This window comes from Psychrobacter sp. DAB_AL62B (assembly GCF_028895345.1).
GTDB lineage: Bacteria > Pseudomonadota > Gammaproteobacteria > Pseudomonadales > Moraxellaceae > Psychrobacter.
This window is the reverse complement of sequence record NZ_SAXC01000013.1, coordinates 1-57,671: the sequence shown is the minus strand read 5'-3', so window position 1 is coordinate 57,671 and position 57,671 is coordinate 1. Positions and strand designations below refer to the sequence as shown.

At 42.2% G+C, this 57,671-nt stretch carries 33 protein-coding genes, 1 tRNA gene and 1 pseudogene (1 of these 35 running past the window's edge); 20 read left to right on the top strand and 15 right to left on the bottom strand.

Annotation, left to right across the window (positions count from 1 at the left end):
• Positions 1–704, bottom strand: the 5' portion of a protein-coding gene (locus EPB74_RS12545) for a site-specific integrase (RefSeq protein WP_274904481.1). 541 nt of this gene lie to the left of the window's left edge; only the first 704 of its 1,245 coding nucleotides appear in the window; the start codon lies at positions 702–704; its stop codon lies beyond the left edge, outside the window.
• Between the two features lie 26 nt (positions 705–730).
• Positions 731–946, bottom strand: coding sequence for a hypothetical protein (locus EPB74_RS12540; protein WP_045456309.1), 216 nt, complete (start codon positions 944–946; stop codon positions 731–733).
• A 122-nt stretch (positions 947–1,068) separates the two neighbouring features.
• On the opposite strand from EPB74_RS12540, the gene EPB74_RS12535 reads away from it, so the two are divergent.
• Positions 1,069–1,305, top strand: coding sequence for a helix-turn-helix domain-containing protein (locus tag EPB74_RS12535; RefSeq protein ID WP_274904480.1), 237 nt, complete (start codon positions 1,069–1,071; stop codon positions 1,303–1,305).
• A 476-nt stretch (positions 1,306–1,781) separates the two neighbouring features.
• Here the strand turns inward: EPB74_RS12535 and EPB74_RS12530 are convergent.
• A tRNA-Gly gene (locus tag EPB74_RS12530) sits at positions 1,782–1,856 on the bottom strand.
• A gap of 262 nt (positions 1,857–2,118) precedes the next feature.
• Here EPB74_RS12530 and EPB74_RS12525 point away from each other — a divergent pair.
• Together EPB74_RS12525 and EPB74_RS12520 are read left to right on the top strand one after the other, a co-directional pair.
• Positions 2,119–3,783, top strand: coding sequence for an alpha-keto acid decarboxylase family protein (locus EPB74_RS12525; RefSeq protein WP_274904479.1), 1,665 nt, complete (start codon positions 2,119–2,121; stop codon positions 3,781–3,783).
• 366 nt (positions 3,784–4,149) lie between these two features.
• Entirely contained in the window at positions 4,150–5,940 is a 1,791-nt protein-coding gene (locus EPB74_RS12520; protein ID WP_089555870.1) for a potassium/proton antiporter, read from the top strand.
• Between the two features lie 114 nt (positions 5,941–6,054).
• Here the strand turns inward: EPB74_RS12520 and EPB74_RS12515 are convergent, their stop codons facing one another.
• On the bottom strand, positions 6,055–6,588 hold the full coding sequence (locus EPB74_RS12515; RefSeq protein ID WP_274904478.1) for a DUF2058 domain-containing protein: 534 nt from the start codon (positions 6,586–6,588) through the stop codon (positions 6,055–6,057).
• A 139-nt stretch (positions 6,589–6,727) separates the two neighbouring features.
• On the bottom strand, positions 6,728–7,081 hold the full coding sequence (locus tag EPB74_RS12510) for a hypothetical protein (protein WP_274904477.1): 354 nt from the start codon (positions 7,079–7,081) through the stop codon (positions 6,728–6,730).
• Between the two features lie 428 nt (positions 7,082–7,509).
• Here EPB74_RS12510 and EPB74_RS12505 point away from each other — a divergent pair, with 428 nt between their 5' ends.
• Positions 7,510–8,448 (top strand): AraC family transcriptional regulator, encoded by a 939-nt coding sequence (locus EPB74_RS12505; protein ID WP_274904476.1) that lies wholly within the window; start codon positions 7,510–7,512, stop codon positions 8,446–8,448.
• A gap of 184 nt (positions 8,449–8,632) precedes the next feature.
• Here the strand turns inward: EPB74_RS12505 and bhcD are convergent, their stop codons facing one another.
• The 4 genes from bhcD to bhcA all read right to left on the bottom strand — a co-directional run bounded on the left by bhcD (position 8,633) and on the right by bhcA (position 13,277).
• Complete coding sequence (bhcD, locus tag EPB74_RS12500) at positions 8,633–9,640, bottom strand: iminosuccinate reductase BhcD (protein ID WP_079691468.1); 1,008 nt, start codon at positions 9,638–9,640, stop codon at positions 8,633–8,635.
• A 146-nt stretch (positions 9,641–9,786) separates the two neighbouring features.
• Positions 9,787–10,938 carry a 3-hydroxy-D-aspartate aldolase BhcC gene (gene bhcC / locus EPB74_RS12495; protein WP_089555865.1) on the bottom strand — a complete coding sequence of 384 codons (1,152 nt, stop codon included), beginning with the start codon at positions 10,936–10,938 and terminating at the stop codon, positions 9,787–9,789.
• 133 nt (positions 10,939–11,071) lie between these two features.
• Entirely contained in the window at positions 11,072–12,052 is a 981-nt protein-coding gene (gene bhcB, locus EPB74_RS12490; RefSeq protein ID WP_274904475.1) for a beta-hydroxyaspartate dehydratase BhcB, read from the bottom strand.
• A 49-nt stretch (positions 12,053–12,101) separates the two neighbouring features.
• Positions 12,102–13,277, bottom strand: coding sequence for an L-aspartate--glyoxylate aminotransferase BhcA (bhcA, locus tag EPB74_RS12485; protein WP_274904474.1), 1,176 nt, complete (start codon positions 13,275–13,277; stop codon positions 12,102–12,104).
• Between the two features lie 886 nt (positions 13,278–14,163).
• On the opposite strand from bhcA, the gene EPB74_RS12480 reads away from it, so the two are divergent.
• Together EPB74_RS12480 and EPB74_RS12475 are read left to right on the top strand one after the other, a co-directional pair.
• Positions 14,164–15,846, top strand: a complete 1,683-nt coding sequence (locus tag EPB74_RS12480) for an NAD-dependent malic enzyme (RefSeq protein ID WP_079691472.1) — start codon at positions 14,164–14,166, stop codon at positions 15,844–15,846.
• Between the two features lie 255 nt (positions 15,847–16,101).
• Entirely contained in the window at positions 16,102–16,230 is a 129-nt protein-coding gene (locus EPB74_RS12475) for a hypothetical protein (RefSeq protein WP_274904473.1), read from the top strand.
• A 66-nt stretch (positions 16,231–16,296) separates the two neighbouring features.
• Here EPB74_RS12475 and EPB74_RS12470 read toward each other — a convergent pair whose 3' ends face one another.
• Positions 16,297–17,037 (bottom strand): TetR/AcrR family transcriptional regulator, encoded by a 741-nt coding sequence (locus tag EPB74_RS12470; protein ID WP_274904471.1) that lies wholly within the window; start codon positions 17,035–17,037, stop codon positions 16,297–16,299.
• 261 nt (positions 17,038–17,298) lie between these two features.
• On the opposite strand from EPB74_RS12470, the gene EPB74_RS12465 reads away from it, so the two are divergent.
• The 5 genes from EPB74_RS12465 to EPB74_RS12445 all read left to right on the top strand — a co-directional run bounded on the left by EPB74_RS12465 (position 17,299) and on the right by EPB74_RS12445 (position 24,949).
• Positions 17,299–18,507 carry an acetyl-CoA C-acetyltransferase gene (locus tag EPB74_RS12465; RefSeq protein WP_274904469.1) on the top strand — a complete coding sequence of 403 codons (1,209 nt, stop codon included), beginning with the start codon at positions 17,299–17,301 and terminating at the stop codon, positions 18,505–18,507.
• 89 nt (positions 18,508–18,596) lie between these two features.
• Positions 18,597–20,768: a 3-hydroxyacyl-CoA dehydrogenase NAD-binding domain-containing protein gene (locus tag EPB74_RS12460; protein WP_274904468.1), complete on the top strand. Its 2,172-nt coding sequence runs from the start codon at positions 18,597–18,599 to the stop codon at positions 20,766–20,768.
• The gene (locus tag EPB74_RS12455; protein ID WP_274904467.1) at positions 20,761–21,849 is read left to right on the top strand and encodes a CaiB/BaiF CoA transferase family protein; all 1,089 of its coding nucleotides are present in this window, start codon (positions 20,761–20,763) and stop codon (positions 21,847–21,849) included. Before EPB74_RS12460 ends, EPB74_RS12455 begins: the two co-directional genes overlap by 8 nt.
• Positions 21,850–21,902: 53 nt before the next feature.
• Positions 21,903–23,591, top strand: a complete 1,689-nt coding sequence (locus tag EPB74_RS12450) for an AMP-binding protein (protein WP_274904466.1) — start codon at positions 21,903–21,905, stop codon at positions 23,589–23,591.
• Positions 23,592–23,707: 116 nt separating this feature from the next.
• Positions 23,708–24,949 (top strand): outer membrane protein transport protein, encoded by a 1,242-nt coding sequence (locus EPB74_RS12445; RefSeq protein ID WP_274904464.1) that lies wholly within the window; start codon positions 23,708–23,710, stop codon positions 24,947–24,949.
• A gap of 162 nt (positions 24,950–25,111) precedes the next feature.
• On the opposite strand, the gene EPB74_RS12440 is transcribed toward EPB74_RS12445, so the two are convergent.
• A complete protein-coding gene (locus tag EPB74_RS12440; protein WP_274904463.1) occupies positions 25,112–26,164 on the bottom strand; it encodes an esterase/lipase family protein in 1,053 nt (350 codons plus the stop codon).
• A gap of 205 nt (positions 26,165–26,369) precedes the next feature.
• The gene (locus EPB74_RS12435) at positions 26,370–27,482 is read right to left on the bottom strand and encodes a lipase secretion chaperone (RefSeq protein WP_274904461.1); all 1,113 of its coding nucleotides are present in this window, start codon (positions 27,480–27,482) and stop codon (positions 26,370–26,372) included.
• A 402-nt stretch (positions 27,483–27,884) separates the two neighbouring features.
• Between EPB74_RS12435 and EPB74_RS12430 the strand changes: the two genes are divergently transcribed.
• From EPB74_RS12430 to EPB74_RS12420, 3 genes are all read left to right on the top strand, one after another.
• A complete protein-coding gene (locus EPB74_RS12430) occupies positions 27,885–29,036 on the top strand; it encodes an acyl-CoA dehydrogenase family protein (RefSeq protein WP_274904460.1) in 1,152 nt (383 codons plus the stop codon).
• A 162-nt stretch (positions 29,037–29,198) separates the two neighbouring features.
• Positions 29,199–30,839: a long-chain-fatty-acid--CoA ligase gene (locus EPB74_RS12425; protein ID WP_274904459.1), complete on the top strand. Its 1,641-nt coding sequence runs from the start codon at positions 29,199–29,201 to the stop codon at positions 30,837–30,839.
• 440 nt (positions 30,840–31,279) lie between these two features.
• A complete protein-coding gene (locus EPB74_RS12420) occupies positions 31,280–32,584 on the top strand; it encodes an NAD(P)/FAD-dependent oxidoreductase (protein WP_274904457.1) in 1,305 nt (434 codons plus the stop codon).
• A gap of 29 nt (positions 32,585–32,613) precedes the next feature.
• On the opposite strand, the gene EPB74_RS12415 is transcribed toward EPB74_RS12420, so the two are convergent.
• Together EPB74_RS12415 and EPB74_RS12410 are read right to left on the bottom strand one after the other, a co-directional pair.
• Complete coding sequence (locus EPB74_RS12415) at positions 32,614–34,197, bottom strand: leucine-rich repeat domain-containing protein (RefSeq protein WP_274904456.1); 1,584 nt, start codon at positions 34,195–34,197, stop codon at positions 32,614–32,616.
• Positions 34,198–34,208: 11 nt separating this feature from the next.
• Complete coding sequence (locus tag EPB74_RS12410) at positions 34,209–34,919, bottom strand: succinate dehydrogenase iron-sulfur subunit (protein WP_274904455.1); 711 nt, start codon at positions 34,917–34,919, stop codon at positions 34,209–34,211.
• Between the two features lie 360 nt (positions 34,920–35,279).
• Here EPB74_RS12410 and EPB74_RS12405 point away from each other — a divergent pair, with 360 nt between their 5' ends.
• From EPB74_RS12405 to EPB74_RS12380, 6 genes are all read left to right on the top strand, one after another.
• Positions 35,280–36,611, top strand: coding sequence for an alpha/beta hydrolase (locus EPB74_RS12405; RefSeq protein ID WP_274904453.1), 1,332 nt, complete (start codon positions 35,280–35,282; stop codon positions 36,609–36,611).
• A 463-nt stretch (positions 36,612–37,074) separates the two neighbouring features.
• Entirely contained in the window at positions 37,075–39,753 is a 2,679-nt protein-coding gene (locus EPB74_RS12400) for an ESPR-type extended signal peptide-containing protein (RefSeq protein WP_274904452.1), read from the top strand.
• A gap of 1,586 nt (positions 39,754–41,339) precedes the next feature.
• Positions 41,340–43,142 carry a ShlB/FhaC/HecB family hemolysin secretion/activation protein gene (locus tag EPB74_RS12395; RefSeq protein ID WP_274904451.1) on the top strand — a complete coding sequence of 601 codons (1,803 nt, stop codon included), beginning with the start codon at positions 41,340–41,342 and terminating at the stop codon, positions 43,140–43,142.
• An 80-nt stretch (positions 43,143–43,222) separates the two neighbouring features.
• Positions 43,223–51,334 (top strand): two-partner secretion domain-containing protein, encoded by an 8,112-nt coding sequence (locus EPB74_RS12390; RefSeq protein WP_274904450.1) that lies wholly within the window; start codon positions 43,223–43,225, stop codon positions 51,332–51,334.
• A gap of 8 nt (positions 51,335–51,342) precedes the next feature.
• Positions 51,343–52,293 (top strand): Imm49 family immunity protein, encoded by a 951-nt coding sequence (locus EPB74_RS12385; RefSeq protein ID WP_274904449.1) that lies wholly within the window; start codon positions 51,343–51,345, stop codon positions 52,291–52,293.
• Between the two features lie 183 nt (positions 52,294–52,476).
• Positions 52,477–56,352 (top strand): hemagglutinin repeat-containing protein, encoded by a 3,876-nt coding sequence (locus tag EPB74_RS12380; RefSeq protein ID WP_274904448.1) that lies wholly within the window; start codon positions 52,477–52,479, stop codon positions 56,350–56,352.
• Positions 56,353–56,662: 310 nt separating this feature from the next.
• Here EPB74_RS12380 and EPB74_RS12375 read toward each other — a convergent pair.
• A pseudogene (locus EPB74_RS12375) lies at positions 56,663–57,544 on the bottom strand (IS3 family transposase); the annotation flags it as partial.
• Between the last annotated feature and the right edge of the window lie 127 nt (positions 57,545–57,671).

Genomic DNA, 57,671 nt, shown 5'->3' with positions numbered 1-57,671 from the left:
AGCCCATCAATCTCACTGGTACGCATTCCCGTAAAAAAGCGAATGGTGTAGTAGGGCCTATAATCACCACGAACATGCTTTAAAATCAGCCATACCTCAGAAAGTGTAAAAGGATTCACATCCGGACGCGCTTGTTTGAGATTCTTAATATTTTTATAAGGCATCTCAAACTCATGGCGATCTGATGCTTCTTCTAGTATCATACGAAGAAGTATCATGATCTGGTTGATCCGTGCTACTGACAGACTTGACTGACCATCTTTACCGTAACGAACTTTGGCGAGAGAGCTACGGAAGGTCAGCAAGTCTGGTTTTTTAATGGCATGTACCGCTTTACCACCAAACTCAGGTAACAAGTACTTGTTCAAAATAATCTGCGTCTTTTGCCGGTAGCTTGGCCGCCATTCAATCTTCTTCTCCTCATACCAAATCTCTGAAAACTGCCTAAAGGTTGGATTACGACTGATACAAGCTTCCGCTCTATCAGCCAGTGCTGTCATCTCTTTTAAACGCGTACTCTTCGGAAAGTAAACGCCATAGTCAAAGATACCTAGGGTTATTTCTGCTTCCATTTTTTTTGCGACTAAAGTCAGCTTTTTAACGTTTGCTGGAGTGTCAGGGAAGTTTGTCGTCTCGCGGCAACGAATATTCATAAATGTGAAATCTATAAATAATTTGCCACGCCTTGCTCTTACTGATGCCATTGTTAATCTCCTTGTTTAAATAAAACTTACTGTAAAGCCATACCGTTGATGGCACTCATAACCGGCTTGCACATATCTTCTTCGATACGCTCCCATACATATAAAATCTTACGGCCGCCAAAAGGACGAATGTAATGGATGTTCTCAATCAAAACAGTGTCCTTAAGTTGGTTACGGATAGTACGGGCGTCGTATTTGATACGTTCAGCTAATTCTTGAGTAGTGAGATAAGTCTGTGACATAATAGTTCTCCATGTGAAATAAATTTACTATTAGTGGGTTATTAATTATCACTAATGAGTACATATTATCTGTATATATTATCACTTGCAAGCACTTTTTTATCACTTTAGGGATTTTATGTATGATTAAGCTCAATTTACCTGTTTTATTTGCACAAAGAGGCATCCGCGTAGCGGATGCTGACAGGATGTGTAAACTAGGAAGATCTACTTTATATCGGATGTACAATAATGAAGTCACGAGAATAGACTTTGATTCATTAAATGAGCTTTGTAAGCTTTTAGATTGCACACCTGGAGATATTATCCTCTATGAAGAAGATGAGGTTTGTGAGGAAGGAGCTTCAGAAGAAAGTTAGAATGCTTACTAGGCTAGTTGTTAGCAGTGTCTTAAAAATCATTAAGCTTAGCGCCGATACATATTTTACTCGTCCTAATTACTTTTAAATATTAGGTTGTAGTCATCACTGTTTAACCGACAACTAATTTTGAATGTTATAAATCTGAAATGCATTTTAGAAAATTTAGACCTCTAAAAAACACGTTTTTTGCTGAATTGAGGTTGGGTTCAAAAATCAGCATAGTGCCAAATTCACTAGGTTAGGTGTCATGATGGTTTTTGAACCAAAAATGGCTAGGTTGTGGTCAGATACTTATATGCAGTTTTAGGGCAGGGCACGGTTTGGGCACCAAATGGGCACCGCTCTAAAAACGCCCCTTTTAGTTAGTTAGTTTTTCTTAATTATTACCAAGATAGTTTTGTTGAAAAACCGCTGTAACCTATGAAATTTGGACAAAAAAAAGCCTCACTGTTAAGTGAGGCTTTTTAAGTATTTGGAGCGGGAAAAGAGATTCGAACTCTCGACCCCAACCTTGGCAAGGTTATGCTCTACCACTGAGCTATTCCCGCTAATTATCAATTAACTATCGTCAGTTGATGATGGCGTATTATACGCAGTTTTTTGAGTGTGTCAATAGTCATCAAGAAAAAAAGTAAAAGTTAGCAAAGTAGGCATGTTATTCCAGTATAAAACTATGATATAACAGATTGTTATAATCTGCATTCCAAAAGCTTTGCTTTTCATAAATAGGCTGGAATACAGCTTTATAATAATTTTCAATCACAGTTATAACTATGATTATTTATAAAACAAGTCTTAAGGATAAGCAACATGAGTAAGCAATACACTATCGCTGATTATTTATTTGATCGTGTCGCTGAGGCGGGCGCTACTGAGATATTTGGCGTACCGGGTGATTTTAATCTAACGTTTTTAGATAATGTGCTCGCCTCTGATAAATTGCGCTGGGTAGGTAATACCAATGAGTTAAATGCAGGCTACGCTGCTGATGGTTACGCACGAGAGCGTGGCTTTGCTGCTATGGTGACCACTTTTGGTGTCGGTGAATTGTCAGCGATTAATGCCACCGCAGGCTCTTTTGCTGAGTATGCGCCAGTACTGCATATCGTTGGTGCGCCTAGTATGGCTTTGCAAGATTCAAAAGGTCGTATCCACCATACATTGGGTGACGGTGTGTTTAACCATTTTATTAAAATGGTAGAGCCTGTTACTGTGGCACGTGCGCAGATTACGCCTGATAACGCTGCCTCAGAAATCGATCGCGTCATTCGTCTGATTCTTAAAAAGCATCGTCCGGGGTACTTGATGTTATCGCCAGATGTGGCAAAAATGCCAATTTATCCACCGACGACCAAGCTTGTCGATAGTGAAGAAGATATTACCAGCCAAGCTGCACTAGCAGACTTTAAACAAGCGCTGATAGCGTTCTTACCCAATAAGACCACCACGCTAATGGCAGACTTAATGGTGCATCGTTTGGGATTACAAAATCAGCTCAAGGCTTTAATCGCTGATACCGATATCCCTTATACGACGTTATCATGGGGTAAAACCTTGCTCGATGAAAATAGCGAGCGTTGGGCGGGAACTTATGCGGGCGTGGCATCGCGCCCAGTGGTCAAAGATGCGGTGGAAAACTGCGAATGTTTGATAAAAATTGGTGTGCAATATACTGACACCACTACAGCAGGCTTTAGCCAAGACATTGATGAAAATGTAGTGGTTGATTTGCATTATGAGCGCGCTAGCATTGCCGGCAAAAACTTTGCGCCTATCGCTTTAAAAGATGCTTTACAAGTATTGCATGAGGTGATGACCTCAGGTATTACCATTATACCTAAGCAATTCTGTCAAGAAATGAAGCCGCATGAGCAAAATGGCAAGGATGACGAGCCTATCCGACAAGATGACTTGTGGCATATTATTGCTGATGCCCTCGATGATAAGAACTTGGTGTTCTCTGATCAAGGTACGGCTTATTTTGGTATCAGCGATGTGCGTCTACCAGCAGGTGTGACTTCGTATGGTCAGCCGATGTGGGGCTCAATTGGTTATACCTTGCCTGCAAGTTTAGGCGGTGCTATCGCTTCGCCGCATAAGCGTAGTATCTTATTGATTGGTGATGGTTCTGCTTTATTGACCATTCAAGAAATTGCAGTAATGATTAAAGAGCGCATTAATCCTGTGATTGTACTGATTAATAATGATGGCTATACCGTCGAGCGTGCCATTCATGGTGAAAACCAATGCTATAATGATATTCCTACATGTAATTGGCAATTGATGCCGCTGGCATTTGGCGCTACCAAGGATAATAGCTTAATACTTAAAGTGGAAACGGCGGGCGAGTTAAAAGCTGCTCTGAAAAAAGCTGCCGCAACAAAAGATAAGCTGGTTATGTTAGAGGTGATAGCAGACAAGCATGACATACCACCGTTATTGGCTGATATCAGCGCGGCGCTTAAACCTAAATAAAGAGACTTTTTAACTGTTTAGTAAAAGTAGTCTGTATAAGTCTAACAAATATAAAATTTGTTAACCGTAAAAAGCCCTATTTAGTATCAATGCTAAATAGGGCTTTTTTTAGATATAAATAGCGTTTTCTATATAAATGAGAGGTTTTTAATTAAATTGCTCAATATCGCCGTTTAATAAGGGCTGCCTGCCAGATTGTATGTTATAAAATACAGTCAGGTTTTTGATTTGGATAACTTTAGTCTTTTGATACTTTGAGTACATTTGATTATTTTTACTATATATGGGCTACAACCTGCAGGAGGGTAAAGCCAATACTGTGATAACAGTGAATAAAATAACGATTAAAATAGGGCATAAAACAACATGGATACCTTAAATATCCTTTATCTAGTAGGAGCAGTATTAATTTTTGCCAGTATTATGGCAAGTACCTTGTCAGCACGTTTGGGCGTCCCTTTATTATTATTGTTTTTAATAGTTGGAATGCTGGCGGGTGAAGAAGGTATTTTGGGTATTGAGTTTTCCCAATATGGGATAGCGAACTTTGTGGGGCAGGCGGCGCTGGCTTGTATCTTGCTGGATGGTGGACTGCGTACGTCTTTTAAATCGTTTCGCGTTGGTCTAAAGCCAGCCGTCACTCTCGCCACTTGGGGCGTACTTGCTACCGTCATGATACTGGGTGTATTCGTGACTTGGCTACTCGATGTCGATTGGCGGCTTGGTCTGTTAATGGCCGCAATCGTCGGCTCGACCGATGCGGCAGCGGTATTTTCATTGCTGCGTAATGGCGGTGTCAAACTTAACGATCGTGTACAAGCCACGCTGGAGCTAGAATCTGGTGCCAACGACCCTTTGGCCATTTTGCTTGTGACAGGATTGATTGCTTTAAATGTCGATCCCGCTGGACAGACGGTGCTAGGATTTTTGGGATTATTATTACAGCAGCTGAGTTTTGGCTTGGGCATGGGTTTGCTGTTTGGGTATTTATTGGCGAGGCTATTACCTAAGATACTGTTGGCAGAAGGCATGTATGCGATTTTGATTATGTCTGCTGGCTTGGCAGTCTTTGCCGCTACTAATTTGATTGGTGGTAGTGGATTTTTGGCGATTTATCTTACCGGTGTGCTGATTGGTAACCATAAAGTCCGCTCAACCGAGCATGTCATGCGGGTGATGGATAGCTTTGCTTGGCTATCACAAGCAGTGCTATTTGTGGTATTGGGTTTGTTGGTTACGCCATCGAACGTTATCAATGTCTGGTATTATTCAGTCGCGATTGCTGCCTTTATGATTTTGGTTGCCCGTCCTATCGCCGTTTATACCAGCGTTAAGCCATTTAAATTTAAAGACAGAGAGATCGGCTTTATATCTTGGGTAGGGCTACGCGGCGCGGTGCCTATTACCCTTGCGATTTTACCCGTGATGGCAGGGATAGATGGCGCTTTTATGTTATTTGATATTGCCTTTGGCGTGGTGGTTTTGTCTTTAATTTTACAAGGCACGACCATTCCTATCATGGCAAATTTATTCAAAGTGCGTATTCCTAGTAATAAAGACCCAGAAGCAGAGCATGAAGTGTGGGTATCTGATAGGGCGAGCATTACTTTATATGAATTTGAAGTAAAATCAGGGGCGTTTGCGATTGACCGTCATCCGATGGGCATCTCTAAGCGCATTAGCCCTGATGAAATTAGTATATTTGCCTTAGTGCGTAGGCAACATATTGTGATAGTTGAAGAAACGACCAAGCTCAAATTTGGTGATAGAGTGTGGTACGCGATGAGAGGTAACCATGCCAGTCAAATTGCGAAGATTTTTAATGATACAACCTTAAACCATAAAGCCATTGATGACTTTTATGGTGATTGGCTATTATCACCCAGTGTGAAGCTTGGCGATTTGCCGTTTTTTACTGGCATTATGACCTCAGAATCTTTGGTAGATAAGTTAAAGTCAAAACCTGAAGACAGCTCAAAAAGCATGTGGGAGCAAACGGTTGCTGAATATGTCATAGATAACTTGGATATAAAGCCAGTATCGGGCGATACGGTCGCGATCAGTGATGAGTGGTCACTGGTCATTAAAGAAGTGGATGATAAAGGTAAGCTGAGAACGATTGGTTTAAAACATGAAGAGCTTGCCAAGGTGAGCTAATTTTTCTAGCTATAAATATACATGATATATAGATGCTAGCTAAGATGTTTGGAAAATAAAAAGCCCTATCGATAATCAATAGGGCTTTTTCAATAGCATTTTTTATAATATTGACTACCACATCAAATCATCTGGAATCACGTAAGCTGCATACGGATCATCTTCTGCCAGCTCATCTTCTGCGGTATCATTTGATACCACCATAAAGCCTTCCATTTTTGCATCGATACGATCAGCAAGCGGGCGCGGTAGTAGCGCATAGCTGTCATCTAAACGAGCAATGACCACGTGACCTGCCACGATTTGATCGTATAGTTTTTGAGTAATATTAATTTTTTTTACTTTAGCATCATCGACAAATTGATAACTGATGTCGCCGTTTGTCTCAGTCAACTGATGCTGTTTAATCATTTGAATGATATTGGCTTTTAGCATCTTTTCTTCTAAAATCTGTTGTTTTTCTTGATTGAGCTTTTGATCTTTCTCTATCTTTTTTGCTTGTGCATCTGCCAAAGCTTTTTTAGCTTCAATATTTGATGAATCGCCAGTACGCTTAGCATGCTGCGTCTGCTTGCTTATTTTATTGGCTTTTTTGCTATCAACCAATCCAGCTTTTAAAAGTTGAGCCTGTAGGGCGTTTTTGGCCATGTCTGTATTACCTAAGTGAAATGAGCTAAATCATAAAATCTAAAAACTCATGGTAGCAAATTTCACTAAGATATGTCACCAATCCGCATTATCTTTAATTTGGTATCCATTAAATAAATATTACAGTATTTAACTTAAATCAATTGCAGTGATTCATACTTACTTCAGTTGCTGTCAGTGCAATTATTTTAATCGGTACAGCAAACTTCCATTCCATACCACCTGTACAAAAGAAACTGTTTTCCTTAGAAGAGACGATAAAAGCAGTAAAATCGTTATTCACTAAATCCTGCATCGCTTCTTCATCACTATAATCAGCCACTGCGCACCACACTTGTTGATCACCTCGAGCTAGCATGGCACGGGTTAAACGACTGCCTGTTAATCCATTATTTAACATAATAACTCCAACTATAACCGATTTGAATTTCAGCTTTAATTCATTATTTTTAAACTTTAGAACTAATTTTTGAAAATTGAGAGCGCTGTTCATAAACTATTTAACAACATAATTTAACAATGCAGAATATATGTAATATATGTCATTAATAAATATGGCACAATATGAATTTACTGTAATGGCAAATAACTAAAGAGTTGTAGGCAACGGACACATATTAGGTCTTATTTTTATAGTAAAGTACTCCCTTTTTATCTCGCTCAGAATGAGAGTTTGAGCGCATAGGTAGGACTATAAATAACATATAGTTTTACCTTTTTTAATAAACATAAGTTTATAAATATTAGTTCGTATTAAAATTAATATGGCTTATATTTAATAAATATACGAATAGTGACGGTTTCTTAAACCTAGGCTGCAGTATGATAAATTTACATTTTGGTTTAATTCGTTATTCCTCGGTTGCTGAATTAAGTTGAGAGTGGGTTTTTATTCATCTTAAAATATTAAGGACAGGGTTAATGGACGCGCTCAGTACGTTATTACAGCAAACACAGCATTTAAGTGAAACGAAGTACTATGGTTTAAAGGTAACAGGCGATTGGGCCTACTCAATAACGAATAGCGATACTATCTATTTTTATTTGGTTCAGTCTGGCAGTTTTAATATGAAGATAGGAGATGTCTCTCAAAGAATTCATAAGGGTGACATCGTTATGGTTCCGAATGCCAATAAGCATGTTTGTTATGCGCAAAATCATCATGGAAACAATGCCAAACCGCTAGATAAGACGCTATTTAATTATGATCAAGGTACTATTGAGTGCACTCAGGGCATAACATTAAACGCGCAATTGATATTGGTTGAGTGTCAGTATGATAAAGATTTGCTAGGACCGCTATTATCTGCGTTACCAGTAATTCTGCCTGAACATGAACATATGCACGAGAGTCGGTTTAGATCGCTTGATAGAGCGGTTGGGTTCTTAAGATTAGAATCTGAATACGAGCGTTTGGGTAAACTTGCGATGATTAATCTTTGGGCAAGTATTGTGATGGTCGAGTGCCTGCGTACTTATATTGAAAGCCTGCCTAATACAACAAAAAGCTGGTTAGTAGCAATTAAGGATCCGTACTTGTCGAAAGCGCTGACCTTTATGCATGATAAACCAAATTATAGTTGGACGACTCACCAGCTTGCTAGAGAGGCGGGGATGTCTCGTTCAAGCTTTACTCAGCGCTTTAAAGATACTGTTGGTGTACCGCCAATGACTTATTTGATTGAGTACCGCTTACGTATCGCCGCCCGTCATCTACGCTTACAACAAAATAGTATCGGTCAAATCAGTGAGCTGATCGGTTATGCTTCAAATTCAACCTTTAGCCAAGCCTTTAAGAGACTTTATGGGATGTCGCCTAGAGAATATCGGCAGCAACATCGAGTTGCTATCAGTATCTGAGATAGATAGGGTTGGTGAATAATTATTATCACCCTTGTATGAATAAGACTACTTTTAGCAGTACTAAAAGTAGTCTCATAGTTTTAATAAGCATTATAAAAAAACCGCCAAATAAACTCATTATTTGGCGGTATCTAAAATACAGTGGCTAGTATCATATTTATAATGACAGTTATAACGAAAACTATAGCGAGATGTGCTGAGCTTCACCTTTCTCGACAGCAAGCTTAGCCGCAGCGGAAGCTACTGCTAAATCTTGCAAGCCAACACCGGTACCATCAAAAATGGTAATTTCTTCAGCTGAGCTACGACCCGGATGCTCACCGTTGATGACATCGCCAAGCGTGGTAATATCACTTTCTTTGATAGCACCAGACTTAATCGCATGCTGTGCTTCACCAATAGTGATCGATTGCGCGATTTCATCAGTAAATACGGTAGCAGACGCTATCAGAGCAGCATCAACTTCTTGCTTACCCACAGTATCAGTACCCATACAAGCGATATGCGTACCGGGTTTGATCCACTCTTTCATAAGCAGTGGCTCAAACGCTGAAGTAATGGTAATGATCACATCTGCCTCGCTACATAACTGTTCGCGCTCAACAGACTCAAACGGTACGCCTAATTCTTCAGCAACCGCTTGTAAGTTTTTAAGGCGATCTTTATTCTTATTCCAAGCAACTACTTTTTCAAAGTTGCGTTGTTCAAGAGCGGCACGTAGCTGAAAAGTAGATTGATGACCTGCACCAACCATACCAAGCACTTTGCTGTCTTTACGTGCTAGATGGGCGATTGATACTGCCGATGCTGCGGCAGTACGTACCGCCGTTAAGTAGTTGCCGCCAACTAGGGCACGCAATTTACCATTATCAGGATTGAATAAGAAAATCGTTGACTGATGGTTGGTCAAACCTTTAGCCGCATTGCCTGGCCAATAACCACCTGATTTTAAACCCAGCGATTTACCAGCACGGTCAAAACCTGATTTAAAGCCATATAGCGCATCAGCATAACCGATAGCTTCGCGAATAACGGGAAAGTTGTAGGCATCGCCACGTGACATAGATGCAAACACATTTTCAACCGCGATAAATGCAGAAGGGCGATCAATCACTGATTTGCAAGCGGCTTCTGATACGATCAATAAGCCTTCATTGTTAGCATCGTTACTGTTATTTTCTTCACTCATTATAAATTCCTTTTTATACTTCTTAATTTGTAATTCTTAAATACTTTAAGTAAATAAGGGCTGTTGTAGGCTAAAGCTACAACAGCCCCCTTTAAACTAAACTGATAAAACCAAACTAATTCAGCTCATAGTTCTTAATACAGTTCTTAGTACATTTTACCGCGTGCAGATACTGGCCATACTTTTTCAACTTTGCCGTTACGGACACCAATATAAAAATCATGAACGTTACAAGTAGGATCACAATGACCTGGTACCAGTTTTAGTTTTTCATTGATTTTAAGTACGCCATTTGGATCACTTACGACGCCATGTTCGTCTGAACATTTAACATATTCAACGTCATCACGACCGTAGATGAAGGGTAGGCCACTGTCAACTGACTGCGCTTTTAGACCAGCATCAACGATGGCTTTGTCAGGTTTGGCATGGCTCATCACAGAAGTTAGGATGAATAGGGCGTTTTCCCACTCACCAGCATCGATACGGTTGCCATCTTCATCTAAGATACGACCGTAATCGGCGTCCATAAATGCGTAAGAGCCACACTGTAATTCATTGAAAACACCTGAATTACTTTCGAAGTAGTAGCTGCCCGTACCGCCACCTGAAACGAATTCTGGTTTTAGACCGATTTCAGTCAAGGCATCAATAGCATGTTGAACTTGATCGATAGCCACTTGTGTTTTAGCTTTACGATCACTAAAGCTATCCATATGTTGCATCGCACCTTGATAAGCTTGAATACCAGTGAAATGGATATTTTCTGCAGCGTCAATTGCTTTAGCAATTTCAACAACGGCTTCGGTAGTAGTAACACCACAACGACCTGCGCCACAGTCAATTTCGATATAGCAATTAAGTTCAGTACCCGCTTCGGTTGCAGCAGCTGATAGCTCAGCTGCGCTATCGACGTCATCGACACAAACGGTGATTTTTGCGCCTAATTTAGGCAAGTTAGCTAGACGTTTAAGTTTAGCAGGCTCGCGTACTTGGTTTGATACTAAGATATCTTTGATACCACCACGTGCAAACACTTCTGCTTCAGAAACTTTTTGACAGCAAACGCCAACCGCGCCGCCAAGCTCTTCTTGTAGTTGTTGTACATCAACTGATTTGTGCATTTTACCGTGGCTACGGTGACGCATATTATGGTCTTTAGCATAATCGCCCATTTTTTTGACGTTACGCTCAAGGGCATCTAAGTCTAAGATCAAACAAGGGGTTTGAATGTCAGCTTCGTCCATACCAACAGCGGCCGGTACGTTGTAACCTACTTCTAATTCTTCAGTAATCATTTTAATTCTTCCATGTTATGAGTTAGTTTTATAAAAAGCCGTTTAAACTTGCGCATTATTTGCGCTTAGTTAACGCTTAATTTTCGTACAAATGATGCTTAGTTATTAATGCCTAATATTTAGTTCTAATTAATTAGTTCCAAGGCAACTTATCAAGATCAACGTTACCACCAGTGATGATAACGCCAACTTTTTTACCTGCAAAAACGTCTTTGTTCTTTAGGATGACAGCAAGCGGTACGGCACAGCTTGGTTCGATGATGATTTTCATATGAGTCCAAGTCAGCTTCATCGCTTCAATAATTTCTTCTTCAGTCGCCGTTAAAATATCAGTCACATAATTGTTGACGAAATGCCAAGTCAAGTCTTTAAGCGGTACTTTTAAGCCATCAGCGACCGTTTCAGGGGCATCATCAGCGATAATATGACCCGCTTTAAATGAGCGCGCGGCATCATCAGCATTGACAGGCTCTGCAGCATAAATTTTGACATCAGGGGCTAGATTAGATAGCGTCAAGCAGGTGCCTGAAATCATACCGCCGCCACCAATTGGAGCTACCACCATGTCAGGCTTCACGCCGATCTCTTCCATTTGCTCTAAAAATTCACGTGAGCAGGTCGCTTGTCCAGCGATTACGCGTGGGTCATTGTACGGATGGACAAAGTCGCCGCCCGTTTCTGCTTGAACCTTGGCAAACACTTCTTCACGTGAAGTGGTTGATGGCTGGCATTCAGTAATGATACCGCCATAACCACGTACAGCTGCTTTTTTAGCTTCTGGTGCGCTATGCGGCATCACCACATTACACGGTATGCCACGACGACCCGCTGCATAAGATAAAGATAGGGCATGGTTGCCTGAGCTGTGCGTGCAGACGCCATTTTTTGCTGCTTCGTCAGACAGACCAAACACCGCGTTTGACGCGCCACGTACTTTAAAGGCGCCAGCTTTTTGGAAGTTCTCACATTTAAAGAACATCTCACAGCCTGCCATCTCATTTAAAAACCGAGAAGTCAAAACGGGAGTGCGATGGATATATGGTTTGATGCGCTCATGCGCCTCTAGCATATCATCAAGGGTTGGAATCACTAATCCATCATCGTTTGTGATCATAAAAAATAGTCCTTCATCTTTTGTTTAATTACTTGTTATTTAATGGCTTTTATTTAGTGGGTGCGCTGTTGCGATAATATTCTTGCGCAGCAGCGACGCCTTGACCCAGTTTGATTGGATAATCCAAATCAACCATTGCCATTTCAATCGTTGCAAGCCCTGCTAGTACCATGACTTCAGTCAATGACCCTAGATGACCGATTCTGAATGCTTTACCATTCATCTCGCCCAAACCAATACCAAAAGAGATACCGTATTTATTAAAAGCATGGTCAGTAAGCTCATTACTATCGAAGCCTTCAGGAACAAAGATGGCGCTTACGGTATTAGAGTAAAGATCAGGCGTTTTGGCACATAGCTTCATACCCCAAGCACTAACGGCTTGTCTTACGCCTTCGGCTAAACGGTAATGACGTGCATAGACGTTTTCAAGACCTTCGTCAAACAACATCTCAAGGCTTTCTCTTAGACCATAGATGAGATTTAATGGTGGCGTGTAAGGAAAGCCGCCGTTGGCATTGGCTTTTAACATATCACGGAAGTCAAAATAGGTACGCGGTAGCTTGGCTTCTTCCATATGAGCCAAGGCTTTTTGACTGACGCCTAATATTGCCATACCCGTTGCCAGCATAAAGCCTTTTTGTGAGCCGGCAACAGCAACGTCTACACCCCAAGCGTCCATCTCAAAAGGGACACAAGCAATTGAGCTAACGCCATCGACGAATAATAAAGCAGGGTGGTCACTGCTATCCATGGCTTTGCGAACGGCGCCAATATCACTTAAAACACCTGTCGCGGTTTCGTTATGAGTAACCATGACGGCTTTGATTTCGTGTGCAGTATCTTCGCTTAGAATCTTCTGGAATTGGTCAGCAGGTGCGCCTGTACCCCAATCGCATTCAACGACTTGCACATCAAGTCCATGGCGCTGACACATATCGATCCAGCGATGAGAGAACATACCGTAGCGTGCAATCAGAACCTTATCACCAGGTGACAAGGTATTGCTAATCGCTGCTTCCCAGCCGCCTGTGCCGCTAGAGGTAAATAGGATAATTTCGCTATCTTGAGTGCCAAATACTTTTTTACAATCAGCAAGCACTGGTAAAAACGTGTCTGAGAAATCAGGAGCACGGTGATCTTGCGTCGGCACGTTCATCGCGCGACGTAATCTGTCAGGAATATTGGTAGGACCAGGAATAAAAATTGGGTTTTGTAGCGACATGATTTACATCCTTGTAAGTGCATAAAAAGGGGGCACAATAGTTGTATAAGCAGGGGTTCATGCGAATTTAATGCAAGAGTCTTCCTGACTCATACAGTTTGGTTTTTGTGTTTTTCAGATTTAAAAAATTAACCATGTCAAAGAAAGGAGTTGCAGGTGATTGGTCACTTTACTACTTACTGCGTTCTTTTTATGGTGTTCTTGCGGTAACGGTTTTTACGAAGGATAAACTAAGAGGTTTTGGTTGAAAAAGTGTAGGTACTTATCAACCAGTTAAAATATAGCATTAATGGTAAGTTGTAACAAGGTATTTTTAAATAACCTTTGTGCTAGACTATGCTTAACTATTACAATGACTATTTTCTGCTCACTTGTCAAGATACACCCAAGTGTTAAGATTTAACCAAGTCATCATGGTTTTTTGCCAACAAACTTACTTTGATTGGTTTTGTTCTGACAATAGCCAATAGGGTAACGTTTACATCGCTATTCCTGAGCCGTTACACTTAAGTTAGCAGTTTTTTTGCCAGCTTCTGCTTTAAATTCTGTACTATAGCTCTGCATTTTCTTGGTCATGGTAAACGCCTCGTCGAGTGATTGGTTTACCACGTTTACCTTTACAATTTTTTTAGCATTGCTCGACCTCTAACTGACTTATTCAATGAAGCAAACCCAATAAAACAATCCCTTCATTATCAATACTGAAGGCTTATGGAAGAGATTTAATTTGTTATGGGTATCAATCCTGAATTGTGTTGGTTTGAATAATGTTAAAAAAGTTAGATAAAAACATGAATTTAAATCATTTCTGTTATTTCATAAATCGTTAAAAATATTTAAACCATTAACTTTGTACCATCATACACTTTAATAAGAAGATTTTATTATGACAAACAAACGTCCGTTATATATTCCTTTTGCTGGACCAGCACTATTAGAAACCCCTTTATTAAATAAGGGTAGCGCTTTTTCATCAGAAGAACGCGATAGCTTTAATTTAACCGGTTTATTACCTCATAATATTGAGACGATTGAAGAGCAATCATTACGTGCTTATCATCAACTGCGCTCATTTACGAGTGATATGGATAAGCATATTTACTTGCGTAATATACAAGATACCAATGAGACATTATTTCATCATTTGATTGAGCAGCATATTGAGGAAGTGATGCCGCTCATATATACCCCAACGGTTGGTCAAGCTTGTGAAAAATTCTCTCAAATTTATCGTCGTAAACGTGGTTTGTTCATCTCTTATCCTGAGCGTCATAAAATCGATGACATGCTGCAAAACGCTACCAAACAAAAGGTAAAAGTCATCGTTGTGACCGATGGTGAACGTATTTTAGGCTTAGGTGATCAAGGTATTGGCGGCATGGGAATTCCAATCGGTAAATTGGCTTTATATACCGCTTGTGGTGGTATTAGTCCCGCTTATTGCCTACCAATATTGCTAGATGTCGGTACTAATAATCAACAATTGCTTGACGATCCTATGTATATGGGTTGGAGAAATCCAAGGATTTCTGGTGATGAATATAATGAATTTGTAGACTTGTTTATTCAAGCCGTTAAGCGTCGTTGGCCAGAGGTATTATTACAATTTGAAGATTTTGCACAGGAAAATGCGACCCCATTATTGAATAAATATCGTGATCAGCTATGTTGCTTTAATGATGATATTCAAGGAACCGCTGCTGTTTCAGTCGGTACATTGATAGCAGCGTGTTTAAATAAAGGTCAAAAGCTTAGTCAACAAAACATTGCCTTTTTAGGTGCAGGTTCAGCTGGTTGCGGTATCGCCGAGCATATTATTCGCCAAATGCAGCGTGAAGGGTTAACGGAAGAGCAGGCTCGCAGTCAGGTATTTATGGTTGACCGTTATGGTTTACTAACTGATGACATGACAGAGCTGCAAGAATTCCAAGCACCGTTAGTACAAAAAAAATCAGCTATTGAACATTGGGATAAGAGTCAGAAACTCGGTTTAGCGCAAGTGGTTAAACAAGCAGGAATCACGGTATTGTTCGGCGTAAGTGGGCAAAAAGGTCTGTTTACCCAAGAGGTCATCGAAGCATTATGTGTTAATACTGAAAATCCAATTGTATTACCGCTGTCAAACCCAACGTCTCGTGTTGAAGCCACACCACAGGAAGTGACTAACTGGAGTCGTGGTAAGGCAATTATCGCGACGGGTAGTCCTTTCCCTAATACCACTTTTGAAGGTCAGTCTTTCGAGATTTCCCAGTGTAATAATAGCTATATCTTTCCAGGTATTGGTCTAGGTGTTTTAGCCGCACACGCGACAGGTATCAGCGATAACATGTTAATGGCTGCAAGCCAAGCACTTGCGGATATCTCAATGGAATATGAAAAAGTACCCGGTGCAATATTACCGCCTATTAAATTCATTAGAGAGATCAGTGAAAAGATAGCCTATGCAGTTGCCCTACAAGCGATTGAAGATAGATTGGCATTACCTGTAACGGCAGAAAATTTAGAACGTCGATTAAAAGCCAATTTTTGGTTACCAACATACCGCAACTATCGCCGTACTTCTTTCTAACTATTAGAAGCACGCATAAAAAAGCCGAATGTTACTATTAAAAGTAGCATTCGGCTTTTTTTATTAAATTTTTTGCTTTTAATTTAACCTTAATTTTGGCTAATATAAAGATGGTTGAATTTGAAGGAAATGCGGCAAGCGGTGAATGAGAAAAATCATCGTAATGCGAAAGATTATGACGATTTAAACCGATTTTATCAGCAGATGGACGCCTCACTAGATGATATGGAGGGGGTAAAAGAAGGCTAGTCATTTTTGGACTTGCTCTATGGTCCTTTGCCGACTGAGGTAACCTTTGCGCATGTTACTTTTTTAGTCAATATCGGGCAGGTAGTCTGCGACGATTCAGATCCAGCAGGTGTGTTACGTTATCGTTTAGCCTAATATCATTCACTAAGCTTTTATTTACTTTTTATTGTGAGCAATACCGTCAGCAACTTGTATGCTACTTTAGGGTGCCGATATTTCAGGCTTAGACATCGAGCGCCACAACATACCGAATAAAACGTCAAAATTTGCATTTAGTGGCGTATCTGCTTGACGAATATTCTGCATAATGCCAAGTCGACTGACGAATCCCATAAACACATCAAATAGAATATGCAGTGGTACTGTATCAACGAGTACCCCTCGTTTTTGACCATCCTCTAGTACACTCAAAAACGCATTAATAAGCTCTTTATTCTTATAAATAGCAATGTTGTGAAAACGCGCTATCGATACTTTAGACAGCACCATCACGGCGTCAGGCTGAGTATCTACAAAATCAAGACATACCCACAATGTCTTGCGTAAGCGATCCTCCACACTATCAATGCCTTGTAGATGATCCATCATTCTCGCCGCTAACCTTCCGAGTACCAAATCCATAATAGTGTAGAGCACCGTTTGTTTATCACCAAAATATTTATAGAGCGTTTGCAGCGACACGTTTGCCGCATTTGCAATCTGTATCATAGTGATGTCGCTTGCATCATGACCTGCAAATAATTGGCGCACAGCTTTTTCTATTTTGTCTAAAGTGGCGGGTCGCATGTCGGATAAAGGAGCCAAAAATAAGGGTTTACTCTGAGCCTCTTTTTTGGAAACGGTACTATTGGTTTTACTACTAGCCTTAGCATGAGTCTTGCTAACTCTGTGATTAGCGCCATCATCAGTACTAAATTGTGGTTTTGAACGAGTGGTTTTCATACCTTAATGTTCCCTTATAGTATTTAGCTTTTGGATAGTTTTAGAGTTTATAGTAAATGGATAAAGACAATATATATTACCATTGTAAAATAATTTATTGCACAACTTGTATTAATTTTCTAATATAATAGCCATACAGATTAGAATTTAATGAGATTGTAAGTATTATAGTTAAAGGTAATATTAATTACCATTATTTTATAAATATAATATAGCTGTTATTTTCCAACTCTATTTACCATCTGCAAAAAGGGATTTTTTATGACTGAGACCGCCTACATTTATGAGTCACTTCGCACACCACGTGGCAAAGGAAAAAAAGATGGCTCGCTTTATCAAGCGACGCCTATTTGGCTAGTTCGCACTTTGTTAAAAGAGATGCAGCAGCGTCATAACTTAGACACCAGCTTAGTTGATGACGTGGTGCTTGGCTGTGTAACTCCAGTTGGCGAACAAGGTTCTGATATTGCTCGCATTGCGGTCATTGATGCAGGCTGGGATCAGAGTGTCGCAGGCTTAACCTTATCTCGGTTTTGCGCATCAGGTCTTGAGTCGATCAATCTTGCCGCTGCCAAAGTCATGTCAGGTATGGAAGATATGGTGGTTGCAGGTGGCGTTGAATCGATGAGTCGCGTCCCAATGGGTTCTGATGGTGGGGCGTGGTACATGGACCCACGCGTCAACGAGGCGACACACTTTGTCCCGCAAGGGGTTGGCGCAGATACCATAGCGACGCTCAAAGGCTTTAGTCGTACTGATGTCGATGAGTTTGCCACCGAATCGCATCGCCGTGCTGCTGCTGCGTGGGAGCAAGGCTACTATGATAAATCAGTCGTCCCTGTCACTGATATGAATGGCATGCTGCTATTAGATAAAGATGAAACTATTCGTCCAAACACCGATGTGGCAACCTTAGCTGGGCTTAACCCTTCTTTTATTATGCCGGGAAAAATGGGTTTTGATAGCGTTATATTAGATAGATACACCACCATTGAAAACGTCAACCACGTCCATCACGCTGGTAACTCGTCAGGCATTGTTGATGGGGCTGCGCTTTGCTTAGTCGGTAGCGCTGCTGCTGGTAAGAAAGCTGGTCTCAAACCACGTGCCAAAATCACTATGGCCTCAGTCATCGGCTCAGAACCCGCCATCATGCTGACAGGTCCGACACCTGCCTGTCAAAAAGCCCTCGATAAAGCGGGCATGCAAGCTTCGGATATTGATCTTTGGGAGATCAACGAAGCCTTTGCTGCCGTACCACTCAATACCGCCAACGACTTTGGCATCTCACTTGATATTGTCAACGTCAATGGGGGCGCTATCGCGATGGGTCATCCTCTTGGCGCGACAGGTGCGATGCTTATGACTACGGTACTTGACGAACTAGAACGTCGCGACTTGAAAACAGCGATGATCACCTTGTGCGTAGGCGGTGGTATGGGGATTGCGACTATCATTGAGCGCGTCTAGCACTGATAAATAGCACTGATAGGTTTTTAGTGATTGTCATTAGTGTTTACTGATTAAAGCGAAATACAATAATATAAGAAGGACTTAATATGAGTACAAATAGCGTAGATACCATCAATGCATTGAACCACTTTTCTGCCGAATCGGATAACGGAATCATCACCGTTATTATCGATCAAGCAGACCGTAAAATGAATGTCATCGGTGATGGTTTTACAGACTCCTTTGCTAAGATGACCGATAGCTTTATCAACGATGCGTCCGCCGAAGGTTTGATTTTAACCTCTGGTAAAGAAACCTTTGTCGTCGGTGCCGATATTGACCAATTGGCTAGTATCCAAACAGCCGAACAAGCCTTTGAGTTGGTCGAAGATCTTAAAGGTAGCTTACGTAAACTTGAAACATCCGGTAAGCCAGTAGTCGCTGCCATAACTGGAACAGCACTCGGCGGTGGCTTAGAGCTGGCATTGGCTTGTCATTATCGTATAGCGATTGATTCTCCTAAAACCAAACTTGGTCTACCTGAAGTTAAATTGGGTCTGCTACCGGGCGGCGGTGGTACTCAGCGTTTACCGCGCTTGGTTGGTATTCAAGCAGCATTAGAGCTTATGACTCAAGGTAAAGAGCTGCGTCCAGCTGCTGCTAAAGATATGGGTCTGATTGATGCCGTTGCCACTGATAAAGTAGATATGTTAGCGCAGGCCAAAGACTGGATCAAAGCCAATCCAAATGCTCAGCAACCTTGGGATAAAAAAGGCTTTAAAATTCCAGGTGGAGATAGCAAAAATCCTAAAATAGTACCGATATTCTCTATTGCACCTGCGATGGCCAACCAAAAATCACACGGCAACTATCCTGCAATTACGCACATTATGTCTTGTGTGTTTGAAGGTTGCATGGTCAATATCGATACCGGTCTTGAGATTGAGTCACGCTACTTTGTCGCCTGTGTGCTCTCAGCTGAATCCAAAAATATGATTACTACCCTTTGGACGCAACTTAATAGCATCAAAAAAGGCCAATCACGACCTGAAGGCTTTGAGCGCTATAAAACTAAAAAGGTCGGTATTCTCGGTGCTGGCATGATGGGGGCAGGTATTGCTTATGTCTCAGCCAAAGCGGGCATAGAAGTGGTTCTTTTAGATACGGCGATCGAAGGCGCTGAAAAAGGCAAAAACTATTCTACTAAGTTGTTAGATAAGGCCATTAGTCGTGGTCAATCAAACGAGAACAAAAAGCAAGCGTTATTAGATAAAATCAAAACGACGGTGTCTTATGACGATTTAGAAGGCTGTGATTTAATTATCGAAGCGGTCTTCGAAGATGTAGACATCAAAGCAGAATGTACCCGTAAGTCTGAAGCAGTGATACCAGAAACTGCTGTTTATGCCTCAAATACGTCTACATTGCCTATTACTGAGCTTGCAAAAGCCAGCAAACGTCCAAGCCAATTCATTGGTCTGCATTTCTTCTCGCCAGTTGATAAGATGCCGTTGGTTGAGATTATCGTTGGTGAAGGCACTGATGAGGCAACCTTAGCCAAAAGCTTTGACTATGTCGGTCAGATTGCTAAAACCCCAATCGTAGTCAACGATAGCCGCGGTTTTTATACCTCTCGTGTATTCGGTACTTATGTCTCAGAAGGTATTGCGATGTTAAGTGAAGGCGTACATCCGCGCAGCATTGAAGTTGCTGGTATGAAATCTGGCATGCCCATGCCACCACTCGCGCTGCAAGATGAAGTATCGCTCAGCCTGTCATTACATGTCATGCAACAAGCTAAGCGGGCACTAGAAGCTGAAGGTAAAACGTTCACACCACATCCTGCCATGCCAGTGGTTGAAAAAATGGTTAATGAGCTTGGCCGCGAAGGTAAGAAAGTCGCTAAAGGCTTCTATGATTATCCTGAAAATGGTGAAAAGCGCTTATGGCCTGAGCTCACTGAACTGTATCCAACTAAAGATGAGCAACCATCGCAGCAAGACTTGGTTGACCGTTTATTATACGTCCAAGCTAATGAGACCGCGAAATGTTTCGAGGAAAATGTCGTACGTACCGTGGCGGATGCCAACATCGGCTCTATCTTTGGCTGGGGTTTTGCACCTAACCAAGGTGGTACGTTACAGTTCATCAACTCAGTAGGCATTAAAAAGTTTGTTGAGCGTAGCCGCGAGCTTGCTAATCAATATGGTGAGCGTTTTGAACCGGCTCAGATTCTTGTGAAAATGGCTGAAAAGGGCGAGGAGTTTGTCGATGGCTAATTTAGCTAATACTATGACAAATTGCTTGGATGGATTGTGCGTCGTTGACTTGACGCGCAATCTCCCAGGACCTTTTGCCACCAGACTGCTTGCAGACTTAGGTGCTGAGATTATCAAGATTGAGCCGAAAAATGGAGATCCTGCGCGTGCGTTGGGTGATTTGTTTACCGCACTCAATCACGGTAAGACAATTGAGAAGGTTGACTTTCGTGACCCTGAAGGCATTGAAGCTATCAAAGCGCATCTAAAAAATGCGGATGTGATGCTCGACAGCTTCCGCCCTGAAGTGCTTGAAGGTATGGGACTGGATGCCAAAAGCTTACATGCTCTCAACCCCAAGCTGGTCATGGTATCGATTACTGGTTATGGCATGGCTGATGGAATGTCTGACGGCAGTGACGACTCTCAAATTAAGCCGCATATTAAACATAATTGGGCTGACAAAGCTGGTCATGATATCAACTTTATGGCGATGAGCGGCGTGCTTGACCAGCTCAAGACAGCCGCTGGCGAGCAGGCCATGCCTAATATCCAGTTTGCAGACTTGGCAGGCGGTAGTGACACGGCAGTGATTGCCCTTTTGGCCGCCGTGTTTTCAGCACAGCGTACCGGTAAAGGTCGTCACGTCGCGGTCAGTATGACGCACAGCTTATATCAGCATATGGTCATGCCTAAAGCGACCGGAAAGCTGGTAAAAAGCTTCTCTGGTAAAAATCCAAAGCCGCAACATGACTTTTTAGGGGGATTACTGCCTTGTTATCGTTTATATAAAACAGCAGACGAGCGCTACATGGCAGTGGGTTCGCTAGAGTTGAAGTTTTGGCAAGGGTTATGTGAGGTACTAGCGTTACCAGAGCTCAAAACCAAACACTGGCAAATGGGTGTCATGCCGAATACCAAAGACAGTCAAGAGGCGGCTCAAGTGGTTGCTGATAAGTTTGCTAGCCAGCCGCTTGCTTACTGGCAGCGGATCTTTGAGTCAGCAGATGTTTGCGTTACCCCTGTGTTGACGTTGGAAGAAGCCCGCGCGCATCCTTTATTTGCCCATCAAGATGAACACAGTGCGACACCAGGTTGGTAGTAAAGCAGCCTATCGAGTTAACCATCAATGCTAAAAACCAAGGAGGGTTTGTTATGAAAAAGGTTTGGATAGAGAACTATCCCAAAGGCGTGGTAGCTGATGTTTCAGCGACCAACCAATCCCTATTAGAGCTGTTTGAGAGCTCTTTTGCAAAATTTTCTCAAGATGAGCTTATCACCAATATGGGCGTGACTTATAGCTACGCTCAGGTTGACGAGGTTTCTAAAACGGTTGCCGCTTGGATACAAAGCCTAGGCCTCAACAAAGGATCAGTGATTGCCATTATGATGCCTAATGTCAATCAGTATCTGCCTATTGTTATTGGTGCCATGCGAGCAGGGATGGTCATTACCTTGGTCAATCCTCTATACACAGCGCGAGAGCTTAGGCACCAACTTAATGACTCTGATTGTAAAGCCATATTTATTTTGACGCCTTTTTGCGCAACGCTTGAAAAAATAGTTGGTGAAACCGGTATAAAAACCGTTGTTTGTAGCGATATCGGCGATATGTTAGGGGCTGTCAAAGGTAAAATCGTCGATTTAGCGGCCAAATATGTCAAAAAAGCGGTTCCAACCCACACGCTAAAATCCAATAGCCAGTATAAAGTCCACCCCTATAAATCTATTTTAAGAAAGGGTAAGGGTATGAGCTATACCCGACCTGAGATTAGTGCTAAAGACATAGCGCTGCTGACTTATACCGGTGGTACGACTGGCATGGCTAAAGGAATCATCGTCAGCCATCACAATGTAGAAATCGCAACCTCACAATATGAAGCTTGGTTTCAACCTATTTATGATGGAGTGACTAGCAAAGAGCAAATAAACACTATCGTTGCTTTGCCTCTGTATCATATCTTTGCTTTTGTGATCTCTATGGTAGGGATCAGAGTGGGTCAGCACCTAACGCTGATTACTAATCCGCGTGATATCGATGGTTTTATCAAAACACTCAAATTGCGTCCATTCCATCTATTGCCAGCAGTAAATACGCTATTTCAAGCGTTAATGGCGCATCCTCAGTTTAAAACAATCGATTTTTCAGCGTTTAAAATCGCGGTTGCTGGTGGTATGGCAGCAACGCCAGAAACCGCTAGAAAATGGCTTGAAGCAACGGGTCATCCTATCTTAGAAGGTTGGGGCATGTCAGAGACCATCGGCGTGGGCACTGCTAATCCTTTTACCAATAAAGAATTTAACGGTAGCATCGGCATGCCATTACCAGGTGTAGATATCAACATCCGTGACGAAGCTGGAAACGTTCTACCGTTAGGGGATGTTGGGGAGCTCTGTATCAAAGGCGATAATGTGATCTCTAGTTATCACAATATCGACAATGCGGGGTTCTTCACCGCTGATGGTTACCTCAAGACAGGTGATATCGGCACTATGGATGACAAAGGCTACGTAAGAATATTCGATCGAAAAAAAGATATGATTATTGTGAGTGGTTTTAATGTTTATCCCAATGAAGTCGAAAATGTTATTGAGACGCACCCCAAAGTTGCTGAATGTTCGGTGGTTGGCGTTGATAGTGAATCACAAGGTCAGTCGGTCAAAGCCTACGTAGTAAAGTCTGATCCTAGTGTCACTGAGCAAGAAATTAAAGCGTTTTGCAAAGAAAGCTTGGCAGGCTATAAATGTCCTCGTGACATTGAGTTTATCACTGAGTTGCCCAAGTCAACGGTTGGTAAGATACTGCGTCATGAACTGCGAAAAAAAGCCAATGAGGCGGCTTAATCATTAATTGTCATTAATTATCACTTATTGTATTAACTATAGCAGTCAATAGGATGACGCTATTCAACTCGGCAACTAATAATGTTGCTAATTTTATTCATCATGGAGGATGTCTAATGCAAAGAACTTTCTTACTATCGCAGCTTACTTGTGCGCTTGCCGCCTTGTCCCTAACTTCTATAGCAGGAGCCGCCGGATTAGATCGTTCCGGCCAGCCAAGTGAAGACTTCAGCTCAAGCGGTACGATAGCTTATATGAGTGCCTATCACATTAGCCCTGATATTTCAGGCGTAGAGTCAAACGGTGACAAAATCGGAGATCTTGGAGAGGAGTACGAAGGCTACGGTTACGGTGTCAAGACCGACATCAATGATAAATTTAGTGTTGGTGTATTTTACGATCAGCCCTTTGGTGCTGCGGTTCTTTTCGAAGGTGACAATTCACTAACTAACATTAGTGCTGTTGACGATGATCGTAAGCGAACTTCAGCTAATGTCAAATCAGATAATTTCACAGGGCTGTTAGGCGTTAATTTAGGCGCCAACAATAACTTCAAAATTTACGGTGGCCCTGTGCTGCAGAAGATTGAAGCTAACGTAAAAATTAATAGTAAAAACCCTCAACTTGCTTCTGTAAATGGTTATGACCTTAATATCGCTAAAAATGATGCCTATGGCTATATGGTCGGTGCTGCTTATGTTAAGCCGGAAATTGGTCTAAAAGCTGCCATCACGTATCGTTCAGAGATTGAGCATGATGCGAATTATGCAGAGTCTATGCCATTTATTAACGGTGTTAATACTCAATTACCGCCTGCACTCCAATTAGATGCTACACAAACTAGAGAAAGCGAGCTAACGACTCCTAAATCAGTCAATATCGACTTTCAAACAGGCCTGAATAAAACCACGCTATTGACCGCAAAAGCGCGTTGGGTTCCTTGGAGTGACTTTAAGATTACGCCACCATTGTTAAATGAAAATGGGATTGCCTTAAATGCTTTACAAGGTAAGACCGTAGATGAAGTAAATCTTTTACAGTATAGCGATGACTCTTATATGCTTGAAGTGGGATTGGGCAAGCGTCTTACGCCAAAACTAGCGGTGTCAGGTTCAGTCGGTTGGGACAGTGGTGCTGGTAATCCAGTATCGCCATTAGGACCTACCGAAGGATATTATAGTGTCGGTCTTGGTGCTAAATATAATTTAACGCCTGAGTGGGCAGTATCTGCCGGTGCTAAATATTTGATGTTAGGTGATGCAGAGGGTCTTTTGGCTGCTAGTGGCACGCAAATTGGTAAGTTTGAAGACAATGATGCCTATTTATTTGGTATGAAACTGTCTTATGCATCTAAATAATTTAATAAAATTGCATTATAAAAACTGAATTTGTCTAAAGCAAAACGATAATATTTTTTAGATTCCTATCCATTAGAAAGAGGCTATTATAAAGAAGCCATTATCTAAGATAATGGCTTCTTTGGTAAGATAAATTTGAGCTAATATTAATCTGATTTTAACTTAAACGCCTGATTTTTTTAAACGATTTGCTTGGACACGGTAAACTGTCAATGGGTTGGTTTCTAATAGCGAGCTAAGACCGAGAACCTGGTTAATAGTATCTAAATGATTCATCCGGTAGTTATCACGGATGACTTGACCTATACGCGTTGAACAGTTATCTACTAGACCATCGTTGGGGATACCTTCATGCGTCTGTCCAGTCAAAGCCAATACGTAATCGCTTGGATCTAAGACATTAGTCATATTACTAACACCCGCCCATGAATAATACTCAACACCATTCATCACATTATTCGCTGGTGGTTGACCACAATACGTCTTTGGTAGCGGTGCTGGATATTTAGCATTAAAAGCAGCACTACTTTCAGTGGTCGTTGTGGTAACGAAGTTTAGACTATTTTGGTCTTGTAGTTGGTCTAGCGGTACACCGGATAGTATATCTGCCGACACTCCAAAAGCCTCAACACTGGCGGTCAACACTTTAGCCCCTAATTGATTTAGAGGCTTGTCACTGTTTATCAGGTTATCAAGCACATATTCACTCGTCTTAGTACCTTTGTGTGGACTAGATACCGCTGTTACAGAAGCGACTTTATTAGAAGCGACTGTTGCAATATAGCGACTATCAAGACCACCTTGGCTATGACCAATCAAGTTTACTTTTTTCGCGCCAGTGATGGCGGTAATGTAATTGACTTGTTTTAATAGCTGCTCACCGCGGACTTCAGAGGAATTGACAGAAGAAGTCTTAGTGGTGAAGACATCTGCTCCGTTTGTGATTAGAGTTTGTGGCACGCCAAAAAAATAATCTAAACTACTGGCAAGCTGGTTCCAACCCAAAAATCCATGTACTAATACCATGGGATATTTAGTAGCGCCGTAGCTGCTAGTGAATATTCTTTTATCGACCTTAGTGCAGCTGGTCGGCGCGTCACAAGTGTAGTATGACGATGACGCAGAAGCTGATGTAGATGTTATTGCTAGTAGGCTTATGGCTGTTATAGCGGCGCCCGTTGATAGCCGTTGGAAACGATTAATCCTGTTTTTCATGTGACTTCCTTGTTAATGAATAAGCTCGTTAGTGAATAACATCGATACCATTATCGATGATGGTTGTACGACATCGTACTTATGGTCTAAATCCTTTAGCCAAAAGCCTTGCTAAATTAATTAGATAAGTCTAAATCCTGTTTCAAACAGCCTTTATTAAATGAGTGTTACCACTTAACATGGATAACAAATTACCCATCACCAGTTAGTTCTGTTTATTTGATTTCGTTTTTTCTATCTGTTGTAGTTCAGCATAGCCTGTGAGTCTTTTGCGCTCATCTTCATTAAATTGACTTCGCTCAAGTTGCTCTATCTGTGCTCGAGCTCCCGCTTCATTACCTGCACTATTAATCAGCGCTTGTCTTTTAGCTTGGTATTGATTAAATCTATTATCAAAATCCGCTTCTTTTGTATCTACTTCTGCTAAACGAGAAGCTGCTGCTTCGCCAACCAACCCGCGGCGCATAGCGAAAAGTTCCTCTGCACTGGCACTCTTTGCTTTCATCTCTTCGGTACGCTGAGTAAGCTCACCAAAATTCGCTTGTTGCTGAAAGTTTTGCTTTATATCGCCATCTGGTAGCCGACTGATATAATCTTCACGGCGAGCCTTTTTCTGCGCTTCATTCAAGCCAGCATCTTGTTCGATACTGACCATAGCAACGCTATAGTCTTCATACGCATCCTCTCCGCCAAAAAAGGCTTCAATCGTTGGCTGATCGAACAGCTGTTGACGTAGGCGGTTAACATCTTGCCGACGCTGAGCAATCAAGTTTAGGTCCAGTTTACCTGCTTGGGTCGTCTGCATTTGTAGGCTGCCGTAATTGGCTTGTAGATCATCTAACCCTTTTAGATAACTGACATATTGCTGAAATATTTGGATGGCTGAGCTGGCTGCAGGTTCTGGCGTATGACTGCGGATATAGGCTTCTACTCTTGCGATAATCGTCGCTTCATCTTCCTCACCCATCGCTGAAAGGAAGTAATCGAATAAGCGGCGCAATCCTTCCGTAACGACTAGCTGTCTATTTTCATCAACGATAATTCCACCATCGACATCGGTACCTTGTAATGAACGAGGCATGCGTTCAAGACCCGTAGTAAATCTAGAAAGGTTGTCACTGTTCGTGATTTGATTATTATCATTGGCTGTGTCAGTTGGATTGGTTAAGGAAGTGGATAGCGTTGTAGATGAGATGTCAGCATCGTTAACAGGTATTGATGCCGACTTTGGTTTTAACCACCAAATCAGCCCAGTTAAAACTACCAGTAGCAATAAAGCAATAATGATAATAGTTTGAGTGTGACGTTTATTATTCATAAGAGTATCGATATCCTGACAATATTTAATCTAAGCTGTCTCAACTAAGACAGACTAAGCTAAAACAGACTAAGCTAAGACAGAGCGCTATTGGAGTGACAGCTATCAGCAGTACGCATTTATTAATAGGAAAGGTGTTTATTCTGCTTGTATGGTAATTATTATTACTATAATGATTTGTAATAAAGCTAATTAATGCTTGACTGTTATTGAGATAATGACAAATAATAGGGTATTAAGCAATATTATGAATATTAATAGTAATAAAGATTACCATTGACTTAATATCAATTAAGTTGCTTACTTTGAACCATAAATATCACGAAGCGTGTTTTAGAAAACTGTGATTATTTTATAAATTTTTTATTAACTTAAGATCAACACACAATCAAGGAAGATTTTATGGCTATCGCCTGTTTTAAACCGAAGTGGATGGACGAAGAGATTGAGATGCTGCACGAGAGTGCATTGAAGCTATTTAAAGACTGGGAAGTGCATGATGAAAAGTGGCGTGAAAGCGGCATGCTTGATCGTGAGGCGTGGTTAGAAGCTGGCGAGATGGGCTTTTTATGTGCCTCTATGCCAGAAGAGTATGGCGGAGCAGGCGGAGACTTTCGCCATGAAGCGGCATTAATTTATGCTCAGTCAGAAGCCAACCAAGCAGGGTTTGGCGGCTTTTTGCATTCAGGAATCGTAGCACCCTATATCTTGCATCACGGTACCGAAGAGCAAAAGAAGAAATGGCTACCGAAGATGGCGACCGGTGAGCTTATCGGCGCTATTGCCATGACTGAGCCGGGTACAGGTTCTGATTTGCAAAACATTAAAACCTTTGCTGTCAAAGACGGTGACGACTATATTATCAATGGCTCAAAGACCTTTATTACTAATGGTCAACTAGGCAACTTAATCATCGTTGCTTGTAAGACCGATAGAGAGCAAGGTGCTAAAGGCGTCTCGCTAATTGTGGTAGAAACCGACAATGCTCCCGGGTTTGAGCGCGGTAAAAAGCTGAAAAAGCTAGGTTTGGCTTCACAAGATACCTCAGAGCTATTCTTTAGTAATATGCGTGTTCCGCAAGCGAATTTGCTCGGTACCGTTGAAGGTATGGGCTTTATGCAGTTGATGCAAGAGTTGCCGCAGGAACGTTTGATCGTAGCGTTAGCAGGTATTGGCGCTATGAAACTAGCACTAGATTTGACCATTGACTATACCAAAGAGCGTACTGCTTTTGGCAAACCAGTCTGGGGCTTTCAAAATACCCGTTTTAAACTAGCTGAGTGTAACAGCCACTATATCGCTGCAAGTGCGCTATGTGATGCCGCTATAGAAGCCTTATTAGAGAATAAGCTCACCGTACAACACGCCGCGCTAATCAAATATTGGGTCACCCAAAAACAGTGCGATGTGATGGATGAATGCGTGCAATTATTCGGTGGCTATGGCTATATGATGGAATATCCTATCGCTCGACTATATGCCGATGCACGGGTACAAAAAATTTATGGTGGTACTAATGAGATTATGAAAGAGCTGGCATCACGTTTTATGTAAAAACGGTTTGGTAAGATCACCTGATTTATATAAATCAGGTATCGGTAATTACTTTTTTGGGTGTTATTAATACGCTTGTCATTTTGATTTTTTAAATCTTTGATCAATGTGCTAGATTAGGTAACACCCAACTATTCAGAACGACCTTTCAAGGAGGAAAGTATGCTCGGACAGATGATGCAACGCCCATTATTGATTAGCCATCTAATTCAACATGCTGCTAACTACCATGGCGATACCCCAATTATCTCGCGTGAGACTGATGGTAGTACCACTCATTCCGATTGGAAAACCATACATAGTAATAGTAAGCGTCTTGCGAATGCTTTGGCTAAACTTGGCATAGAGCAGGGCGATCGCTTAGCGACTATCGCTTGGAATAATAGGCGTCACCTTGAAATCTGGTACGGCGTGTCTGGCGCTGGCATGGTATGTCATACTATCAACCCGCGCTTATTCCCACAGCAAATCATTTATGTCGTCAATGACGCTCAAGACCAAGTGCTGTTTTTTGAAAAGACATTTCTACCATTAGTAGTAGGGGTTAAAGACCATCTACAGACAGTCAAACACTTCGTTTGTATGACTGCACCCGATGAAGAAGTCAGAGCGCAGATACCTAATGTTATCTTCTATGATGATATCGTCGATGAAGAGTCGGACGAATTTGAATGGCCTGAGCTTGATGAAAATACACCAGCGTCATTATGCTATACCTCAGGCACGACGGGTAATCCTAAAGGGGTGCTGTACACCAATCGTAGTACGGTGCTGCATAGCTTTGGTATTAGCTTACCCGATTCCATCAATCTATCGGCACAAAATGTGGTCTTGCCCGTAGTACCAATGTTCCATGCCAATGCTTGGGGTCTGCCTTATGCTGCAGCGATGGTTGGTGCCTCATTAGTGCTACCAGGACCGAATTTAGATGGGCATAGTTTGGCAGATATGATCGACGACTATAAGGTTAATGTCGCGGTTGGCGTACCGACTATTTGGCAAACCTTACTAGCCGCTGCTAAAGAGACGGGTACTAAGCTGCCTAGCCTGAAACGCAACGTGGTCGGTGGTTCAGCGTGTCCGTCGTCTATGATTAAAACTTTCCGTGATGAGTTCGATTGTGAGACCTTACACGCGTGGGGTATGACTGAGACCAGTCCGCTAGGAACGGCCAACCAGCTCAAGGCTAAACATAGCGATTTATCAGAGGAAGATAAACTGACTATCCGTTTGTCACAGGGTCGACCACCATTTGGCGTTGAGATTCGTATCGTTGATGCCGAGCAGAATAATAAATTGCTACCTAATGACGGTAAAACCTCGGGCAACGTGCAGATCAGAGGTTACTGGATCGTCGATACTTACTTTAATAGTGAAGAGTCGGCACTTGAGTCGAATGGCTGGTTTGATACGGGCGACATTGCAACGATCAACGAAGACGGGTATTTAAGGATTCGAGATCGTGCTAAAGACTTAATCAAGTCAGGTGGTGAGTGGATATCCTCAGTAGAGCTAGAAGACATTGCCATGTCGCATCCGGCAGTAGCGATGGCAGCGGTTATTGGCGCCACACATCCAAAATGGGATGAGCGTCCGATTATCATTACTCAACTGGCTGTTGGCGAGCAGGTAAGCGAAGAGGCGCTAATCGCTCATTACGAAGGTAAAGTAGCAAAATGGCAGCTTCCTAATGCTGTCATCTTCGTAGAAGCAGTTCCGCTAAATGGCACTGGGAAAATGCTCAAAAAAGACTTACGTGAGCAGTATGGTAATCACCTTATTGAGCGCGGTTTGATCGACTAAATAAGCAATATTTAGGCTTTCATTTAACAGAAAGTCGTTTATTCGATAAGCTGTTGATACTATATATTTTGTAGTATCAACAGCTTTTTTTATAAGATTAAGAGAGTAATAGTCCTGCCTTCTAGGGCAAGATAGGAGATATAGATCACATGGTTACCGTACTAAAGGCCAAGTATGCTTAGGTAAATACCACTGGCAACTTAAAAATCAAACCAATGCTATCGGTGCTATTTTAAATAATGATCTATTTGCAGTGGGGCTATGCAATTGCAGTATAAAAAGTGATGTCTTTCACAGCTGGGTGAGTCAGTTACTGCTACCCACGCTACACAGCTATTAATGTTTAATCCTGTTAGGTTTGACGTCCTGACTCCAATTAAATAGTCATTAACATAGCAATAGCGGTCTATATTTGGTTATGTTATTTTCAGGACAACATTATGAGTATTCTTATACCTAAAATCGTTGTTATCGGCGGTGGTGCTGGCGGATTAGAGCTTGTAACTCAGTTAGGGCACAAATTAGGCAAAAAAAAGCACGCGGACATACTGCTAATAGATAAAAATCGTACCCATATTTGGAAGCCATTACTGCATGAAGTTGCAACAGGCTCTATTGACCCTGATTTAGATAGCGTTGTGTACTCAGCGCATGCCGTCAAACATTATTACCGTTTTCAGCTTGGAACATTTCTTAATATTGATCAAAGTAATAAAACCATTACTCTTGCCCCTCTCTATGACGAGTTAGGCCACACTATTCTGCCAGAGCGCAGCGTCCACTACGATTACCTCGTTATTGCCATAGGCAGCGTAAGCAACGACTTTGATACTCCTGGTATAAAAGAGCATTGCTACTTTTTAGATTCAAATCAGCAAGCACAGCGTTTTCAGCACTCACTACTCGATAGCTTTACACGTATTCATCAAGACGATAATCAACAGCAATCACTCACTATTGCCATTGTTGGCGGTGGCGCTACAGGTGTAGAGCTTTCAGCTGAGCTGTATCATGTCTCTGGTTTATTGAAGCTATACGGTTTGACAAATATGTCATCTAAGCGATTACGTATACAGCTGATTGAAGCCGGACCGCGTATTCTACCTGCCTTACCAGAACGTATTGCGACCAGCGCTAAACTGGAGCTATTAAAATTAGGCGTTAACGTACGGGAACATACACAAGTCAAAGAGGCTAACGAGTACGGTTTTATTACTAAAAATAATGAGCAGATTGACGCTGATATTATGGTATGGGCAGCAGGTATAAAAGCGCCTGACTTTATTGAAGACTTGGGTGTTTTTGAGCTCACTCGTAGCAATCAAATCCACGTAAATCAATTTTTACAAAGCACGGTGAATGACAGTATTTTTGTATTGGGCGATTGCTGCGCCTTTACCCAAGCCGATGGTACGCAAGTACCGCCGCGTGCCCAATCAGCGCATCAAATGGCACAATGTGTCGAGGGAAATTTGATTGCGACATTAAAAAACCAGCCGCTTAGTAGCTTTGTATATAAGGACCATGGATCGCTGGTTAACTTATCTGGTTATAACACGGTAGGAAATTTAATGGGCAACCTAACCAACAATAGCTTTTTTATTGAAGGAAAAATTGCTCGTTTTATGTATATATCACTTTATCGTATGCATCAACGTGCTATTCACGGCATAGTCAAAACATTTATCTTATGGATGATTGAAAAAGTACTGCGCGTAGGCCGTCCAAAAATGAAGTTACATTAATCAGAATAATCATTATAGATTGCTCATTACTATAATTTTAAACCGTATACAGTCTCTATAGAATGCAAGTAATCCAGTATCTTCGGAGAAAGATTATTAAGCGGGTTTCCCTTAAGATTAATACAGTCTAGATTGGTTAGCTGCAAAATACTGTCAGGCAGGTTGTTAAGATTACAATGAATCAGATCAAGCTTAGTGAGGTTAGAGAGTTGACCGATGCTATCAGGCAGATCTTTAAGATCACAATGACTAATGAACAGCTCAGTTAGGTTAGTGAGTTGTCCAATACTATCCGGTAAATCTCTAAGCTCGCAATGACTGATATAAAGCTTAGTTAGGTTGTTGAGTTGCCCGATGCTATCCGGCAGATTTGTAATCTTACAGCCAGTAAGATTAAGCATAGTAAGACTCGTGAGCTGTCCAATGCTGTCTGGTAACTCTCTAAGCTCACAGTGGATAAGATTAAGCGCAGCAAGATTAGTGAGTTGCCCAATGCTATCCGGTAACTCTTTAAGCTCACAGTGAATAAGATTAAGCTCAGCAAGGCTAGTCAGTTGTCCGATGCTATCCGGTAAGTTTTTAAGCTTACAGTGAATAATATCAAGTTTAATTAAGTTAGTGAGTTGCCCAATACTATCAGGTAGGTCTTGAAGCTGACAATGACTAATGAACAGCTCAGTTAGGTTAGTGAGTTGTCCAATACTGTCAGGTAATTTTTTAAGCTCACAATGATTAATATAAAGCTTATCGAGGTTAGTGAGTTGACCAATAGTATCGGGCAGGTGTCTAAGCTTACAATGAATCAGATCAAGCTCAGTAAGATTACTGAGTTGGCCGATGCTATCAGGTAGATACTCAATCTTACATTCACTGATAAAAAGCTTAGCAAGATTAGCCAGTTGACCAATAGCGTCAGGTAACTCTTTCAGCTCACAGTGAATAAGATCAAGTTCAACAAGATTAATGAGTTGACCAATACTGTCAGGCAATGCTTTCAGCTCACAATGACTGATAAAAAGTTCAGTAAGGTAAGTGAGTTGGCCGATACTGGTAGGTAATTCTCTAAGTTCGCAATGACTAATAACAATCTTAGTTAAGTTCTTGAGTTGACCAATACTATCGGGCAGGTATCTGAGCTTACTTTTATCAATAAAAAGCCCGGTAAGGTTACTGAGTTGACCAATACTTTGAGGTAGATCTCTAAGCTCGTAACGATTAATAAAAAGCTTCGTTAGGTTAGTGAGTCGGTCCATATTATTTGATAAGTCACTCGAATTAATACCATGAAAATTAATTTCCACGTGACTTGTGAGGTAAGCCAGTTCGTTAGAGCTATAATTTATTCTATATATACGTCTATATTCCCGTTCATCCAGCCCAGTGACTTCCACTTCTATAATTTCTAGAATCTCTAAAGTCTCTAACTTTCTGATTGCCAGTGCCGCCTCTTTGTCATGAGGCGTCTCATAGCCGAGCATATCAAATGTGTCTGCCCACTCCCGTATTTCCTCAATCCAACTATCGTTAATATCTAGCGCTTTAACCTCTAGCGCTGTACTGAAAGTATCAAATATAGAGATTTCTTGAGATTTATTATTAGTATCTTGACTCATAATCTCGCTCCTTAGCCCGCTTGGTTAATCAGCATATTACGCAAGTTGCCAATGGCTTTAGTTGGATTCAAGCCTTTTGGACAATACAACACGCAATTCATAATACCGCGACAACGGAATAAACTAAAGGGGTCTTCTAAACGTAACAAACGTGCTCGGGTATCGGTGTCACGGCTATCAACAGCAAAGCGATTAGCGTTTAGTAGTGCGGCTGGCCCTAAAAACTTATCAGGATTCCACCAAAATGATGGGCAAGCGGTTGAACAGCAAGCACACAAGATACATTCGTAGAGACCGTTGAGCTTTTCACGTTGCTCAGGTGATTGCAGGCGCTCCGTTGGAGGTGGTGGCTGATCGTTGATTAAGAACGGGTGAATCTTTTCATATTGTTGATAAAATTGGTTCATATCGATAACCAAATCACGAACAACGGGTAAGCCTGGTAGCGGACGAATGGTGACTTTCTCAGGCAAGTCATTCATATTAGTTAAACACGCCAAGGCGTTTTTACCATTGATGTTCATGCCATCAGAACCGCAAATACCTTCACGGCAGGAACGGCGAAAAGTGATGGTTTCGTCTTGTTTTTTAAGGCGTATCAATAAATCAAGCAGCATACGATCTGAATCTAGCAGTTCAATCGTATAGCTTTGCATACGCGGCGCTGCGTCCTTATCAGGGTCGTAGCGATAGATTTCGATGGTGCGAGTACCTCGGCTCATAATGCTAAACTCCCAATATAAGTAATCTGCTTTTCATAAAATATATAGCTATATATGACTATATACTAATTTCTTACTTAATAGTGGTCGATAAGTTCAAAGTCGGGTTTGATGGTAATTGTCATTTGTGAACACTAGGGCGTGTCCTCAATTCGAATGATAGTTATGTTAATAGGCTAAAAATGGCTAAATCTACGCCAAACTCCGTCAAGTATCGGGTTGATATACTCATATTACCTGCGCTATTTTTCTTATTTGGCTAATATTTATCACCATTTTTCAAATGAGGACATGCCCTAGGTATCTTTACTTTATACTAAGATAAAAGCCAATGCTAATTTTGATTGAATGAGAGGGTTTATGAAAATCTTGCCGACATCATCGCTAAATGCATTGCTAACAAAAGTAATAAAAACCGTAGAAACCACTGCGCTTAAACGTACCAATCAGCGACATGTCCTGCATTATATTCTAAAAGGGCTAGGTGACTTACCAACGCCAGTCCTTGAGCGACTTAATCACTATCTAAAGTCTCCTACAGTCGAACAGTACCCTAACGCTGATGCTCATATGAGACTAATTATCGGTTTAAACGATAAGCTTAAGCCGCCTATACAAATCACGCAATTAATACAGTTACGGCAAAAATTTGCAACCGAGATGGTCGCTATTCAATCTCCAAGTGTATGGCAGCAAAGGAATGCTGACGATAACTCTAAACATAAAAACAGTAACCATAAAGAAAACGGCAATTCGGTGAGCTGGCAAGACAAGGTTATTGCCAACGCTGATAGTGGTGATATGATTATTCGCTGTTATCAGGCAGCGTCTAGCGCTACTCAAAATCCTGAACAAAACGATGATAATGTGGTGATGTTATTTTTCCATGGGGGCGGATTCTGTGTCGGTGATGTCAATACAGATCATGAATTCTGTCATACCGTTTGTGCGCAAACCAGCTGGGCAGTTGTCAGTGTTGACTATCGGCTGGCACCGGAACACCCTGCTCCCACCGCTATTAGAGACTGTCTTGAGGCTTATGCTTGGTTGGCTAAGCATGCTCATACCCTTGGTGCATCATCATCTCGTATCGTTTTAGCAGGTGATAGCTCAGGCGGTGGTCTTGCAGCATTGGTAGCGCAGCAGGTGAGCAACGCCACTGTTAGGCAATCTTCCGATAAACAGGAATATATTAATATGCTTGATGACTTTACTATTGATATTTTCCAGCAGTTGCAAAATTTACCGCGTCCACTGGCACAGCTATTGTTATACCCGATCACGGATATCGGAACGGATTATCCAAGCTGGAAGTTGTATGGTCAAGGCTTAATGCTAGATTATAAAGATATTGAATTGTTTCATGCTGCTTATCTGAAAGATAGCTCCTTAACACAACCGCACGCGCTTATCTCACCCATGTGGGGTGATAATACAGAGATATGTCCAAGCTATATCGTTGCTGCTGAATTAGATATTTTACGTGACGAAGCACTGGTTTATGCCAAAAAGCTGCAAGATCATGGTATCAACGTGCAGACTCATATTATCCTTGGCGTACCACATGGTTTTACTCATTTGATGAGCGTACATAAAGGTCTTGGGCGCGAGATGACTGATACTATCGATAAGTTTGCCATTTTTGTACGGCAGATAATTGGTACAGAAACAAACACAACGATGTTGGAATAAAAATTCATAGGGGGTTATTGAGGCGGTTATGATTGATAATTTTAGCGCTAAAGGTTTTACTTTTAGTACAAAGGGTGTGTCAGTTGGGCGTTAAATAAAATGCAGTTATTAAGATGCGGATTGGTTTGACCTATGCTGTCAATCCTGTAGACATTCACTTGGGAGATTTTAGTTACGCAGCCTGACGACAATAATCAAACCACATTTGTATTGGCGTTTTATAGCCTAAACCCTTTTGAATCCTAGTCTGGTTATACTCAAGCACTATATATTTAGTCATATATCGTGCTTTAATAATATAATTTTACAGATATGTTGATTTTGTGCTTTAATAAGTTACAGTTGTCATTTATAAGAATTATTAATGTAACTCATTAATCTTCTAACAAATACTTTTGCTTTAAGTTCTAGCTAAAACCTTGATTTTATCAATGAATAATTTTTTAGGCTTATGGAGCGAACTATGAATAAGGTGTTTAAAAAAAATTGGAGTAAATCATTAGGTTGTGTCGTTGTGGTATCTGAAAGTGCTAAGAGCGCTGGTAAGACTAACTGTACCACTGGCGCTGTCACCCAGACTGCTCGCTCAACTGGATATAAGGTGTTGATTATAAAAGGAATTGTTTTCAGTATTGCAGCTATTAGTGGCACTACAGTTTGGGCAGGCGTAGTATGCGTAACTGATCCTGTTTCTGCGGGAAGTACCGCAGTAGGTGCAACTACACTGGCATGTGGAATAAATAACACAGCTAACGGTCTCTATAGCAATGCCTTAGGTATTGATAATAAAGCAATGACTGAAGCTAGTGCATTAGGTTATGCAAATGAAGCAACAGGCCACTCTAGTAGTGCAGTGGGGTTTTTTAATAAGTCCACGGGTAATGATAGCAGTGCGCTAGGCTATATAAATACTGCATCTAAAATTAACAGCAGTGCCGTAGGGTCTAACAATATCGCATCAGGTAGTTATAGTAGCGCGTTAGGTTATAAGAATACTGCATCTGAAACTAAAAGTAGTGCAGTTGGTTATGCTAATGAAGCATCAGGTGATTCTAGTAGCGCAGTGGGTTATACCAATAAAGCGTCAGGTAGTTATAGCAGTGCGCTAGGTTATAGGAATATTGCATCTAAAACTAAAAGTAGTGCAGTTGGTTATGCTAATAAAGCATCAGGTAATTCTAGTAGCGCAGTGGGTTTTGAAAATATATCAGAAGGTGATTATAGTATTGCAGTTGGTTATAGAAACACTGCATCAGGTGAAGATAGCAGCGTGTTCGGAAGTTATAGCCAAGCCACTGCAACAGGCGCAACCGCCATTGGTAGTTTCTCCATTGCAGATGAAAAAAATACGGTTTCAGTTGGTAGCAAGGGTTTCGAGAAGCGTATCACTAACGTAGCAGATGCGACAAACGAAACGGATGCTGTAAATAAACGTTATACCGATGGCAAAGCATCTGAAACCTTAACCGCCTCCAAAGGTTATACCGATGACAAAGCGACCGAAACCTTAACCGCATCAAAAGGTTATACCGATGGCAAAGCGACCGAAACCTTAACCGCATCCAAAGGTTATACCGATGGCAAAGCATCTGAGACTTTAACTGCCTCCAAAGGTTATACCGATGGCAAAGCATCTGAGACTTTGAGCGCCTCCAAAGGTTATACCGATGGCAAAGCATCTGAGACTTTGAGCGCCTCCAAAGGTTATACCGATGGCAAAGCATCTGAGACTTTGAGCGCCTCCAAAGGTTATACCGATGGCAAAATATCTGAGACTTTAACCGCCTCCAAAGGTTATACCGACGGAAAGGCGTCTGAGACTTTGACTGCATCAAAAGGTTATACCGATGGTAAAGCGACCGAAACCTTAACCGCCTCCAAAGGTTATACCGACGGAAAGGCGTCTGAGACTTTGACTGCATCAAAAGGTTATACCGATGGTAAAGCGACCGAAACCTTAACTGCATCAAAAGGCTATACCGATGGCAAAGCATCTGAGACTTTAACTGCCTCCAAAGGTTATACCGATGGCAAAGCATCTGAGACTTTGAGCGCATCAAAAGGTTATACCGATGGCAAAGCATCTGAGACTTTGAGCGCCTCCAAAGGTTATACCGATGGCAAAGCGACCGAAACCTTAACTGCCTCCAAAGGTTATACCGATGGCAAAGCGACCGAGACTTTGACTGCATCAAAAGGCTATACCGATGGCAAAGCATCTGAGACTTTGAGCGCCTCCAAAGGTTATACCGATGGCAAAGCATCTGAGACTTTGAGCGCCTCCAAAGGTTATACCGATGATCAGGTTTTGATTGTTAAACAGAGTATTGCTGCACAGCATAAATACCTAAAAGTTAATGGTGGTACGTCTGCCGAAGGGATTGCTAGTGGAGACAACGCAATGGCTTTAGGAGCTAGTGCAAGTGCACAAGGCAAGCAATCTATTGCAATGGGCGATGGTGCCCAAGCAATAGGTGAGCAATCTATTAGCATTGGTACAGATAATAAAGTGACTGGAAGTTATTCAGGTGCGATTGGTGATCCAAGTACTGTCAGTGGCAATAGCAGTTATAGTATGGGCAATAATAATACAGTGTCTGGCGACAATACTTTTGTGCTAGGCAATAACGTCAATACTGCTGCAAAAAATGCAGTGGTACTCGGTAATGACTCTAGCTCTAGCCGTGAAAATACGGTGTCGGTTGGTTCTGCTACTAACCAACGTCAGATTATCAATGTTGCTAATGGTAGCGCTGATAATGACGCAGTCAATGTAAGTCAGTTACAAGCCGCAAAAACGAGCGCTATCGAAACCTCGAACACCTATACTGATGAAAGATTTACGTCTCTAAATGACTCGATTCACAATTATGTGCAAAACAATGGACAGCGTTTTAAAGAAATTGATGAGCGTTTTGATCGTCAAGGTGCGATGAGTGCTGCGATGTTAAACATGGCAACCAGCACATCAGGTCTACAAGGTAAAAACCGTATAGGTGTAGGCGCAGGTTTTCAGGGTTCTGAGCAAGCGGTCTCCTTAGGTTATCAACGTGTTATAAACCCCAATACCAGCTTCAGTCTAGGTGGTGCGTTCACTAAAGATGAGAGCTCTGGTGGTGTGGGTATGGGCTTTAGCTGGTAAGCCTCAAGTAAATCAAAACTAAGAAAAGGGACATTAATTTGTCCCTTTTACGTAATTATCATTCCACATTCATTATCTAAATTCCATCAAAAAAAGTGAAGGCAAGCAGGTTTTTACGCTAAGCCTAGATGGATAATGATAGAGATAAAAATACCCTTTATGACTGGTGCTTAAAGCGATAAAAAAACAACTATTTTACGCACCGCACTGTTTGAACCGCCCTGATATTGTCATATTCTCTCAGAATGTTGAGTCTCCGACAATACTGGGGCGATTCAGTATTGAATGGGGTGGAGATTGGGAGAAATTTAAAGATGGGCTTCATTACCAGTTGCCGTGGCCAAAACACCCAAAGTAGTCATAAACCAGCCGTCCGTAATGGGCGGCTCTTTTTTTGTGTCTAGAGTTTGATAGTCTAATAGATGAACGCAAATGAACACAAAATTCAGCAACCGAGAATTACTCGGTGATTGGTCTGAATATCTCAATATCGATTGCTATTTGATTACTTTTTATATGCTGATAGAAAATAGCAGACAATAAAAAAGACTTTCAATCGCTTGAAAGTCTTTAATGGTATAACTTTTATATGGTGGGCCCAGTAGGACTTGAACCTACGACCAAAGGATTATGAGTCCTTGTTTTTACAACAACAATACACAATGGATGGCGATAAGTAGCTGCAAGTATTGGCTGAAAGCCCTTTGTAATAAAGGAATTGGTTAGAAGCTAAATATATCTATCAACAAGTAGATATGCCTATCAATAAATTTAGAGTATCAAAATAGTATCAAAAAATTAATAGATTAAATAGTTAAAGAATCTATCATACATAAAAGATATCTTTATAGCTTCAACAATAAAGGACAAATCTTTCATTCAAAGTAATAAAAAAGTCAGCAGATCATTAAGCTTTTTTCTCTGTAGTTTAGGTTAAAGCTATTCTAGAGTATAAGAGACTTAACCGTCCAAGATTAGAGAACAAGCGGTTCGCGTGCTAATAGAAGAAAGTGGCGGTTATTATTCCTCCTAGTTAGCCATTAAACTATAGATACAAAGACAGGATGCATAACATCTATAACCCTAGAGACATGTCATAAAAATCACACAGTCTATGCTTGTATAGCACATTAAACGTATTCCCATAACAGCGCTTATAGTAAATAAAAGAATCCGATAAATATAACGTACAGTAAAATGGCAGCTACGGTGCCAAAACTATTTAACCAGTATTATAGGGTCCGCCCATTATACAGACATGCTTTTTGAGCAATATTAACAGCGTTCTTTGTGTGTTTGCCTCAACATAACACGCCGCTGATAACCATTCACTAAATTTCTACAGTACTCATATTGCTTTGCTATTAGAGAACCGTTTAAAAAAGATTGCTGAGACTAGATCTATATACCTAAACAAGCTTTGTATAGATAAGCTTATTCCTATAAAGAAGTATCCATTTAATACAAAGTAAGTACTCAAAAGTATATTAAAAACAATGAAGTAGATATTAAAAGACAATGCAAAAAAAGCTTGCAATGAGCTGCTATCAATAGCATAATTTTACCACTATAAAAATGGTGGACTTATGTATACAAGTATTTTTGGTAAGAATAGAGCAGGGCATAGGTGGCGGTTTTTATCGATTAGTGTGGCAAGTATTTTGATGAGCATGGCCGCTCAGGCTATCACGCCTGAGCAATACCAAGAGCAGCGTAGTGAAGCCTTAAAGCAGCAACAGCTCGTTAATCCCAATGTTACGATCGATACCAATGTCTTTAAGCCTGCGCCTTCAGCCTCTATCACACCTTCTGCTTCTCAGGGTACTGACCCAGCCTCTCTTCCTTGTTTTGATATCAATCACATCTATCTAACGGGCGAGCTGAGCGAAAAGTTCACTTTTGCATTGACGCCTTATACAATGGGTAAGTCCTCCTTATTTGGCAGCTGTCTATCCGTCAATGACATCAATCAGCTGGTCACCAACGTTCAAAACCGTATTATTGAAGAAGGTTACGTGACTACTCGCGTCTTGGTACAAAACCAAAATCTAAAATCTGGCAATCTATTCCTCACCCTCATTCCGGGTCGTATTGATCAGATAACGGCGGTTGATATCAAAGCCAGTCGTCCTATTTATGTCGATAGCCGCCTCAATAGTGGGGGCAACCCTGCCAACTTTGCGCCTGCCATGCCAATGCAGTCCGGTGATTTATTAAACGTTCGTGATATAGAACAAGCGCTTGAGAACTTTAAGCGTGTCCCTACGGCCGATGCCGATTTCTCTATTGCCCCAAGTAGCCGTATGAGCACGCCGGGTTACAGTGATATCCAAGTCAAATGGCAGCAAGACAAGCGCTGGCGCTTATCTGCCTCTGTTGATGACTCAGGACAAGAGAGCACGGGTATCTATCAAGGTAACGTAACCCTTTCACTAGACAACCCAACTTGGCATAACGATTTGTTGTACCTCTCTTATAACCATGATCTTGATGGCGGTAATGACAAGAATGATGGCAGTTGGGGCTATAACGTTGGGTATGTATTGCCCATTGATAATACCCAACTGACCCTCACGCACAGCGGCTACAACTATGATCAGACGGTTGCCGGTGCCAATCAAGATTATGTCTATAGCGGTGAGTCTTATAACACGGAAGCATTAGTCAGCCATTTGGTTCACCGTGACAACCACAGTAAAACCTACCTAAAAGCGGGCGGTTATGCCAAGCAACAAAACAACTTCATCGACGATACTGAAGTTGAAGTACAGCGTCGCAAAACCTCAGGGTATAAAGCAGGTATTGGTTACGAGACCATCATTGGTAAAACCCAATGGATCGGCGATGTGATCTATCAGCGTGGTACGGCTGCCTTTAATGCCATCAGTCCGCCTGAAGCCTTATTTAATGAAGGCAGTGCGCGTGCCGGTATCATCAAAACCAACATTGATGTCAACCAACCTATTAAGCTTGCTGATAAAGCACTCAATTACCATGCAGCGTTTAAAGGGCAATATGCGACAGAGGCATTGACACCCAATGAGCGCTTTAGCATTGGTGGTCGCTATAGTGTACGCGGCTTTGATGGTGAGCGTAGCTTAAGTGGCGATCATGGTGCTTTACTAAGACAAGAGCTGAGTGCCTATCTAGGAGATAAGCCGCATGCCGTTTATGCCGGTATTGATGCTGGTTATGTCAAGCTCGACAATGCTGCGCAAGATGATCTGCTGCTTGGTAATCATCTGGTTGGCGGAGTCGTTGGCGTTAAAGGTTATGTGACGCCGATTAGAACCAGCTATGACTTATTTGCCGGTTACCCATTAGCACAGCCTGACAATTTTAGTGATAAAGAATGGGTAACGGGTTTTAGCTTGGGTTGGCAGTATTAAAGCCTAATTCTAAGCGCTATCAAATTTCTTAGCTCAAAAAAATATTTGTCATCAACAATGTTATACCTAAGGACATCATTATGAACAGTGGTTGCTACCGAGTTATCTTTAATAAAGCCCGTGGTATGCTCATGGTGGTGTCAGAGGCGGCACGCTCTCAAGGCAAAACAGGCAATCCTGCTAATGGCGGTAGTGAAATCAGCCAAGTAGCAGGTGCTTCGCAAACGGCTGCTCAAACCAATAGTACCTATCAAGGCGGTCAGCTTGTAGCGCTGCGCTCGCATGTATTGCTAGCGCTAGGGCTTGCCACCATCGTTGCTAGCAGCGTCAGTATCAGTAATAGCGCTTATGCTGATGCCACGAGTATTGTCGCTGATCGTAACGCTGCTGCCAATCAACAAGCAACCATATTGAAGTCTTCGAACGGCACCACTCAAGTGAATATTCAAGCCCCAAGCGCGGCTGGTGTCTCGCGCAACGTCTTTAGCAAGTTCGATGTCGGTCAAGATGGTGCCATCCTAAATAACAGTCGCACCAATGCTCAAACCCAGCTTGCTGGTTGGGTTGAGGGTAATCCTTATCTGGCTCGCGGTGAAGCCCGCGTTATTCTAAATGAGGTCAACTCAAGTGACCCAAGTCGCCTAAGCGGCTACACAGAAATTGCAGGCGGACGAGCTGAGCTGGTGATTGCCAACCCTGCTGGTATCAGTTGTGCCGGTTGCGGGTTTATTAATGCCTCTCGTACGACATTGACCACCGGTAATGTTTTGATGGATCAAGGCAAGCTCACTGGCTTTGATGTGACAGGTGGTAAGGTTCGTATAGACGGTGATGGTTTAGATACCAGCGGCTCTGACTACACGCAGATATTAGCAAAGACTTCTGAGATTAATGCTGCTGTCTACGCTAAGAATTTAGATGTCATCACTGGTAGCAATAAAGTCAGCTATGAGGCTGATGCTCAAGACACTGTCATCAGTTCAGCGAATAGTAATGCTAGCAACACTACAACCGGTGTGGCGCTTGATGTGTCGGCACTTGGGGCGATGTATGCAGGAAAAATCCGTCTGATCGGTACCGATAAAGGCATGGGCGTGACCAATGCTGGTAGCATCATTGCAAGCTCTGGTGGTCTGCAGTTAGACAATGATGGTAATTTGATTAACTCAGGGAGCCTGATTGCTAATCAAGGTAAAGTCGCTGTCAATGTTGGTAGCAACACTATCAATAACTCGGGCACTATCGCCAGCAGTCGAGATGCGGCAACGCTCAGTAGCAGCTCGCTTGATAATAGCGGGGTGATTAGTAGCCGTGATACTTTAAGTTTACAGCAAACGGGCCTTATCACTAACTCAGGTGAGATCGCCACTGGTAGCTTTGATGTAAAAGCTAACGCTCTAAACAATAGCGGTAAATTATTGCAAACTGGCAGTGGTCAGTTGGCAATTGATACCAGCGCTTTAGTTAATCAACAAGGCGGCATTATTGGGCAAGATTTATATGCTGACGCCAGCATTCCGCCTACAGTGACTCCTACCAAAAAGCCACCAACAACTGCGACTAATGGCAGCAGTGTGGGTATAGATAATAACGATACGACGCAGCCGTCTGAGCCCAATCCTGTACCACTACCTGTTATCTCCCGTGATGGCAATATCAGCGCCAGTAATGTCACTAACACTGGTAGTATTTATAGTAATGGTAAAATTAACATCGCTACCGACACTGTGGTTAACCAAGGCAAATCCAGCTTAGCCGTCAGTCGCTTAGATATTGCTAATAACGGCAGTCTAACCAATAACGGTAGCCGTTTGCAGCTTGAGAACATCGACTGGCAGTTGGCAAACTTCGATAACAGTAAAGGTCAAATCACAGCGACTAATACTATCGCTATTACTTCTGCCGATCAGGTTAATAATAATAAAGGTACTATCGAGGCTGTCGGTAATATTAAGCTTAACGCACAAAACATGCTAGATAATACCAGTGGTTCAATACGCTCTAATGGCACCATAACCACGCAAATCTCAGCGTTTGATAACACTGAAGGAGAGCTTAGCAGTCAAGGGGATATCACTCTTGATAGCCGTGGTAACTTGACTAATAATAAAGGTCGTATTCAAAGCGATAAAAATCTAACTATTAATGCCAAAGGCTTTAGCAATACCGATGGCACTATTATCGGTGTACAACGTGCTAATATTAGTGTCATTGACGACATCACTATCAATAGTAGTAACAATAATATTCAAGGCACTACTCTTGCCTTAACTAGCCAAGGCAATTTTACCAATAGCAGCAAACTGGCGGCTCAAGACGCGCTCACTATCAGCGCGAACAGTATTGACAATAAGCTTGGGGGTGAGCTGATTAGTAATGGCATAACTGAACTCAATGCAAAAACTGATATCAATAATCGCGGATTAATTAACGGTTCAAACACCTACTTAGATGCTGGTAGTACTGTCAATAATTATAGTGGTGGTCGTATCTACGGCGATCAGGTCGCAATAGCGGCTAACACGCTCAATAATACTCCGGACGTCATTACTAATACTGATAACTCAGCTCCTGCGCCTGTCATCGCGGCCCGCAAGCGCCTAGATATCGGCGTCACTACTTTAAACAATAATCCCAATCAGGCGCGCGCTGGTAATTTTAATACGGACTTCAATAGTCAAGCTCGTCTGCTTAGTAATGGAGAGCTGCATATCGGCGGCAGCTTAGATGCTAATCATCAAGCCATAGGCCGTGCGACTACCGTCACCAACAAAGGCGCTTCTATCGAGTCTGTCGGTGATATGACGATCAGCACAGATCTGCTTAACAATGTGAATGCGGACTTTAAAACTCAAGAATTTACCATCGAAGAGAATAAAGGAAAGCAACAATTTGCTGATGGTAGAGATAGTAAAAAGTATGATAGAAGCGAAGTCGAATTCCGTGACGATGAAAAATTAAAGAACGAAGATCTATACATAATTGCTACCAATACACCTTTAGGCGACAGTGGTGGAGAAGATTTTTGGCGTTTTGATTTTGATGAGCGTATTACCGAAGATAGAACCGTAGTATCAGATCCCTCTAGAATTATAGCTGGTGGTGTTATTAGCTTACAAGGTAATAACTTAAACAATGATAAAAGCCAGCTTGGACTCGGTGAAGGGTTTATCATTAAGGGTGATACGGTTAAAAATGTTGGAGAGTCGGATCTACAAGGATTTAAAACTAGATATGTTGAAAATGGTAAAGTTGTTTATCGACATGTTGAATCCGACGGCTTCTTTGGTGATGATCACAAGATTGAAGAAGACTACAAAGGACCTTATGTTCAAGCCCCTGAAAAATTAGACGCTTATCAGCTACCGATTCTAAAGCAAGATAGTGATAAAGTCGTGATTGCTCATGACGTTGCAGATACGGGTAACCAGCAGATAGATAAAGGTGAAACGGATGAAATCCGTAGCAGTAGCACTGCGCCAACCTTGCCCAACAGTGGTCTATTTGGTACTAACCCTGACAGCGATGCGGATTATCTGATCGAGACCGACCCTGCCTTTGCTAATTATAAAAACTGGCTATCATCAAGCTACATGTTAGATCGGCTTCAGTTCGATCCTAATATCACCCAAAAGCGCTTAGGTGATGGCTACTACGAGCAGCAGTATATCCGTGACCAAATCATGATGCTCACGGGTCACTACTACTTAGCCAACTACGCGGATCAAGACGCGCAATATAAAGGGCTGATGGATGCGGGTGTTACGGCGGCCCAAACCTTAAATCTGCGCCCCGGTATAGCACTGAGCGCCGCGCAAGTCGCTAACCTAACCACGGATATAGTATGGCTCGTACAACAGAACATCACCCTAGCCGATGGTAGCAGTCAAGCGGTACTCGTTCCCAAAGTCTACACCCGTCAAGCTGTCGGACAAATAGACGGCACAGGCAACTTAATCGCTGCAAGCAATGTTGATATAAACTTAACAGGCAACTTAGACAACCAAAGCAACATAATCGGTCATCAAAGCGTCAACATCACAGCCAACACCCTCACTAATGCTAATGGCGGCGTGATCAGAGGTGACTATGTACAAATCGGCACTACCAGCGACCTAAACAATTTAAGCGGCACCCTAGCTGCCAATAGCGCCATGCAGCTGGATGTAGGCGGAGATCTAAACAACAAAAGCCTCACCTACAGCAGCGAATCTACCGATGGTGCCAGCAATGCCTCGCGCACAGGTATCAGCCAAATAGCCTCAATCTACGTCGGCGATGGTCTCAAAGGTCAAGTCGACGCTAATGGCAACCCGCTCACCACCCTCATTGCCAATGTTGATGGCAACACCACCTTTGCCGCAGGCCGATTGGACAACCTAGGCGGTAGTAGCATCATCAACACCCAAGGAGATGTCACTCTTGATGCGGTAAATATTGGCTACCAGTCCAATAGCATTCTTGATAACAACAACTACTACAACCAAGGCGCATCCGCTGACATCGGCAGCCAAATCACTAGCAACAACGACATCCTCATCAAAGGCAACAATGTCACAGGCACTGCTACTACTATAAAAAGTGCCCAAGGCAACGTCGGCATCATCGCTGAGGGTAACGTCGACTTTAAAGAGGGTCGTAGCAAAGACACTCTGAGCACTGCCGTCAAAACCGTAGAAAAAGGCACCTTTAGCACTACTAGAACCCAAGATCGCTTTAACTCACAAAGCGATAACGCCATTGCTAGCAACATTGAAGGCAACCAAGTCGCCATTCAAGCAGGCAATAACATTAGCCTAACGGGCACTAACGCCATCAGTGATAAAGGCACTAGCCTCACTGCGGGTGGCGACATCGACATCCTAGCCGCGCAAAACACCTCAAGCGAAAGCACCTTTAGCCAAACTAAAAAGTCAGGATTATTTGGGGCTGATGGCGGCATGGGCTTTACCATCGGTAAGCAGCAAAGCGATGAGACTAATGCTCAAACGGCACTGACCAATACCGCCAGCAACGTCGCTGCGATCGATGGCAACGTCATCATAGATGCAGGTGGCACCTACCAACAAACCGGCAGCAACCTGATTGCCGGTATGGGCAATGATAGTAGCTTAGACATTAATGACCCAAATCGTGGCAATACTGTGGTACGTGCCAAAGAGATTAACATCGATAATGCCCTAAATATCTACACCAATCAAAGTGAAACGAGATTTAAGCAAAGCGGTCTGACCGTCTCTGTCTCTAACAGTTTGATTGACAGTGCCAAAGCTATCGATAGTTTAGTTGATGCTGGTGGCAATACTGATAGCGTACGCATGAAAGGAATGGCCGCAGTAGCAGGAGCTCTTAAGACCAGATCACTAGCTAAAGAGGCTGCTAGTGCTGCAAAAGGTCTAGCTAGCGGTGTCAATGCAGGTAGCCTAAAAGGTTTAGGCAACACCCGAATACAAGCCACTATTGGTAGTCAAAAGAGCCAGTCTAATAGTAGTAGCTACACTGAGGTCAACCAAGGCTCAAATATTAATACTAACAACCTAGCGCTTATCGCAACCGGCGCTGGCAAAGATAGTAATATCAATATTAATGGCAGTAACATTAATGTCACCAATAATGCCTTATTCCAAGCGGACAATGACTTCAATGTCAGTGGCGTCGCGCAAAACAGTAATACCCGTAGCACTAACTCAAGCTCAAGTGCGGCTATTGGGGGTTATGCTTCAACAGGCAGTGGTGTCGGTATTACCGCCAGTGCCAGCAAAGGCAAAGGCTATGCCAACAGTGATTCAGTGACTTATGCCAACAGTAACATTAACGTCGGCGGCACCACAACTCTAGATATCGGCAATGATGTCAACATCAAAGGCGGCGTCATTAACACGGGTAAAGTCCAAGGGAGTGTTGGCGGCAATGTCAACATAGAGTCCTTACAAGACACCGCCACTTACGACAGCAATCAGAAGAACATGGGCTTTACCGCTGATGTTGCTTTAGAAGGTGCAGGATCTAGTCTATCCCTAAACGGTGGCAAGACGGATATTAACGCGGACTATAAAGCGGTTGGTGAACAGTCTGGAATATTCACAGGGGACGGTGGCTTTGATCTGACCACTGAGGGTAAAACTACTTTAATTGGTGGCGCGATTACTACCACTGATGCGGCATTAGCGGCAGGACGTAATAATTATATAAGCAAAGGCGGTATTACTACCCAAGATATAGAGAACACGACCAATTATGAGGGCGATGCCATCTCTGTTGGCGTCAGTCTGGGCAACACTACAGGCAAGCCACAAGCCACCATGAATGGTTTAGGCTACGGCACGGACAGTGACAGCAACAGCAGTATCACAAAAGCAGGCATTACAGGAATAGCGGGCAACAGTGATATCACCACGGGCGATCGCGCTGAGTATGCAGGTGCGCTTGTAAACGCCTTTGATGCAATCCGCGTCAATGAGGAGCTGGGGGCGCAGACGCAGATTACTAAAGAGTTTGGAAAGGAAGCGCCAAAGGCGGTTGGGGACTTTGCTAATAATCGTATCAAAGCCATTAGAGCTGACGCCACTCTTAGTGATGCCGAGAAAAAGGCAGCGATTGCTAAGTGGGATGAAGGTGGAATCTATCGCGTTGCGGCTCATACGGCGCTTGGCGCATTAGGTACTGGCAGTGTTGAGGGCGCACTAACCACAGGTGGCGTAGCAGCAGCAGCGCCTACGCTCGATAAGGTGCAAGAAAAAATAGCAGAGTCATTGATTGCAAGCGGTATGAGTGAAGATATTGCTAGTGGCACAGCCAGCGGTTTGGTTAGTTTGACACTACTAGGTGCTGGTGCAGCAGCTGGACTTGATACCTCAAGTACGGTAACTGCGACTAATGTGGATGCTAATAATAGACAGTTGCACATTAATGAAATCCTTTTTCTAAACAATAAGGAAAGGGTCAAACGTTTTCAAAAATATGTATTAGAAAAGGAAGGGAAAAGTATAAGCAAAGAAGATGCTCAAAAACGACTCAACCGTTCTGGTGCAGCACTTGTCGACAATAATTGGAATAAAATTTATGGTGGTGATGGAAATGCATTAAGCTTCATCGCTAGTGAAGCCCAAAAGTCTGGTATAAAAATAACTTCGACAGATGGGAAAACAACTCAGATATTTCATGTTGATAAATCCGCATTTAACAATGAAACAATTAATTTGAGGCAAGCAATTCAGAGTTATGCTAATCCTCAAACTCAGCAATTTATTGAAGACTTACAGGTAAAAGTTAATAAAGATACTGCAATAAAAGAGTATAAGGCAGGACAAAATTTAGGTTATCAAGATGCTGGTAAAGACGCTAGTCCAGTGAAAGACACAGGTATTATTCTATCAGGGTTGCTAGATACATTTGGCTTTTTAATAGAATCAACCAAAAGTGATCAAGTAGGTCCAATTGATTCACAGCGTATGAAGGAATATCATAATAAACTGTTACAACTGCAAGGGAAATACAAAGAAGCAGGGTATCTTTCAGAAAAGGATTGGGCAGAAACACAACGACTAACTATAGTTGGTTTAGCTTTAAGTGAAGTTGGGGGCGTAGCTATAGGAGCAGCAGCTAAAGCGGGTGTTAATGCATTTAAGCGGGTTGGAAATGGGAATACATTCAAGACTTTAATTACTAGCTCTGAAGATGTTGTAGTGTCTTCGCCAGGTGGATCTATTAATGCCACGAAAGTTAAGCAGTCGACTAACGTATTAAATGCTACTAGTACTGTTGAAAAAAGCCTTGTAGACGACATAGTAAAAAATGGTGATCAAAGTGGTGCTAAGACAGAGCAACTCATCAATAGTATCGCCCAGCGTTCAGGTTTTACCCCTATTAAAGGAGGTACATATAAAAATGGTGTCAATGGATTCGATCATGTTTTAAAAGCTAAAGATGGCACAATTGTTATCATGGACAGCAAGCAGATTAGTAAAAGTGGTACGCTTTCAGTAAGCTCAAAAGCTGCAGGTAATACCAATCAACTATCTCCTGCATGGATAGAAGCAGTAATTGATAAATTGCCAGACAGTGACCCTGCTAAAATAGCTATTGAGAATGCCAAACGGGCAGGTAAACCCATAAAGACGATCATTACGGCAGTGGACAAACAAAATGGCGTGATAAAAATCATCCCTGTAGAGATTCCCAATAAGAAGTGAGAAATTAAATGACTGAATACTATAAAGTATATTTAGGAAGTGAGGCAGGACGAGATTATCAAGAAAGTGTTGATCATGTCATGGGTAGGGCCAATTATCTGCTTTCTAATCATCAGCATTACATTGACGATATAAAGCAGCTATTAGAGATTATTCATACGTCAGATGGAAACCCATTATATTGTATGAAAAGCTTAGGCACTTACTACGAAGCAAAGGCCTCCTCTGACTTATTATTACACGCTGATATTAATGCTTTTAAACAAGATGCTTATGTGGCAGCCAAACTACAAATAATGGGTAAGGAAGAAATTTATTGGGCATACAATGGCTATAATACCGATAACTTCTTTGCTGCTATCATGTCTGATAATCTTGATTTAATAAACTACTTAATAAATCATCGCGATAAAATAGTAGAAATCAATGAGCCTTATGATAGAAAAGATACCCGTTCTTTCTTCAACAAAAATACCCTGCTGGCATTAGCAGGAGACTGGACTGCATTAAAAGAACGTAGCTTGGTTTTTTTAGAAGATGATAACAAGGATAAACGAGATATCATACGAATAGCTGACCACGAGTTTTATGTAGCCCTATGCGATAAGGACGTAGAAGCAATGCAAACGGCACTAACCAAACTACTTGAACCTAAACTGGCTAAAAAAGCAGCCTATGATGGTAATAATTGGTTTGATTTTTATCTTCAGATGCAGGTGATACTGTATGCCAAAATCGCAGCAATACATGGCTATGACTTAGATATAGACAGTCCAATTATACCCAAAGAACTCATAAAATTTAAGCCTTTACCAAGCTACTCTGAACCTTATGATTTTATGACAGAGTTTGATTATAAACAACCGCAACAAGATTGGATTGATATGTGGCAGAAACGTATGAGAGTAGCTAGTGAGAAAAAGAAGAAAAAAGGACTTTTTTCTTGGCTAAATAAATAGCTTGTTTATAACAAGCGTAGGAATTATCTTGTCAAACTATTTAGTATGCCCCTGCCGAGGGACGAGGCGCAAAGCTAACTATTAAAGAACGATAGCCCATGCCTCGCATATTTCACGACCATTAAAAAACACAGATATAGAGGCCATGCTTCTTATTTTTTTGCTCTAATACGTGACCAGATCATGATGCTCACAGGTCGCTACTACCTTGCCAACTACTCAGATCAAGATGCTCAGTATAAAGGGCTGATGGATGCAGGTATCACTGCCGCTCAGACGCTTAACCTTCGTCCAGGGGTTGCACTAATTGCCGCGCAAGTCGCTCATCTAACCACCGACATCGTCTGGTTAGTTGAGCAGAACATCACCCTAGCCGATGGTAGCAGTCAAGCGGTACTCGTTCCCAAAGTCTACACCCGTCAAGCTGTCGGACAAATAGACGGCACAGGCAACTTAATCGCTGCAAGCAATGTTGATATAAACTTAACAGGCAACTTAGACAACCAAAGCAACATAATCGGTCATCAAAGCGTCAACATCACAGCCAACACCCTCACTAATGCTAATGGCGGCGTGATCAGAGGTGACTATGTACAAATCGGCACTACCAGCGACCTAAACAATTTAAGCGGCACCCTAGCTGCCAATAGCGCCATGCAGCTGGATGTAGGCGGAGATCTAAACAACAAAAGCCTCACCTACAGCAGCGAATCTACCGATGGTGCCAGCAATGCCTCGCGCACAGGTATCAGCCAAATAGCCTCAATCTACGTCGGCGATGGTCTCAAAGGTCAAGTCGACGCTAATGGCAACCCGCTCACCACCCTCATTGCCAATGTTGATGGCAACACCACCTTTGCCGCAGGCCGATTGGACAACCTAGGCGGTAGTAGCATCATCAACACCCAAGGCGACGTCACTCTCGATGCGGTAAATATTGGCTACCAGTCCAATAGCATTCTTGATCAGAACAACTACTACAATCAAGGCGCATCCGCTGACATTGGCAGCCAACTGCGCAGTAACAATAATCTAGTTATTAAAGGTGACAATATCAGTGGTACAGCTGTCGGCATAACCAGCACTAATGGCAGCGTTGCTCTTTTGTCTGACAATGACGTCACCTTTAAAGAAGGACGTAGCAAACAGAACCTAAGCAGCGCCGTTAAAACGGTTGATAAAGGCACCTTTAGCACCACCACCACTCAAGATCGCTTTGACTCTCAGAGCGACCAGTCCATCACTAGCAACATTGAAGGCAACACCGTCGGCATTGCTGCGGGCAATGACATTGGCCTCACAGGCACTAACATTGCCACTGAAAAAGGCGTTCAGCTTAGCGCAGGCGGTGACATCGACATCCTAGCGGCGAAAAACACCGCCAGTCAAAGCAGCAGCTCTCAAGAGAAGAAATCAGGACTGTTTGGCGCTCAAAGTGGTCTGGGCTTCACCCTAGGCAAACAGCAAACCGACGAGAGCAGCAGCAGCACCGAGCTGACCCACACCGCAAGCCAAGTGGGCGCAATTGACGGCAACGTCATCATTGACGCTGGCGGCAGCTACCAACAAACCGGTAGTAACCTCATCGCAGGAATGGGGGATGACACCGACAAAAGCATCAACTCTCCCAATCGCGGCAACACTGTCATCCGTGCCAAAGACATCAACATCGATAATGTCATGGACGTCTATACCACCCAAAGCGAGCAAAAGTCTAAAACAAGCGGCCTTACCGTCTCTGTCTCAAACAGCCTTGTTGACAGCGTTAAAAGTATAGACAGCCTCGTTGACGCAGGGGGCAACACCGACAGCACCCGCATGAAAAGCATGGCCGCTATAGCGGGCGCCCTGAAAGCCAAAGCCCTTGCCAAACAAGCGAGTGATGCCCTACAAGGCGCATCAAGCTTTGGCAACACTCGCATCCAAGCCACTATCGGTAGTCAGAAATCTCAGTCTAACTCTAGTAGCTATACCGAGAAAAACCAAGCTTCAACCATCGCCACCAACAATCTTGCTCTTATTGCAACTGGTGCTGGAGTAGATAGCAATATAAACATCAACGGCAGTAACCTTGATATCAACAACGACGCCCTATTCAAAGCCGACAATAACCTAAACATCAATGGGGTGGCGCAAACAGGCAGTACCCGTAGCACTAACTCAAGCTCAAGCGCGGCTATCGGCGGTTATGCCAGCTTTGGCGGACAAGGCCCAAGCGGCGGTATTACCGCTAATGCTAGCAAAGGCAAAGGGTTTGCCAATAGCGATTCAGTGAATTATGCCAACAGCCAAATCAACGTCGGCAATACAACCACCTTTGACATCGCTAATGACGTCAACATAAAGGGCGGCGTCATCAACACAGACAAAGCTCAAGGCGCTATAGGCGGCGATGTCAACATCGAGTCCTTACAAGATATTGCCACCTATGACAGCAATCAGAAGAACATGGGCTTTACCGCGGACATTGCTTTAGAAGGTGCAGGATCCAGTCTATCTTTGAACGGTGGCAAGACCAATATCAATGCCGACTATAAAGCGGTGGGTGAGCAGTCTGGCATCTTTACAGGGGATGGTGGCTTTGATCTAGAAGTTGGCGGTAAGACCACCTTGATTGGCGGGGCGATTACCACGACTGATGCTGCCCTACAAGCTGGACGTAATAACTACGTCAGCAAAGGTGGTATAGTCACTCAAGACATTGAGAATACTACAAGCTATAAAGGCGATGCTATACAAGTTGGTGTTAGTCTAGGTATGACCGATAACAAGCCACAAGGCAACACCAACGGTTTAGGTTATGGCACTGATGGCGATAGTGATAGCAGTGTCACTAAAGCAGGTATCACAGGCATAGCAGGTAATAGTGGTATCACCACCGATAACCAAGCTGAGTATGCAGGTGCGCTTGACAATGTGTTCGATGAGACACGCGTCAATGAGGAGCTTGGGGCGCAGACGCAGATTACGCAGGAGTTTGGCAAGGAAGCACCGAAGGCGGTTGGGGATTATGCGGTTAATCGACAAATCGATCTTATTGAGCAAGGCAGAGTTGACGAAGCGGATAAATGGGCAGAAGGTGGTGCTTATCGTGTTGCCCTGCACACCTTAGTTGGTGCTATTGCAACTGGTAGTGTTGAAGGTGCATTAGCTAGTGGAACTACAGCAGTCTCTATTCCTGCAGTAGGTCGTTATCTTGATGAGCAAGGCGTCGATGAGACGACTAAAAATGCTCTACTTCTAGGTCTTTCGGCTGGTGTTGGCGGAGATACCGCAGGTGCAGCTAGTAGTGTAAATCAGACGCAGAATAATTATTTAAGCCATCTTGAAAATGCTCGAATGGCAGAACTTAGAAAGGAGAAAAGTAAACTTTCTAATAGTTATGGTAACTGTGTCTCAGTAAGATGTGCGGAAATAACGGCAGAAATACGTAAGTATGAAAGACTAGATAAAGCTAGAAACGAGGAGTTTAATACTGCTTACGATAATTGTAGAAGTGGTGCAGGCTGTAAAACTTTCTATAATTTACATGTTACTCAAAGGCAAGAGTGGAACGCGAGTGCTGAAAAATCATTTAAACAGAATAGAGATGATTGGGTATTACAAAGTGATGATAAAAATATTTTTCATAATTTTGACGCAAATGGAAAACCAGCTAAGCTTCCTAATGGTGAGTATCGTTATAAGAAGTTTGTGCATAAAAATGGACAACTTGAGATTATCATTGATTCCCAGAAAGATGGAAGAATAGATCCAAGTGATTATAATAGGATTGTAACTGATCTTACTAATGCAGGGAGCTATAATTATTATCCTCCAACAAACAGTTTAGGTCATAAAGATTATGATGTTGATCCATATATTGATTTTGGTAGTGGTAAAGGCGATAAAACAAGTTTAAATGGTAGAAGAGATGTTCCAATAGCTGACGTGTTTCCTACCGAAGTTATATTTGGAGAATTACCTCCTGTCATTGGTATGAAAGGAAGTATTGCTAACGACGTAATTCAAGAATATATTAATAAAGCTTTGAAAGATTTCGAAAAGGAGAAGAAATAGTATGAAAATTAAAAAAGTGTTTTTAATTCTATTTTTGGTACTATTATTTTTTCTAGTTGTCTTTTTAGCCTATGATTTCTATAAAGGCTTTCAAATAGGTATGGGAGTCTAGCGTGTAAATAAGTTAATAGTTGCAATACTCAAATTTTTTTAAAGCTAAGATGTTCTATACATCTTAGCTTTTTTGGTCTACTAACACTATTATTAATATTTTGATCTGGCCAAAAGCAAATCCAAAAACCTAAAGAAGATGGAGCTTTTAAGTAATCAGAGGTAACCCTCCCAACCATAAGACACTTATCAAATAGAATTAAGCTGCGTGGTTTAGTTTCTGCATTGGCGTAAAACCGCCATTGCCCATATTCGGGCGCTCGTGGTTGTAGTGATATAACCAATCTTCAGCTTGTTTACGGACTTGCTCTAAATCCGTAAACAACTCTTGGTTTAACCAATCATAACGCATGGTTCTATTATAGCGCTCAACATAAGCATTCTGCTGTGGATTACCAGGCTCAATATAACTGATCAAGATGCCTTGATCACAAGCCCAGTCTTTAAGCCCATTACTGATGTACTCAGGTCCGTTATCACATCTTACCTGGACCGGTTTACCTTCGACATTCAATCAGCTGATTTAAACTGCGTATGGCTCTTTGAGCGGGTAGTGAGAAGTCAATCTCAACGGTTAAGGCTTCACGGTTATAATCATCAATGACATTAAACAGTCTAAACCCTCGTCCATCAGTTAGCGCATCATGCATGAAGTCCATGCTCCAGCTTTGGTTTATCTTATCAGGTACAGCAAGTGGCACAGGTTTGGCGCGCTTCATGCGGCGGCGAGGTTTGATTCTAAGGTTCAATTCAAGCTCACAGTAAATGCGATACACCCGTTTATGATTGTATGGCAGCCCTAGCACGTTACGTAGAGTTAAAAAGCATAATCCAAAGCCCCAATTCTTATTCTGCTGCGTCAGATCTATTAGTAAGTCCGTTATCTGCTTATTCTCCTCAGGAGCCACCGACTTGTGATAATAACAGGTGACGCTGATGTTAAAGATCAAGCAAGTCCTGCGAATGCTTATGCCACGGTCTTTAATGTAGTGACAAGCCAAGGCTTTGCGCCTGAGTGGCGCTACCACTTTTTTGACATGGCATCCTGTAATATGTCTGATTTAAGACATTCATCAGCATAGGTAATCCCCCCAATAAATAAGAACACTTAGAAATAGAGATTAACTGCTAAAATATACCAGCAGGAGAATCCTATGAAAAAGACACGCTTTACTGATAATCAAATCGTTAATATCCTTAAACAAGCA

Coding starts and splice junctions, on each gene's coding strand:
- EPB74_RS12540 (WP_045456309.1), bottom strand. CDS start 946: ATGTCACAGACTTATCTCACTACTCAAGAATTAGCTGAACGTATCAAA.
- EPB74_RS12535 (WP_274904480.1), top strand. CDS start 1,069: ATGATTAAGCTCAATTTACCTGTTTTATTTGCACAAAGAGGCATCCGC.
- EPB74_RS12525 (WP_274904479.1), top strand. CDS start 2,119: ATGAGTAAGCAATACACTATCGCTGATTATTTATTTGATCGTGTCGCT.
- EPB74_RS12520 (WP_089555870.1), top strand. CDS start 4,150: ATGGATACCTTAAATATCCTTTATCTAGTAGGAGCAGTATTAATTTTT.
- EPB74_RS12515 (WP_274904478.1), bottom strand. CDS start 6,588: ATGGCCAAAAACGCCCTACAGGCTCAACTTTTAAAAGCTGGATTGGTT.
- EPB74_RS12510 (WP_274904477.1), bottom strand. CDS start 7,081: ATGAACAGCGCTCTCAATTTTCAAAAATTAGTTCTAAAGTTTAAAAAT.
- EPB74_RS12505 (WP_274904476.1), top strand. CDS start 7,510: ATGGACGCGCTCAGTACGTTATTACAGCAAACACAGCATTTAAGTGAA.
- bhcD (WP_079691468.1), bottom strand. CDS start 9,640: ATGAGTGAAGAAAATAACAGTAACGATGCTAACAATGAAGGCTTATTG.
- bhcC (WP_089555865.1), bottom strand. CDS start 10,938: ATGATTACTGAAGAATTAGAAGTAGGTTACAACGTACCGGCCGCTGTT.
- bhcB (WP_274904475.1), bottom strand. CDS start 12,052: ATGATCACAAACGATGATGGATTAGTGATTCCAACCCTTGATGATATG.
- bhcA (WP_274904474.1), bottom strand. CDS start 13,277: ATGTCGCTACAAAACCCAATTTTTATTCCTGGTCCTACCAATATTCCT.
- EPB74_RS12480 (WP_079691472.1), top strand. CDS start 14,164: ATGACAAACAAACGTCCGTTATATATTCCTTTTGCTGGACCAGCACTA.
- EPB74_RS12470 (WP_274904471.1), bottom strand. CDS start 17,037: ATGAAAACCACTCGTTCAAAACCACAATTTAGTACTGATGATGGCGCT.
- EPB74_RS12465 (WP_274904469.1), top strand. CDS start 17,299: ATGACTGAGACCGCCTACATTTATGAGTCACTTCGCACACCACGTGGC.
- EPB74_RS12460 (WP_274904468.1), top strand. CDS start 18,597: ATGAGTACAAATAGCGTAGATACCATCAATGCATTGAACCACTTTTCT.
- EPB74_RS12455 (WP_274904467.1), top strand. CDS start 20,761: ATGGCTAATTTAGCTAATACTATGACAAATTGCTTGGATGGATTGTGC.
- EPB74_RS12450 (WP_274904466.1), top strand. CDS start 21,903: ATGAAAAAGGTTTGGATAGAGAACTATCCCAAAGGCGTGGTAGCTGAT.
- EPB74_RS12445 (WP_274904464.1), top strand. CDS start 23,708: ATGCAAAGAACTTTCTTACTATCGCAGCTTACTTGTGCGCTTGCCGCC.
- EPB74_RS12440 (WP_274904463.1), bottom strand. CDS start 26,164: ATGAAAAACAGGATTAATCGTTTCCAACGGCTATCAACGGGCGCCGCT.
- EPB74_RS12435 (WP_274904461.1), bottom strand. CDS start 27,482: ATGAATAATAAACGTCACACTCAAACTATTATCATTATTGCTTTATTG.
- EPB74_RS12430 (WP_274904460.1), top strand. CDS start 27,885: ATGGCTATCGCCTGTTTTAAACCGAAGTGGATGGACGAAGAGATTGAG.
- EPB74_RS12425 (WP_274904459.1), top strand. CDS start 29,199: ATGCTCGGACAGATGATGCAACGCCCATTATTGATTAGCCATCTAATT.
- EPB74_RS12420 (WP_274904457.1), top strand. CDS start 31,280: ATGAGTATTCTTATACCTAAAATCGTTGTTATCGGCGGTGGTGCTGGC.
- EPB74_RS12415 (WP_274904456.1), bottom strand. CDS start 34,197: ATGAGTCAAGATACTAATAATAAATCTCAAGAAATCTCTATATTTGAT.
- EPB74_RS12410 (WP_274904455.1), bottom strand. CDS start 34,919: ATGAGCCGAGGTACTCGCACCATCGAAATCTATCGCTACGACCCTGAT.
- EPB74_RS12405 (WP_274904453.1), top strand. CDS start 35,280: ATGAAAATCTTGCCGACATCATCGCTAAATGCATTGCTAACAAAAGTA.
- EPB74_RS12400 (WP_274904452.1), top strand. CDS start 37,075: ATGAATAAGGTGTTTAAAAAAAATTGGAGTAAATCATTAGGTTGTGTC.
- EPB74_RS12395 (WP_274904451.1), top strand. CDS start 41,340: ATGTATACAAGTATTTTTGGTAAGAATAGAGCAGGGCATAGGTGGCGG.
- EPB74_RS12390 (WP_274904450.1), top strand. CDS start 43,223: ATGAACAGTGGTTGCTACCGAGTTATCTTTAATAAAGCCCGTGGTATG.
- EPB74_RS12385 (WP_274904449.1), top strand. CDS start 51,343: ATGACTGAATACTATAAAGTATATTTAGGAAGTGAGGCAGGACGAGAT.
- EPB74_RS12380 (WP_274904448.1), top strand. CDS start 52,477: ATGATGCTCACAGGTCGCTACTACCTTGCCAACTACTCAGATCAAGAT.